Source organism: Canibacter oris, assembly GCF_014197205.1.
GTDB lineage: Bacteria > Actinomycetota > Actinomycetes > Actinomycetales > Microbacteriaceae > Canibacter > Canibacter oris.
In genome coordinates this window covers 1-56584 of sequence record NZ_JACIFD010000014.1, presented here as the reverse complement: position 1 = coordinate 56584, position 56584 = coordinate 1, and the positions used below count along the sequence as shown (strand labels likewise).

The window sequence follows — 56584 nt, the reverse complement described above, 5'->3', positions numbered from 1 at the left end:
GATGCTATCTATCTGAATGTTGCGCGTCTCAAGTCATACTCTGCAAATCCGCGTGGCACAATTTTTGTCAATCCTGGCGGCCCGGGCGCCAGCGGTGTGAGTTATCTTGAAAATGCTGGCTCTGAGCTTGCAGAACTGCGTAATGATTATCATATTGTCAGTTGGGATCCACGCGGAGTAGACTACTCCAGTGCCGTTTCTTGCCTCACCTATGAAGAACTTGATGAAGATCTTTACGGTTACGATAAAGACGCCCCGGAGCCAGGCTCTGAGGCTTGGCTGGCGCAGGTGAAAGCCGATAACGAAGATTTCGCACAAAAATGTGTAGAACGCAGCGGGGAACTATTTAAGCATGTCTCCACCGCGAACACTGTGCAAGATCTTAACCTACTCCGCCAGCTCGTTAAAGACGAAAAGCTCAACTATCTCGGTTTCTCTTACGGCACCTACATTGGGGCAAGATACGCTGATAAATACCCCCAGCTGACAGGAAAAATAGTTCTTGATGGGGCAATTGACCCCACCGCAGACACGATTGAGGTTGTGGTCAATCAAACCAAAGGGTTTGAGTTGGCGCTTAACAACTATCTCACTGACTGTGTTGCGAAACAAAGCTGCTGGTACACCGGAGATGTTGCTGCCGGTAAAGAACGTGTGAAACAGCTGCTCGCACAGGTTCATAAGCAGCCGCTGAAAGCAGCTGACGGGCGCTGGGTCACCAGTTCAGTGCTACTAACCGCAATCATCACGACTCTTTACTCACAAGATTCTTGGCCGTTCTTAACTGATTTGATGAGTGAAATTGAAAAAGGCCAAACTGAGACCGCCCTGCTGCTGGCTGATTTCTACAACGACCGTTCCAGCAGTGGCAGCTATCTCAATAATTCTCGAGAAGCTTTTTCTGCTATCAACTGCTCTGACTACACGCAACAGCAGCCAGATCTCGCGGCGATGCGCAAAAACGCCGAAAAGCTTGCTGCCGAGGCCCCTATTTTTGGGCCTTACCAGGGTTATTCTGAAGCCAGCTGCTGGGGCTGGCCGGTGAGCGCTGACAGCCGTGATGGGGTAACCGCCGCGGGCTCGGCACCGATTGTGGTAATCGGCACCAAGGGTGACCCGGCAACCCCGTATCAGTGGGCGGTCAGCCTGGCAGAGCAGCTCGAAAACGGGGTGCTGGTGAGCTATGAGGGCGAGGGTCACATTGCTTTCGGCACCTCCTCCTGTGTGACCGACCTGGTTACTAAATACTTCAACCGGAACGTGCTGCCGCAGCACGAAACCGTGTGTGAAGTAGCCACGGAAGACCAGCTTTAATGCAGCGGTGGCGCAGCCGCAGCCGTGCTGTCCTCGCGACTGTGCTCGCGGGGGCGGCGGTGCTGCTAGCGGGGTGTCAGGCGATTGTTGACACCGCTTGGACGCCCCGGAACTTCGCCACCGAAACCGGCATCCGGCTGGTTTCGGATAATACCGCAGTTTCTCCCGCAACTGGAAAACTGCTGGGTTCCGCAACCGCCACTGATTCTAGCTCTGGTACTGCAACCGGGATTACACCGCAACAGGGTGGTGGATCCACCATCCCCGCACCAATCACCCAAGCCGCATACACCGCCACGGTGCATAAGCTGCGACTGCAACAGCAGCGGATTCGCAACACCGAGGCTAATCTTGCGGCGCGGTTTATCTATGTGCCCGGCGCTGACAAGCTGAATCAGGCTGTTACTGCTTACCTGCGCGAAAGCATCGCGGCAAACACACGAGCCTACCGGCCGCAGGCACATGAGGTCGGCGCACAGCTGCAGCAGCGGGGGTGCGTTGCCGGATCCACCCACTGGAGCGCAGCTAAAATTCTGTCTGATTCGCAAACGGCGCCGCCCGCTAAAGGCGGCACCGCAATTGTGTGTGACGCGGTGCAGTTGGATGCCGAGCTGCTGGAGATTCGACTGCGCACGGTGCGCATGCAGGGCGACCGGGTGATTACTGACACCAGCTTGAATCTGCTGTTGAATCCAAACACCGGAGCCTATGTGGGAGGCGGATTTACCGCCACGGGGGCGCAAGAGTTTTGGCGTGCCGCGGTGAATATACTGCGGCACGAAGCGGGGTCACTGAGTCTTGCCCCGATTGCTGCCGCCCCAGCTGAGCAACTGCGGTTGGTGCAGCAGGCGCTAAACGATGCGGAGATTACCGCGGAAAACATCATCGTGCGACTGCCGGCGGGGATTACCGCACCGGAGCTTACCGCAGTGGGAGTGCCGGCAACTACTGAGCCGAAGACCTTTGTGGTGGCGCTTGACACCGCACTAGAATGGGTGACGCCGGAGCTGCGCACTGGCGGCAGTGCGGCAGCAACAACCACACCTGGCACCGCGCGCGATACCGCCCTGCGCGCGGTTGACGGCGGCGTAACGCTACCCTGCGACCTGCTGCCGTGTGTTGCGCTCACCTACGACGACGGCCCGGGCGAACACACCGCGAAACTCCTCGACACCCTGAAAACTCACCAGGTGCCCGCAACTTTCTTCATGCTGGGGCCCAGCGCGCAGCGCTACCCCGAGGTGACAAAGCGCGCGGCTGCAGAAGGTCACGAAATCGGCAGTCACACCCTGCGCCACCCCGCGCTCACCAAGCTGCCGCTGCCCGAAGCGAAACACGAGGTGCTTGAGGCAAAACGTATTCTTGAACAGATTTCGGGCGCGCCCGTTACGCATTTCCGCCCGCCCTATGGCGACCTGAATGACGAGGTGCTGCAGGCCGTAGGCCTGACTGCAATCATGTGGGATGTCGACACCGAGGACTGGCGCAAACCGGGCCGAGAAGCGCTAATTTCCCACGCTGTGCAAGTGTCACAGCCGGGAAGTATTATTCTGTTCCACGATATCCACGCTGACTCTGTGGCGGTTGCGCCCGAGGTTATCTCCGGGCTGCACGCCCGCGGCTTCAGCCTGGTCACGGTGACGGAGCTGCTCGACGGCAAGCCGCACGGCGTGGTGCGGCGGCGCTAACCAGAATCGACCCGGGTGGGTGTGCCACGGGAGGCGGATCCACCACCGAAATTTTGAAAGGCATCATGACAGGCTCGAAACCTTTACGACACCGGCCACTGCTGTGGGTGGTGCTGGCGCTGCTGACGCTCTCGCTCGGCGGCGGCGCGCTGACGGTTTGGCAGCTGCGATTGAACGCGGTGGTCGATGCGGATGCGGCGACGCACACGCTCGGCGAGGTCGCGGTGGTGCAGCTGCCCGTACAGTGGCGGTTACGACACAGTGAGGAACGCACCGCGGAAATTGTGTCTCCAGAAAATGGGGTGTGGATCACGCTCACCGCGTATCCGGCTGGCACGGCGCCTGAAGTTTTGCCGGAGCTACCTTTCCTGGAAACGCTTGGCAGCGGTAACAGCGTGCTGCACACGCAGCAGGCTGATGCGATTACGGCGCAGGTGTCTGACGGCAGTGGCGCCAGTGTGCTGCTCACGGCGCGCACCGCAGACGGCGGTGAGATTAAGCCGTACAGGTACGAAATTGCCGCTGTCCTGGAGAGTATCAAGTTTCTGAAATAGTGCTACGATAATAGACAGTGCCGTCACAACATTTGTGCGCACACGCCACCTTAGCTCAGGGGTAGAGCAGCTCCCTCGTAAAGAGCAGGTCGCGGGTTCAAATCCCGCAGGTGGCTCTGAGATTCCTCGCCGGTTTCGGCGGGGAATTTCCCATATAAAAGCCACTGAATCGGCACGCCAGTTATCTCGGCGAACCCCTCTACATCCCTAAAGCGCGGCCGGTGATGCCCGTTCAGCCAGTTATTTACACTAGCCCGCGCAACACCCAACTTTTCAGCAATATAGGTAGCGTTCATCCCATTGATGCGCATAGCTTTACGCATGCGATCAGACATATCGAACTCCAGCAATTCCGCTGGGATAAAAAGCTGTGTACTCATAACTCAATTTTTGCGCAAGTTTAACCACAAGGCAATACCCAGGAAAAACTTTTCCAAAAGAATAAAAAACACGGCGTGTCGATTTAGACTAAAATTTATCAAAAGGTAAAGTTTTGTCACATGAAAGACCAGCTGCTTACAGCATCCGAAGCAACCGCCATCATCGGCAAAAGCCGCACCACATTCGCACGCGCTGTAGAAGCAGGCGCAATCAAACCCACCTACGAACCCACAACAAAAACCGGCGCCCGCCTATACGCCCGTCAAGACGTCCTAAAACTCAAACAACAACTAGACGAAAAACAAAAACAAAAAACCACCCCCACCAAAAACAACAAAGCGCTCGCCGCATAAGCTTTACCCCCCCCCCCCCTATATCCCCCACTTATCTCGCCGAAAGAAAACTACGATGCAGAAACTTGACAACCGCCGCGCAGCGTATGCTATGCTGCCTGTAGGTGCTGAAAACACCATTACGAGACGGCTTTCCGCTCCCGACAGAGCGGCTTGTCATTTCTGCAACAAAGCAAGTGACAATGCGGCTTTTAATGCCGGGAGTGCCTTTGAATACAAGACCGCGCAAGCGGAAATAAGGGCGGGCCGATTCTCGTACGGTTTTTTCAACTCCCGGCTTTTTTCGTATCCGCGGAAACGGATCCGCGAAAAGTCACACTTTAATCACCGGCTCGGAAAAGTCGATTACGAGAGAGGGCGTAAGCCTATGTTTTCGCACCCCATTTTTAGCGTACCCGCTGCCGCTACCGCACCTATGGGAGGTGCACGGTGACTTACAGGGAATTAGCGCATAAAACGATCAGTGCCGCCGAAATTGTTCTTATGCGGGGACAAGAGTACTACCGTAACGGTAAAGCTTTCGTTCACGTCACTTGCATAGTTGACGAAGCATTTGCAAGCAGCGCGGATATTCCAAAATCAAAGTTCCAACGTGGCGGAACCGACACCGAATGTTACCTAACTGACGAAGAACGGTATTACCTTGAAAAGGTTTTTAACGGCTACCTAGAGCTCGGATACAAACCATTTGATGCAGCACACCGCGCGTTCACACCAATCGTATATTCCCGATTGTTCCCCGTCTCTAGCGGCACCTGGTTTAAGGTGCAGCTCGACTTATTAGCGGAGAAACAGCAAAGGAACACAAAGTGATTGTTGTAAATAGCACCATTTCTGCTTGCTCTTCGGTCGCGGCTTTAGCTGTTTTCCCGTCTTGGTGCCGCCCTGGTTCATACCCTACTAGCTCTAACGCGGCAACGATAAAGTCCACCCCACCAGTTAAAGGCGTCACGAATTTAGCGGATCCATCACGCAAAGCCGCCCGAATTTTCCCCAAGGTTGGTTTAGCGTCATTAGGCGTTACTAAAGGCGCGTATGCTGCCTCTAACGCTTTGATGCAGCTGTGCCAACAAACATTTGGGTCGCGCTCTGTTTCTCGGTGCGTGAAAAGAGCCAGCCAAGCTTTCAACAGCGCACCGCCCACTATTTCGTTTTGTGACAACACCGCTTTTAATGCTTCAACCTGTGAACTAAGCACTCGCGGCACGAACTTATACAGTTTTGTATCGAACTTGTATTCATGCTTGCACAAATCGAAAAACTCGGCAATCTTCTCGCCCTCTGCAGCATGTTTTGCTGAAAGCTCAAGCACGTCTAAAGCCAATGTCGAATCTTGCAGTGCATGGGAGAACAAGTTATTCAAAGTCGCGTATCTGTCAAAATCCATTATCTGCAGTGATAACGCCATGCTCTCGACAACGTCTACAGGGAAAAGAACATCTATTTTGTTTATCCACCTGTGGATTCGATTAGCTAGCGCAGGTGGGAAGCCTTGCACAAAAGTGAATTCTCGGTGCCCTTCACGAACTGAAAACGGTACAAAATCGCTCATTTTCTCATTATCTCAAGCTCAGACAGGAGGTGCACTGTGAGCGATAAAAATCTAATCTCTACTAATCACGCGGCGCTCATGCTCGGCGTAGAACGTCAAACTCTCGCAAACTGGCGCAGCCAGGGCAAAGGCCCCGCGTATGTTCGTATTTCAAAAAGCTGTGTCAAATATGACCCCGCCGAAGTGCGAGCGTTTATCAACACCCGGAAACGAGGTAGCAAAAATGAACCACAAAAAACTAGCGCTTAAAACGATTAGCACTGCCGAAGCTGTTTTTATTGTGGGTCAAGAGTACTACCGCGACAGTAAAATTTTCGTCCACATCACCTGCCTGGTCGACAGGGATTTCGCTGCCCACCGAGAAAACCAGCCCTCCCAGATACCGGCAACAGCGGCAAGCAAAGACAAGGCTAGAAACCGCTTTCAGCGAACGGCGGTTTTAAATCTACAACAGAACTACATGAAACAACAGGAATTGAACAATGACTGATTATCACAAACTGCATCATCAGCGAGAAATGGTTGGCGCCGCAACGCTAATTCTTACAGCGGTTGCCAGACTTAAAACCCGATTCAGCTACGAGTCGGCGCTAAACCGTAAACGGCTTGGCTTTCTACCTGCGCATCGCATGGTCGAACTCGCACAGACCGTTTACGACATCGCGCAGGAAATATCTTCTCATGCTCTCGCACTGAAAACCGCTGCCGAGGCAGAAATGCAGCGTCTCGAAACCCCAAATCAACTGGAGGAAAACGACTAATGGCTATCGACCTTACAGACCAGCGAATCTTAGCTTTCGACATCAGTAACCGTAAAGCGGAAGCCGCGCTCACTGATAGAGAACAGCTGCAGCTTTTAGACATCACTGTGCAGGAATATATGGATCTGCTGCAAAAGCACGCTTTGACGGCGGAAGAGAAAAAATTAGTACAAGAATTTATTGATTTCCTCGTGCTCGCGGCTAGCCGCGCCGGTGTCGCCTGCCACCGTCACCGGCGTGAATCAACCTGCCTTGCAGCCGCCTATTACGGTGTTGATCTAAACAAAATCAACCTCGGCTATCGCAAGCATTTTAGTTCGCGGCTCAAGTTGGAGATGAAAATCGCGGAGAGTTGTGAAGACCTAGAACGTTTTGACGAAGATATGCGCGCGGTAGGCTTCGACTTCACCTGCCTCGCTGATCCGCAGCTGCCATCAGGTACAGAGCAAGTTTAAGCATATTAGGAGCAACTGTGAAACATTGCGACCACACCGCTGCCCGTTATCGCTGGCTGCTCATAGCACAGCATATAGTTATCTGGTTTTTGCTGGCTAGCAACATCACCACTTGGGTTTTATTCGCTGCGGCGGTCAACAGTTTCTCTGTTCCTTACAGCTCGGGTTTTGACTCTCCTATCGTCACAACCATTGCGCCTATGGAAGGAAGCAAACAGTGAATATGAAAGCTACTACTGTTTCTGAAATTTCTTCACCAGCTGCTGCTGCGGGTTTCTCCACCGCAGCCACGACTTGTGGAGGAAACGGTCGGGGCGTTTCGCCTGCTACCCGGCCGCTGTCGGCACCGGGCAGGGTTTCTGTCGCCCTGCCTGGTGTTCGACAGCCTACTGCAGGCAACAGTAAACCAGTTAGCTTGTGTGGGCTTTGGATTGACAAGAAACACGAGTTAGCTGCTGCGGAGCGTGCTGCCAGGGACAATGCGAATGTTGGTGACGTTCAATTCTGCACAGCGAATCGCATTTTGGACGCGACTTTGACGTGGCCCCCGGTCCCTCTCCCATCTGATGACGAAGACGCTGCTTACAGGTACTTCGGTGCTAGCAAAGAGGATGTCGCCGGGTCTCACGAATCCCGTGGGCGTCGATTTGTGGACGTGAAGACGCTCACCATGGACGGATTCTACCGTCACATTTTTAGCCGCAGCTTCACCAACATTCTTTATAACAAAACTGTATCCGTAAGCTGCATGATTGTCATCGAAAACCGCGGTGACGGTCCAGTCTGCGAGTTTTTGACGTTCGGTGAATTTGTGCCACAGGAAGCTACCGAAAAGTGCGATTCCACCGCCGAGAAAAGCACTAAAAGTAAGCTTCGCAAATTCTTCAAAAATCATAAAACAGATTCTAATGAAGCCCCCGAAAGTGGTGTGTGAAATGTTACATAAAAGTGGTTTCTGGTTTCTGCTCGCTATGCTTTTTCTACTGTTTGATGCTTTCGATAGCGTGCTACAGCCGAACGGTGCGACGGTTGCCGCGCTCTTGTTCATGACTGTCGGACTGGGAGTGTTGCCGCGTGAGACCAGGCGGGGGCCAGCCCAGGAGCGTACCGGTGAAGCCGGGTGACAGCCGAACGGTGGAGCCGGTACCGCGCCCGGTGTTGGACCCACAGCGGCCGCACCGCTGCGGCAGGTGCGCCAACCCATTCACGAACAATGGCGGAAACAATCAGTGCGTGAACGCGCCAGCCGCGGCAGAACGGCGAATCATCATTGCAGGTTTTAAGGAAAGCCCATACGAAAATGCAAAAGCTTAACGAATTTCTTGAACATTACGACAACGAAGCGCTATCTGCTGAACTGCAGGAGCTGCAGGAACGCTATACGGATCTACGCCGCATTGAACGTGACACGGTGAAGTATTCTGCTTCTAAGCGGATGCTGTCGCAGATTCGCACAGAGCTAGATGCTGTTGCTGGTCGTTTGCAGCGTATCGAGTGCGAGCTAGCGTTGCGCGAACGGCAGGCGGTGCTGGTATGAGCACTCTGACCGCTCCTGTTTTTGATATTTTCGCTGCGCCCGTGGATCCGCAGCCGCAGCAGCTGCAGCCTGCACCGGCAGGTGCCGAGCTGCTGCCATACGCGTATGATGACGTTCATCATGTTTTGCCGGTGTATTTCGGTGCCGCCGCACGCCGCGTGCGTGTCGGATACAGCCGTTCTGTGGTGTCATACAGCGTCGAAGACCTTACGGCCGCACTAAGCCTACCCGCGGACGCTCTTAGCGCTTATCCTGCGGACTATTACCGGCATCTAGCGGACGGCATGCTAGAGACCTTTTGGAGTTATGCGACAGCGGCCGGTGTAGTCGGCGTGTATGCGGCGGCTGATCTAAAAAGTAAGGCCGAAGCGTTTCTGCACGTGTGCCGCACCGCTGCTGATAACTGGCCGCGTTTCATGCTTAGTTCAAAAATACCTGCGGTAATTCGCGCGTCAGTGGGTCTTACAGAGCTGCAGCGTGAACTTGATGAAGCTCGGCAGGCGCGTTACAGCCGTTTTAGCCGGTCAGATAATCACGTACTGTTAGGACTTTAGCGATGCCTGTTGCAGTAGTTGATATGACGGATCCGCGGCAGAAGCGCGCTATCCGCGATTTGAGCGTGCTTGCGGCAGCAATCGAAAAATATGACGCTGTCTCTGTAGCCAAGGTGCTTAACAGTTGCGACCTGCAAGCCGTATTGACTATCGCGGCTAACGAACTGAACAAATATCGCGAACTGCAGCAGTTCCTAGACACGCCTGTGATTCCTGCAAAAGGCTGCAAGTGTCACCTGCTGCACTGTGTCTGGCAAGCGCTAGAAAATGAGGAAGGAGACAACCGTGACAGCTGATATTCCTCTCATGGGCTGGGAAACCGCGCACCTTTACAAGAACATGAACAACGAGCCGCCGCTGCTGTTCGACTATCCCGGTCTGCCTGAATGGAAGAAAGGCACTTATGCTGCCTGGGAGATTGAGATTTGTCAGAAAGAGCTGACCGCTCGCTGGCTTTTCGCGCGCGACCACGGTGTCGAAACCAAGCGGGGCGTGTGGCCGCGACCCGTGCCAGAGTACGCGCGCCAGTTTTACTATGACCTTGTTGAGATGCCGGCATGGGAGGTTTGTGCACCTATTCTCGCTGCTAATAAGCCGGAGCCGGCGCGGCGCCGTCACCCGATTCTTGATTCACCATTCGCAAGCGACGACTATAAAGCGGGGCTTAAAGCGCAGCTGCTTGCCGCGGGTGAAATTGACGACGACGGCTACTACATCGAGCCGACAGAAACCGGACCCGTCGTACCGGCAGAATGGGCTGCACCGCCTACGCCAGCAGCGCCGTCGGTGTCGCCATGGCAACCATCTGCGCAACCATCGGAGCAGACGCTGCCGCGCCCGGCGGTAGATCCACAGCAGCCCGCCGCCATCCCACCCGCTATGGCTGCAACGGTGCCGTTGCAAACGCCGGCACCAGTGGCGCCGGTGCCCAAGGCTGCGCGTGAAAAGGTTAATGGCACCATGCCAGCGGTCGCAATGACCTACATGGTTTATTTCGAGGAGCACGGGATTATCAAAGTCGGCCGCGCCTACAAAAATTCACGGTGGCGATCGTTGGTAGCTCGCGGCGCGGAGCTGATTTTCTTAGACCGTGACACTATCGCGAAGCAGGAACAGGCGGCGCTTAGCCTATTGCGTCAAGTGTTTCCGCCAGCGTTCAATAGTGAGAATGACGAGCTGGCGCAGCAGCTGCTGCCGCTTGGCCGCGGCTTCACCGAATGCTTCAAAGTCGCGTCTGTTGACGAATTCAATCTAGCTTTTAATCTTTATCTGCAAGGAGTAGACGAGCATGCAGCAGAGGCGGCAGAGGTCGCTGCCGAGTATCGACTTCACAGAAAAGCGGCTCGCAGCGCTGCCGCCAGCGGTGAGGTTCACGGCAGCGGGAATGAGGATGCATGTCGACGACGAGGGGCGCTGCAAGCTCGACCTGCGCCTGATACTGTCGACGATTTACCGCCACGATCCGCATATGAACGAGGAGGAGCTGCAGAGCCACCTGCAGCAGCTGATACAGAGCGGCTGGCTACATGCCTATCAGGCGCCGGGCGGGGAATGGTTAGCGCAGGTGGTGCCGTGGCCAGCGGTTCAGCATGCGAAGCCGTCACCGCTGGCGGCGCCGCAGAATCTGCCACAGCCGGCGGCGCCAGTGACGCCAACAACAGAGCAGACAACAACAGCGGCAGCACCGAAGCAGACGCCGCCACCAGCGCCAGCCATGCAGCAAACCTCGCAGGCAGCAGAGCCGGAAAGCTTACAGGTCACCGCCGAACCGGTGGCAGTAAACACTGCACCGGTAGATCCGCAGCCGCCCATAACCGGCGAGCTGACACCCGAACAAGTACAAAAACTACAAGCAGAGTTCTACCAGCAGCAAGCAAAACGTACACCGGCGCCAGCTTCACAAAATCGGCAGGTGCTGGCGTCGCCGTTTTGTGCGAAGCATCAGCCTTACGGTACAGAAGCAGCATGCGGTCCGTGTCGCACAGCGCGCTACAGCTACGAAATGCTGCGCGAAAATCCGCACGCGGTGCGGGTGCCGTTGTCGGCGCCGGATATGAGTCAGGACGAGACGGACGAGGAGTCCAGCGTCGAGCCGGAAACTACTACGGCAGCGGCTACACAGGGGGCGGAGTACAGTCGCCGGCCGCAGTTCCCAGCAGAGCAGGAAACGGTAGCTCAGGAGGAGTGGGAGCCGTTCTAAACAACAGCGGCGCTGAGCAGGGCGGGAAGCCTGTTTTTAAGCGGGATTTTGGCTTTCATGAAAGTTTCATGAAGTCTTCATGGCTGTGGCGCGAGCGGGTGCGCGCGCGTGCGCGTGAGGGTGGGTGCGCGCGTGAGAGCGCGAGCGTGAGCGTGGGGCCGGCTGTCCGGCGGGAGGAGTTTCTAGGTGTCTGAGGTTGTTGCGGTCTGTGGTTGTGAAACCTTGAACGAGCTGTGCCTGTCTTGCCGCCGGCGGCTTAGCTGGCGTCTCGTCGATTTGGAATTCCGTTATCAAACTTTGGTGGCGGCTAGAGTACCGTCATCGAATCATGGCGAGGTTGGTGGCTCTCGGCTGGTGTCTGGGGGTTGCCCGCCGGTGTCAGTAGTTTTACTTGACGCACTGAAATCCGTTGAAGAACTTATCCTCGGCTGGGGCGTCTGGATCCGTAACAAGCTACGGTTGCCACAAAACCCGGGGCTGACAGTGCCAGCAGTTTTTGATTTGCTGCACGACAGGTTCGACACTTTGACTGGAGTCTTTGAGACCCACCAGCTGTTGCGTGATTTTGAGCAAACCTGTGTTGAGCTTGAGCGTTTGTTTCCGGTCGATGCCGCGAAGTCGTATCAGCTCAGGCATTGTCCATTGTGCGCACGTGACGAGGTTGTGTGCCGCTGGCCGGCAGGTCACGCGCCGGAGGTTTCATGCACTGGTTGTGGCTGGTTTTTTGAGGTTGATTGGAGTTTGTTTTATGCGCCTGATAGGGCTGCGCACTGCGGCGATACAGTTTAACAAGAGCGAGGATACGCTGCGGCGGTGGATTCGTGAGGGGATGAAACACCGGCGTGATAGTCGCCGTCGTATCTGGCTAGAGCATTGGGTCGTTATAAGCTGGATCCAGTATAAGGCGCTTGTTGATAAATCTAGAGAGCTGCCGCGGGCCGCTGCTGGTTATGAGATTACAGAGTCGGAGCGTGAACGGATTGTGCGGGCGTGGGTTCGTGCTGGCGGGAAAATGCCAGAGGTTGAATCAGGGGGTGAAAGCTTTGCATCGTGAGATTTTATTGGGTGACACACCCTCGTTTTGCCTTGCAAATAAAAGTTGCACACTTTATGATTATGATAGCGCTACAGCTGTACCCCGGATAGAGGGGCTTGGCGGTGGCGCTGCCCGCCAGTTGTGTGGGCTTTTTCTAGTTTTACAGGACAGGTGACATGATGCGCGTTTGTTCTGTTACGGGTTGCCCGAACATCTACCCTGCTAGTGAGGGGTCGCAGTGCAAGACACATCGGCGTGCTGCTGACCGTGCTCGCGGTACTGCAGCCCAAAGGGGGTACCGGGGTAAAGGGCACCAGGGTTTCCGCAATCAGGTACTTGAACGTGACACGGTATGTGTAATCTGTGAAACCAGGCAGGCTACCGAGGCGGACCACTATCCATATTCGCGTAAAGAACTTGTTGACTATGGTTTAAATCCCAACGATCCATCGTTCGGTCGTGGACTTTGCGCAACGTGTCACAAGAAAGAGACTGCGAAAGCACAACCTGGCGGCTGGCAGCTGACAAAATAGCGACGGGAGACAGCATGTTGAAACACTCTTTTGGACCCGAGGGGGGAGCCCCCTAAACACCCTTCCGGCTGTACCGCCGGGGAGGTCAAAAAAAGGTTTGTCAGGTTCAAAAAGTTTCCGGGTTTGCCCAGTGTTTTAAAGGAAAACCGGGAATTTTAGGGGTGGTTTTGTATGTCTCGTGGCGGTGCACGCGTTCGTAGTGGTCCAGCTCCTGACCCGAACGCTTTAAGACGTGACCGGAAAGACGATTCCGCGACATGGGTCACGCTCCCGGCGGAAGGACGCAAGGGACGCACCCCAGAATGGCCTTTAGGCGAAGCAGAAAAAAGTGAACTCGCGCTATGGCGCACACTGTGGAAGCGTCCGCAAGCGGTGATGTGGGAAAAGCTACACTTGCAATTTCAAGTTGCAGCATATGTTCGCGCATTTCTCGAATCAGTGCAGCCTGCCGCGCCCGCTTCAACTAAAAGCGTCGTCGTGCGCATGCAGGAAGACCTCGGCCTATCAGTTTCTGGACTGACGCGGCACCGGTGGCGCATCGCATACGACGAAATCAGCGAGCATAAACAAAACCAGCAAAACCAGAAACCTGTTATTGACAATACGGATGTGAGAACGAGGTTAAAGGCGGTGAAATAATCATGTCGACGGTGCCGAAAAACCCGATGATGATTACCGCCGCATGGATTGAATCACACTGCGTCATACCCGATATGACACACCAGGGAGCGCCGTTTATCCTCCGAGACGAACAACTACTGTTTGTCGCAAACCATTACGATGTAAAACCCACAGCAACTTATAACCCTGCAGCGGAAACGGATCTAACGCTGCCGCAAAACCCGAAAGCTGCGGCTTTCACTTATCGGCGCTCGCAGCTCGTGCGCTCGCAGAAATGGGGTAAATCACCGTTGGTGTCTGCTTTCGCGTGTTTAGAGGGTGTGGGGCCTGCGTTGTTTGCTGGCTGGTCGACTGGTAAAGAAACTTATGATTGTGCCGCGCACGGCTGCGGCTGCGGCTGGTTTTACCAGTATGAAGAGGGCGAACCGATGGGGCGGCCGTGGCCTACCGCGCTAATCCAGATTACAGCTACGACTGAGGACCAGACCGACAACACTTATGACGCTTTGCGTCCAATGATTAACCTTGGTCCGTTATCTTTGCTGATTCCTAAAACCGGTGAAGAGTTTATTCGGTTGCCGAACGGTGGCCGAATCGACGCCGTGACGTCTAAAGGTAACAGTCGTCTCGGTCAGCGCGTGACCTTCGTTATCCAGGACGAGACCGGGCTGTGGATCGCATCGAACGGTGGCCACAACTTGGCGAAGAAACAGCGGCAGGGCCTGGCGGGTATGGACGGCCGCGCGATTGAAACAACAAACGCCTGGAACCCAGCAGATGATTCTGTCGCACAACGCACCTACGAATCATCAGCACAGGACATCTATCGTGATTTTAAGCAAGCACCGTCAAGTCTCGACTTCGGCAATCCAAAAGACCGGCGGAAAATTTTTGCTTTCAACTACCAGGACGCGCCCTGGGTCAACATTGCGACTATTGAAGCGCAAGCCGCTGAGATGATGGAGAAAGACCCCACGGACGCGGAACGTTTCTTCGGAAACCGTATCGTTGCAGGTCACGGCACCTGGCTTAAAAACCTAGCACAGTGGGACGCGAAAGCCCTCGACGGGTTGGAAGGGCGGCAGGCACCAATTAAGGTGGCGGCGCGCACTAAAATCTGTCTCGGGTTTGACGGTTCCGACAATAACGACTATACGGCGATCCGTGCCGAAACTCTCGACCTGTATCAGTTCACACCAAAGTATCTTGAAGACCGTAAAACCATGTGGCGGCCGCAAGATTACGGCGGCAGGATTCCCCGCGCTGAGGTCCGTAACGCTTTTAAAGCTATCGCAACCGAATACGAAATCGTGCGTGCTTATTGTGACCCGATGTTTTGGGAGACAGAGATTGACGAACTAGCGGCGGAATTTGGCAGCAAAGTGTTCGTGAAATGGCCGACCAACCGCCCGGCGGCGATGTTCGGTGCGCTCGAACGATTCCGCACCGACATCTACAATCCAGATTCGCGTTTCACGCACGACGGCGACCCGGATTTGCGGCAGCATCTGCAGAACGCGGTAATGCGTATGCGGTCTGTCACCCGTAACGCTGACGGCCAGGCTGTGCGGCAATACATTTTGGGTAAACCTGCTGACGCGGATCATCAGAAAATCGACTACGTGATGTCTAGCGTACTCGCGCATGAAGCAGCATTGGACGCGCTCGCAACCGGTGAGCGGGCTAAGCAAGAACCGCTGTATATCTACTATTAGAAAAGGGGGCGTTTATGGACGCACAGGACGCTTTGAAAACTGTTAACCGCCTGTATTCGCGCCTTTTAAACCGCCGTACTCGCGTCGCGAAAGAAGCGAGCTACTATCGAGGTGAACAGCCGCTAAATTTTGCTACTGAGGAATGGCGAAAAGCAAACAAAGAACGGTATGCGAGCTTCTCTGATAACTGGGTCGCGCCAGTCGCAAACGCCGAACTGGAGCGTATCGAGCACACTGGTTTGAAGCTGGACGAGACCGAATACGGTGGCGCAGCTAAAAAACTGTGGGAACAGTGGCAGATTAACGAGATGGCGATGCAATCGTCAAGCGGTTTTTTGGCGTCCCTGAATCATAGTATTTCGTATGTTCTTGTGTGGCCTGGCGAGGAAGACGGAGAAGTAGACATCACATGGGAGACCCCGTCACAGGTCGAAGTCGAATACGACTGGTTCAATCCTCGCAAACGTGTTGCGGCGATTAAGTCGTGGCAGGACGACAAACACGAATTCGTGAACCTTTATACCGCCGACGAGGTGTGGAAGTTTGAGCGTAAGCGTGGGCTTCGGGCTTATGAGGGGGATTCGCAGGCGAAACAGGCAGCCCCGTCTAGTTTCACTTCCGGCGGTTGGCAGCCCCGCGACGTGCCCGGCGAGCCGTGGCCGCTCACAAACTATATGGGTGAGGTGCCGATCGTGCCGATGCCGAACCGCCCTGTGCTTGGTGAAGACCCGATATCTGAAATTCGCGGCGCCATGGCTATGCAGGACGCAATCAACCTCCTGTGGGCGTACTTGTTCCTTGCTGCGGATTATGCTTCTATGGAAGCCCGCGTGGTGCTAGGCTCGGGGCCACCGACTATTCCGATTCTGAACGATGCCGGTGAAATCATCGGCAGCCGCCCCGTTGATCTCGGCGAGCTGCGAGAAAAACGCATCATGTACATTCCAAACGGTGACGCGAAAATCGATTCCTGGCCCGCAGCCCAGCTAGAGCCATTTACAGAGGTTATCGAAATGGCAATCGGTCACATTTGTGCGCAATCACGCACCCCGCCGTCGTACCTGTTGACGCGTCGCGGCATGTCGAACGTAAACGGTGAAGGGCTTAAAGCTAGCGAAATCGGGCTTGTGAAAAAAGTTATCGAGTTCGAGCGCGTAATCACCCCACACCTACGTGAAGTGTATCGGCTTATCGGTCTCGCGAAAGACGATAAGAAGCTCGCGGACGCGGCACGGCTCGCGACTATCCGCTGGGCTGACCCGGAGATTCGCTCGGAAGCGCAGTTGGCGGACATGCTGCTGAAAAAGAAAGCCATCGGTTACCCCCTCGAGTACCTGATGGAGCTCGACGGGCTGGATCCGACGACTATCGAACGGGTGTTGGCGATGGCTGAGCAGGAGCAGCAGGTAGAGCAGGCTAAAACCTTGGTGGAAGGGGCGTTAAATGCGGCTTCAAACACCGATGCAGGAGCTAGCGCAGCAGCGTGAAATCACGCAGGCCGCGCTTAACCGCGTCACCCGCTTGTGGCAGACGCTCGGCCAGGATTTCAGCCAGCAGTGGCCGCAGGTGCGTGGCCAGATAACGGCGGTGCTGGAGAGCGCCCGCGCGCAGGCTGCTGTACAGGCTGAAACCTATACGGGGCGTGTGCTCGAAGAAACCGGCGAACACGCGCCCCGCATAGGTGACCTCAACATCGACGCTTTTCTCACCACCGCACCGGACGGCCGCGAAACCACAACCCTGATTGAACAAGCGATGATCCGCACCAAAACAGAAATCGCCCAATTCAACCAGCTACTGCCAGAATCCGCCGGAATGAACACGCCGCAAGCGCTAAAAACCGGCCTTAACTGGCTCTCAATGGCCATTATCACGACACTAGCGGACACCCGCCGGGAAATCTACCAAGCCGATATCACCGCCCGCCCAGCGGTCACCGGCTACGTGCGCATGCTAAATCCACCGTCATGCGCTGCCTGCGCAGTGCTTGCCGGCAAGTGGTATCGCTGGAATGAAGGATTCGAGCGGCACGGCCGCTGCGACTGCCAACATATCCCCGCCAGCAAAGACACTGGCGAAAACCTCACCACCGACCCCTATAAATACTTCAACAGCCTTAACGAGAAAGACCAAGTACGCCTATTCGGTAAAGCGAACGCGCAAGCGATCCGTGACGGCGCCGACATCTACCGCGTCGCAAACATCAAACAACGCGGGCTCGCGACACCACGCGGCGCTCGCCGCTACGGCACACCGCATCGTCTGACTATTGATGATATCTACGAGATTGCAGGTGACGACCGTGCTAAAGCTATTGCGATTATGCGGCAGCAAGGGTATATCACGGGGGCGCAGGTGCGCGGCGGCAACATAATCGGTCGTTTCCATGAAGCCTACAGTAAGCCGATTAGCAGGCCGCTAGTGGCAGGCTCGAAGCGTGAACGGGTGTTGCGTGCGCGTGAGACTGGGGTGCGTGACCCGCTGGATCGTGCGACTATGACCGCGGCCGAGCGGCGGCTGCATGACGCGGTGTATCGGCGGGAGTATGCGAAAATTACCGGCTATATTCCGCCGAGTATCGGTCAGGAATCGGCGGGTATTTTCTCCACCCAGAAAGGCGTGAAAGCCGATAAGTACCGGCTTGATTTGCTAGAACGGCAGATTGAGCAGGGCATACGGTTAGCACAGGTTGGTGGATCTAACAGCAGCATGTGGCGACTGTACGAAGCCCTCGGATTGGACGACTCCACCGGTGCAGAAACCGCATACGTGTTTCACACCCAGCTGGTGAAACGTGTCGGGCTTGACGCGTTGAAAAACCCTATTCCGGTGCCGCGCGAAATACTAGAACGGATAAGCCGCAAGGTTGTCGCGCCGCTCTTGTTTGCTCGCAAAAAGAAAGACGGCCGCTCTGTAACCCGTGGACAGGCTTGGCCAGACCACAAAAAGAAATACAACGCGGAACGCGCAAAGCGTGCGGCTGGCGCTGGCGGCGGTTTTCCTCCGCGTAAGGGGCCGCCGAAAGATTTTCCTGACGAGCCGGATATGCCTATCGGTTGGCCAGCGGATCTACCGGAACTGACCCCTGACGCGTGGAATCACATTCTTTATGGAGACAACAGTGGCGGCGGTCATAAATATGGTTATGGCTGGCGTCACAATAAGTCAGAGTTTCCGGAAGAATGGGATAACGCAGAAATCATGACAGCTATGGTTAAAACATTACGTGCAACACCAGACGCTGCTTTTACTAGCAGAGGGGTGTTTGAGCATATAGCCACGGTTACGGTGAAAGGCAAAACTGTGAGAGTGAAAGTCACCCGCAAGCCTAATGGCGAAATCGCTAGCGCTTTCCCTCTGTAGAAAGGTAAAATATAGGTTATGGACAAGCAAGCCAAGACAGAGCAAATCGGCGAGCTCTTTAAGCGGGAGAAATCTCCCGCTGAGCAATCCTGTCTACAAGAGCGCGGCTACTGCCTTAGTGATATGTGCGAAATTTTGCACCACTCTTTGAAACATCTCTATGATGACGAGTACATCAACATGATGTTAGAAGACCTCGATGGAAACCATTATTATTGGATTTTCTATGGTCTGTCGCGTCTTAAAACAAAACATCAAATCGAGACCCCGGAAGAGCTCAAACCACTGTTGAAACGGTTTTTTGAAGACCCTGATGACTGGTACTCAGACACTGATGACATAGCAGCAGAGCACTATCCCGAAATAGAATATGAATGGGTAGACGAGCACGGCTTCACGGCCGCTGACGCTGAAGAAACGCAAACCGCCACCGCTTAACATCTAAACTGCTTTAACCCACACCCTGCCTTCGGGTGTGGGTTTTTCATACCCCAAAAACGAGCCCGCTTAGTGCGGGCTTTGGCTATTTTAAGGAGCAATTCCATAATGAGCACCAACACCCAAACCCCAGAAACCCCTGCGGAAGAAAAAAGTTCAACCCCGGGCACCACACCCGCCGCGGAGGAAACCACTACCAACGAGACCCCGCATGAGGGTGAAAAAGCGCTCGGCGACGCTGGTAAAAAAGCGTTAGACGCGATGAAAGCCGAACGCAACGAATACAAGCGTCTAGCCGCAGAAGCTAAAACCGAACTCGAACGGTTAAAAGCCGAAGCAGAGGGACGCAAAGCCGAATACGAAGCAGAACAGCAGGCACGCCGTGTTAAGGAAGCAGCGCTCGCGGCAGCAAACGAACGGATCGCGCTCGCCGAGCTACGAGCAGCCGCTAAAGGCAAACTGTCTGACCCTGCGGACGCGGCAACCTTTATCGACGTGACCCAGATTGAGGTTGCCGAAGACGGCGCGGTAGACACCACGATGGTTGACGCGCTTATTGACGATTTGATTTCTCGTAAGCCTTACCTGGCAGCGCAAAGCGGCCAGGTTAAAGGCAGCGCTGACGGCGGAGCACGCAATGGATCCACACCACGTCAGCTGACCCATGACGAAGTACGCCAGCTCGCGGCAGAGGGTAAACATCAAGAAATTCTTGACGCGAAACAGCGCGGACTTCTAAACAATCTTCTAACTTAAATCTCTTTTGAAAGGAAAACCATTATGGCACTCGATAAATTCGTTCCCGAGGTGTGGGCTGCCCAGATTATCACTGAATTGGAAAAAGCCCACGTTTTCGGTTCACAGGATACTGTGAACCGTGACTATGAGGGTGAAATCGCTAACTTCGGCGACACCGTGCATATCACGTCTCTGGCTGACCCTACTATCGGCACTTACACCAGCCATGCCGATATTAGTATCGAGCAGGTGTCAGATTCTGATCAGACGCTGATTATCAACCAGTCGAAGTATTTCGCTTTCGAGGTTGACGACATCGAGAAGCGGCAGGCGCGCGGTAACGTGCTAGAGCAGCAGGCGCGCCGCGCAGCATACAAGCTACGCGACACGTCAGATACTTATATCGCGTCCGTGATGTCCGCCAACGTACATTCTGGTAACCAGCTTGGGCAGAAAACCCTGTCCACGCCTGACGCCGCCTATGACCTGCTGGTGGATCTAGCGATTCTGCTAGATGAATCAGATGTGCCTACCGAAGGGCGTTTCGCGATTATTACACCGAAAATGCACGGTTTGCTGCAGAAAGACAAGCGGTTTATCGCCGCGGGTGACTCTGGCGGTGAGCAGGTGCGTGCGAACGGTCATATTGGTCGTGCCGCAGGGCTCGCCATCAAGGTGTCTAACAACGTCGCTACTGGTAGCGGCAGCGGCAAAATGCTGGTTGCCGGTTCGCCCATTGCGACTACTTACGCGGAGCAGATTGCGAAAGTTGAAGCGCTGCGTATGGAAAAGCGGTTCGCTGACGCGGTTAAAGGTCTACACCTTTACGGCTGCAAGGTTGTGCGGCCAAAAGCACTTGCTTCTGTGGAGGTGACTATTTAATGCCGCTTATTAAAAGTCAGAACGGCACCGAGCTTTTGGTGTCGGAAGAAACTGCGCAGGCTCTGCTTTTGAATAAAGGCGAGTATGAGCTGGTGGAGCAGAAACAGAAGCGGGCACCGGCTAAGCGTAAAACCGACACCGCGCCGGCGCCGCCTGCTACGCCTACCGTACCGAATGATGCGGGAAAACCAGCCGGCAAATAACCGAAAGGGGGGGGGAGTCGCACATGGCTAGCTTCGCTACATACGAGGATCTAGAAAAACGGTTAGGCCGTGTTTTCGAGCCCAGTGAACGAGAGTGGATTAGCACTCTGTTGGAAGACGCTGCAGAATATCTGCGTGGTGTTATCGGCCAACGAGTGTGGCCACCTGCCGCGGTCACGTTCACTGATGTGCCTACAGCAGGTCTTGTGCGGCTCCCCCAACTACCGGTGGCGTCTATCGAAAGTGTTACAGACGCCACCGGTAAGCCGGTGCCGTATAAGCAGTTGCCGGCAGCTATCCGAGTAAAAGGCACCAGGCCTGTAACGGTTAGTTACCGTTACGGTGTCATGGATCCGCCGCGTGAACTTATCCGCCTATCCTGCGTGCTGGTATCGCAAACTCTCGTATCGCTATCGCACCAGCTGGGGCTTACCTCTGCCGGTGTCTCGTCGATTGCGATTGATGATTTCCGTATCGCTTTTGCTAACGGCGGCGAACAAACCGGATTCACCCTAACGCCGCACACTATCGCCGCTATCCAAAAACAGTTCGGCACGACCGCGAATATCACAGTAGGAGACACCGCATGACTAGTGTACTTGCCACGTTAAACAGCGGCCGCCGCTTTGCGGAAACCCGCATGCTTGATACCTGCGAAATCACCCGCCACAGCACTGTCGGCAGCTGGGACGAGGAACAGGGCGTGTACCGCCCTAGCTCGGTGCGGATCTATACCGGTAAATGCAGGTTGAAACAAACCGCGAACGTGAACGATATCAGTGACGCCGCCAGCAAGCTCACTACTATTGGTGTCGCCGAGCTCCACCTACCTGTCGGCGCACCACGTCTGCGACCGCTCGATACTGTAACTATCACCGCCAGCAGCGACCCTACAAACATAGGCGAAGTGTTCAAAGTCAAAACCCGGTTTTACGGTAGCCAAACCACTAGCGTCCGCTATATTTTGGAGACTGCAGCATGACAGTTGACACTAGCGAACTGTTCGAGCTCGCCCGCGACCTCGAAAATGTGCCAAAGACAGCAGGTAAATATATCCGTCAAGCCGTCGAAGTCACGGCCCGCAAGGTGAAAGACACTTGGGCAGAATCCGCAGGCGGGTTAAAGCATGCGCCGCTGTTTCCTCGTTCTATCACCTACGACCTTAAAGGCCTGCAAGCGTTCGGCTTCACCGTGCTATCTGCGGAAGTGGGGCCGGATAAGACCCGCCCACAGGGCGCGCTCGGAAACCTTATCGAGTTCGGATCTATTAACAACCCGCCGCAAATGCTGGGACTTGCAGCGCTTGAAGCTAACAGTCAGGACTTTATCGACGGACTCAACATTGCAGTCGCTGACGCGCTCAAGGAAAACGGCCTATGAGTATCCGCGCACATAAAAAAGCGATCCTCGCCTTCCTAGAACAGCACCTGCCAGGGAGCGTGTTCGATTCTTACGATGCCGCAGCCGCGACTGGTGTCAGCGCTCGCCGTTATGCGGTTGTGTTTATCGCGAAAACAGCCGCGGCACAGCACCGCTACACCAGCGGCCAAACCCGCCACACCTATACTGTGACGATCCACAGCGTCGGCGACAGCATCGAGTCCTGTCAGTGGGTGCAAGACAAGACCGACGCGCTAACTGGCGCGGTACTTGCGGTGCCTGGCCGCGACCTGCACCCCGTCCGATTCGTTACAAGCAAGCTACCGCAGCTTGACACCGACAGCGACAAGCCGATGTTTTTCGCTGTCACCCAGTTCGACCTTGTTTCTGACCCAATGTAAACACTTTTTGAAAGGAAAAACTATTATGGCTCAAAGCCCTATCGCGCCCGGCAAAACCTCCGACGGCCGCTCTAAAGTCCTGCTCGTGCCGAAAAACGGTATCGCTAATCCTAAAGCGCCGAAAGCTTCGGAACTTAAAGCAAGCAATGTCATCGACGCAACCTATCTGCTCTTCGGTGACGGTTTCGACCACCAGACCGATGTCACAAAATCCGAAATCAGCCGCTATACACTCCCCCAAGCGCTCGAAGAAGAAGGCAAAGTAAAAGATACCTTCACTCTCAAATATCCTTACGTAGGCACCGAAGACGACACTCTTCGCACCCGCCTAACCCAGGGGAGCGAATGGTGGCTCGTCGAACGCCTTGTCGTTGAGAACGAGCAGGATATCGCGGCGCAGCAGCTGCTATCAATCGTCGCACCGGTCAAAGCCGGCCTGCAGCGAGATATTCCTCGCGCCGAGAATACCCAGATCGGCAAGATGCAGGAACTGCTCGTGACCGGCACCGTACACCGCGACGTCACAGTAGTCGCCTAACCCACACACCCTATTAGAGGGGTGCCCGCCTTAACCCAGGCCGGCACCCCTTTCTGTATTCAGGAACAAAACATGAGCTTTCACGACGACCTTAAAAAAGCACAACAGCAGCGCGCCACCGAAACCGTAGACATCTCACTAGCCGGAAACCTCTACAGCATCGAAATCTCACGCCTACCCGGCATGCAATGGGCCGCAATAATCGCCGCAGCACCACCACAAGACGCCGCCGACGCCCGCCTCGGATACTCCCCCGCAACCGCGGCGCTCGCAGCTTGTAAAGCGCACGGCCGGTTGTTAGATGCTGCTGGCGTGCCTGTTGCTGATGTTGATTGGGGCGAGCTTTTTGACGCTATTAGTGGTGTTGAGGTGCAGGCTGTTGCTGCGGTCTGGTGGGGCCTGAACATGGGTACGCCGAATGACGAGGTTGTGGCTTTAAAAAAAGTTTCACGCCCTGGCAGCAAGACCAGTTAGAGCTAGCTCTTAAATTGGGGGTTTCGCCCCGCCGCTTGTCAGGGTGGGAGCCCAGCGAATACACCGAGTTTTTCTATGACGGCAACGGCCAGCTGATAGGGGCTAAAACGTATCGGGAGCCGGAGTGGTGCCAGGCTGACGTATCAAGTCTGCTGGCGTATGTGGAATCGCAGCGGCTCGGCTCGCACGGTCAACCAATGAGTGAAGCTATTTCGCCGCTTGCGGATCCGTCGAATCCTGAACAGGCGTGGGACTACGAAGTTTCAGTGTATATGGATTTCGCGCAGCGGCGGCTTGAACAGTTCCAGAAAGCTTTCCGGGCTCAGTACGGTGACGATGCTGATTCTAGCGCTTACCGGTTCATTGTGAAGAAAAAAGACCTATAAAAAAGGGGTGCATTGTGGCCGAACGTAGCACGAAAGTTATTCTTACTGCGCAGGTGCAGCAGTATATCGACGGCATGCATAAGGCGGCGCAGAAGACTCGTGAAACCGGTACGGAAGCAGAAAAGCTCGCGCAGCAGCAGGAAGCGATCTCTCGCATGGGCACCGCAATGCTTGTCGCGGGTGGTGCCATGGCTGCCGGGCTGGGGCTCGCGGCTAAGGCTGCTATCAGCTGGGATACCGCCTGGACTGGGGTACAGAAAACTGTTGACGGCACACCGGAGCAGCTAGCCGAGGTTGAAAAAGGTCTGCGCGATCTAGCGAAAACGCTACCGGCTTCACATGCTGAGATTGCAGCAGTAGCAGAAACTGCAGGTCAGCTTGGTGTGAAAACCGAGGATGTCGTGGATTTCACGAAAACCATGATTGACCTCGGCGAGACCACTAACCTGTCGGCTGAACAGGCCGCAACCTCGCTCGCAAGGTTCATGAACATTATGGGCACCAGTAACGACGACGTGGCTAAGCTTGGCGCGTCTCTTGTGGGGCTCGGCAACAGTCTTGCTACGACCGAAGCTGAGATTCTAGAAATGGCAACTCGGCTCGCGAAGGCGGGTGTCCAGGTGGGGCTCACCGAGGGCGAAGTGTTAGGTCTCGCGGCTGCGCTTTCCTCTGTTGGTATTAAAGCTGAAGCCGGCGGCACCGCAATGTCTAAAATAATGATTGATATTGCGGCTGCTGTTGAGACTGGCAGTGACGATCTCACAAAATTCGCGACTATCGCAGGTGTTAGCGCGGAACAGTTCAGCGCCGCGTGGAAGTCAAACCCAGGCAAGGCACTTAGCTTGTTTGTTACGGGTCTTGCTAACGCTGAAAAGCAAGGCAAATCCACGCTTGGCCTGTTAGAAGAGCTCGGCGTCGCCGAAGCAGGCATGCGTGAAGCGCTGTTAGGCTCCGCCGCTGCCGCTGACAAATTCACTGGTGCTCTCGACATGGGTAACCGCGAATTCCAAAAGGGCACCGCGCTTACGGACGAAGCAAATAAACGCTATGAGACTACTGCGGCGAAGCTGCAAATGCTAGGTAACAAGGTGACTGATGCAGGTATCAGTCTAGGCAAGCATTTGCTGCCGGCCATTGAGGTTGTCGCTGAGGGCATCGGCGGCTTTGCTGACATGCTTTCAGGTCTCGACGGTCCGCTCGGTGCGGTAGTCGCGTGGGGTGGTGTGCTCGCCGCTGGTGTGCTGCTGTTAGGTGGCGCATATATGACTGTGATTCCTAAAATCGCGGCCTATAAAATCGCGCTAGAGACGCTCGGTGTCGCAGGTAAAGGCGTGACCGGTGTGATGAAAGGCATGATGGGCGTTGTGGGGGGTCCGTGGGGTATCGCGATTGCTGCAGCAACACTGCTAATTAGTGGTTTAAGCGCCGCTATGCAGGACGCGAAGCTCGAAGCTAGCGACCTTGCAACATCTATTAAGCAAGGCGCAAACGGTTACGAGGTTCTAGACCTGAACCTTAAAGACGTACAAGTGACCTTCCGTGGCGTAAAACAGGCAGCAACTACACTGCCGGCGCTTATCGACAAGGTGATGAAGCAATCTGAAACAGGGTTCACTACGTTACGTAATGCTGAATCTGCTGCGCTTGATAAACTGCGCGAATACTCTACTGCTCTCAGCACTCTCTCTTCGCAGGATCTACCGCTCGCACAGAAAGCGTTCAAGGAACTGTACGAGGGCAGCAACCTGGACAAAAACCAGGCCTTGTATCTGCTTAACAATCAGATGAAAGAATACAAAAACACACTCGTGGATATCGCGCACGCGTCAGGACTCGCGACTGACGATTCAACAATCCTGCAACTTGCGCTAGGAGAAATCCCCGCGTCTGCAACAAACGCGGCAGGCGCAATCGACGAGCAAGTGAACTCCCTCGAAGAGCTGCAGGACGCGGCACGCGTCACCGAGAGCGAAGTATCCGCGCTCGCTGATGAAATCCGAAACTTCGGCTCTGCACAGTTCGACACCGAACGCGCTTCTATTAAATTCCATGATGCGCTCGCGGATCTACAAAAGCAGCTCGCCGAAGGCAAGGGCTCGCTTGATGTGACTACTGAAGCGGGTCGTGACACTATGAGCTCTATGCTTGATGTCGCGAAAGCTACTAACGATTATGCGGCAGCGGTAGCGAACATGGGCGGCAGTACCGAGGAAGTGAACGAGATTCTTGAAGCGGGCCGCCAATACTTGTTTAATACGTATTATGCGCTTACTAATAATGAAGAAGCAGCTAAACGGTATGTCGACCGGCTAATCACATTTCCTGAAAATTTGGAAACCAAAATTAAGGCGAACACCAGTAGCGCCGAGTCGACATTAAAAAATTTCCTGTGGTCTTGGAATGGTCGCACCGTCCTTGTAAACGCCGTGGTCGGCCGCACCGGCACCACCGCACAGGCTACCGGCGGCATGTTCGCTTACGCTAACGGTGGCGTCGAAGCCTATGCTGGTGGCGGCTTCCCATCCGGTATTTATAAGGGCGGCGCGCCGATCCACAAATTCGCTGAACCAGAAACCGGCTGGGAGTCATATATCTCGGGGAAACCTGATGTGCGGGACCGGAATCGACAAATCTGGGTTGAAACCGGAAACCGGCTAGGCGTTTTCGATGAAATCAAGCAGGTGCTAGCGGCGCTCGCCGCTGGCGGAGCTGGTGCTGGGAATACCACGAATTTTGTTTTCAACAATCCGGTGGTGCGTGACGATTTCGCGGAAATCTGGAACGAGACCGATAACCGTTACATGTAACAGAAAAGGGGTGTGTGATGTACAAAGTGAATGGGGTGCCGCTAGAAAACACGCACTGGTTCCTGCTCGATGGCACGCAGCCGCAGCTGAACGTGACACTCGAGCACACCAGGGTGCGGCAGGCAGGCCGTCACGGCGTGCTTATCGTGCCCGGCGCTACTGCGCAGCCTGCACAAATCCAGTTCGTGCTGCGGATCGCACGCGCACACCGCGGCACCCTATTCACCTTGTTCCAATCGCCCCAGCTGGAAATCACCCACCCCGACAAACCAGCAATGCGACTATACGGCGTGCTCTCCACAGCTAGCGTCACTAATCATGTCGGTCATAAAGATTATGATGATGTGACTTTCACGGTGGAAATACCGTCAGGCACGTGGACAGGCGACACTGTCACGACACCGTTTAAACCGGCTGCGACTGGTGGATCTAACATTAGCCTGCTTGCAGGTATCAGCGCCCCTGTGCAGGACGCTGTCGTGCGGTTTAAAGGCCGCATGAACCGTCCTCAGCTGGTCGACGCGGCGGGCTCCTATGTTTTGTTTGACGGGGAGCTTCCCGCAGGACGTTATCTGCGGTTCCATGCGGACACTGGCCGCGCCTGGGTCACCGAGACAAACACCTGGACTGGCGGCACCGAGGTGTCCGGCCAAATGGATTTTGGCGGCGCACGCGGCGTTTTCGAGATTACGCCCCGGTACCCTGCAGGGGCTCCCGCTGACCGTAGCGGCATGTTGCAGCTCGTCCAGGACAGTTTTAGTGCTGGCGCTGGCGTAGAAGTGCGCGCCGCCCCCGCATACCTCACCTAATCAGCCCTATCGAGAAAGACGAATTATTATGCTGCGTTTACGGATCCGCGAATACACACCGGACGGTGTCAAAGGCCGCCTACTGCCGGCCAGCGCAGGAAGCATAAACTATACACAGCAGCTAAACGGCGCACCCTTGTTAAAGTTCGCGCTACCCACTAGTATCGCGGGCCGCATGCCAGAGGACGGCTTCGCGGTCGGCGTCGAATACGCTATCGGCGATAGCCGCTTTCAGCCCGTGCCAACCCACGACCGGTTTATTATGACCGAAGACGAAGGCGACGACACCGACACCGCAAAAACAGTCACCTACACCGGCGAATCCTACGTCCTCTTCCAGCTCGCACACACATATCACCATTGGGCACACGACGCGAAAAACAACGCCCGGCTGTGGCGCGATCCTAACGGTGAAGCACCGGTTAGCGCAGGCTGGATACTCGACGGACTGATTAAAGAATCAAAATATCGCGGCTGGGGCGAACACGTCCAATATGATTTTGGCCGCCACCACGACAGCCAAGGCGCAGCCTGGGCACAAAACGAAAAAATCAAACTCGAAGTGCCTCTCCTGCAGCCCCTCACCGAAACCCTAAAAACCCTCACCGACGGCGGCCTATGCGACTGGACAATCACCGGCACAAAACTACGCCTATACCGCCCCGGCACCTTCGGTGGCAACAAAACCGAACTCGTGCTCGGCGGCGCAAACGTCACCCGCGCACCCGTCAAATCCGACATGCGGCACATCTTCACCCACCTAACCGTAGTCCCTGACAAAGCCGCACACTGGCTCTACCTAGAAACCGGTCAAACCAGCAAATGGGGGCGGCTAGAAGCAACCCAAACCCAATCCGGGGTCAACAACCACACCGAAGCCACAAAACTCGCCCAACCAATACTCCAAAAAGGCCGCGCCGCCATACGGCAAGAATCATTCGAGTGGACACCCCAAAACCCACAAGACCTAACCCCATTCCGCGACTTCAACATCGGCGACAACATCACCGTACGCAGCCGCGGCGCTCGCAAGTTGCGGCGGATTATTGGTGTCACAATTCGTGACGTGCAAGGCAGCTTCACGTTGCAGGCGATTGTTGGCGAGAAAGTCACAGGGGTGCAGGCTAAAGTGTTGCAGCGCGTTGCCGCGGCAACTGTCGGCGGCCATATCGGGGGTAACGGTCAGGCGTTCGCAGCTAATCCAGGCAGTAAGGACAGTCCCCCGAAAGCGCCTGTAGGGCTCTTGGCGTCTATTAATGAAGGCCGTTACGTAGATCGCACGGCGCAGAGTTTTCAGACCTTCACCTGGGCGGCGGTCACTTCTACTGTTTCAGACAGTGAAGTGACCATTTCCGGCTATGAGGTGTGGTCTCGGCTCCCTGCGGAGCCGCTGCAATTTGTGACCGAGACTGTTTCGCCTACCGCATCCGTGAACGTGTTTACACCGGGAGTGCAGCGGCTGGTGGCGGTGCGTGCTAAAACCGCTGACGGTCGCGTCAGTGCTTTCTCCGAAGAGTTGCTGTTCACCCCTGCCGCGCCGACATCGAGCACACCTGCCGCACCCACCGGGCTTGCGGTGACTTCTAACGTCTCGCAGTTCACGGGGCAGGGCGTAACCGGGAAGGTCACGCTCTCGTGGACGGCAGTGACCAGTGATACTGACGGTGCGCCGGTCGCGGTTGAAGCCTATGAGGTGTGGTTAGATGACGCGCCGGTCGCGCGCGTTACCTCCCCCACTGTGGTGTTGACTGTTGCGGATATGCTGCAGCATCGCGCTAAAGTTGTTGCAATATCAGCGGCGGGCTTCACCGGCGAAACATCAGATGAACTTGTGTTTAGCGTGGTCAGCCCAGCGGCTTCGACTATAGCGCCTGCCGGGCTAGAAGTTCGTGCCGGTTTCGGTAACGCTGTAGCCGTATGGGCCGGGAACTTCACCGCGCCTGTTGCCCCGGGTTTTACTGTGCAAGTTGAGGTGAAGCCTGCAGCTGACAGTAGCGGCTGGGTGCCGGTCGGTGCTCGCCTGTCTGCTGCTGCTAGCGTGCTGATTCCAGGCTATCCAGTGGGCACAGTGTTGCAGATGCGTGCTCGCGCTTTTGACCCGCTAGGCCGCACCGCTGGCATGACCGCTGTCCAAGAAATCACTGTCACAGGTATCACAGGCGACATGCTAAACGCCGCAGACATTTGGGCAAACAGCGCGTGGGTGAACCTACTAAAAGCGGGCCGGATTGAAGCTGACATGCTGGCTCCCAGCGTCGGCGAGACCTTGAACCTTACCGCGAATCAATCGATTATGTTACTTGCTGGTAACCAAGCGGAGCTCGCGGGTGAGGTACAGGCCGTGCAGGAGACTGCGGAATCGGCTGCGGGTGCCGCGCTGGTGGCGAAGCAGCAGGCGCAGCAGGTCGGCGACAGTCTGCAAAAGCAGCAGGCCGTGTTTGTGGTCACGCCCGCTGGCGCGGAGGTCCGGTCGCGTGAGGGATCTAACGTGATTTCTATCACTCCTGCTGGCGCACAGATTATGCAAGCGGGCGTAGCCGTCTCTACCTGGGACGGGTCGCGCTTCATCTCGGGGCAGGTTATCGCCGGCTCCGCACAGCTCGGCGAACATGTGCATGAGCGTTTCGGCACCGGCCGCACGGTCATTCGCCCACTCTAAAACATAGAAAGGTGCGCTAGTGGCTACTACAAGCATAAAAAACGGCTCGTACAGTCTGATTCTCGATGTGTGGCAAATCCGGCAAGATATTGTCGGTAACCGCACCACTTTCGGGTATCACCTCCGACTAGTCAAAAACACTGGTAGCGGCTTCTGGTCTCGCTACACGACGTTTTGGAATGTGCAGACCCCGAACGGCCACATTATCGCGCATGGATCCACAAACGGCTACGATTTCCGCGGCGCCAACACGCTGACCCTCGCGCACGGCGAGCACACTATCGGACATAATGCTGACGGTAGCCTTCCTGCACGCGCCTGGGTCGGTGCATGGAGCGACAGCGACGGGTCTATCGGCGGGTATCACGAAGTGTGGCAACACGGCGTCACCGCGACAACTATCCCCCGCGCCACCGCGCCCCAGATTGCTGGCGGCAAACTCACCACCGGTGTGCCTGCGTCTATCCAGTTACCGCGCGCCGCAAGCAATTTCACCCATGATGTCACCTATCGTTTCGGTAGCCTGACCGGCACCATCGCTACCGCGGCGGCAACCAGCGCCACCTGGACACCACCACACAGCCTGCTGTCACAGATCCCTACCGCAGCGCAGGGCGACTGCATCATCACCGTTGTGACAAAAAACGGCGGCCATGTTATCGGCAGCAAGCAAACCACGGTGACACTAACCGCAGCTGATAGTGTGAAACCGACAGTGTCAGCTGTCAGCTTCACCGACGACAACGTCACAGTGAAGAATAACATCGGTGCTTTTGTCGCTTCAGTTTCGCGGATCCGCGGCAGCATCAACGCCACCGGTGTCTACGGCTCAACAATCACCGGCACGAAATACGTGGTTGCGGGTGCCGAAATAGAACCTGGTAGCGTGATAACGCCGACCTCGGGCGGTAGCATCACCGCCGCGGGTGTCGTGACCGATTCCCGCGGCCGCACCGGCACTAAAACCGCTAGCCTGCAGGTGCTGCCGTATCGTGCGCCGATACTTGAAGCTGGCGGGTTCAGCGTCTCCCGCGCCAACGCCGCCGGAGTCAAAGACCCCCAAGGCAGCTACCTGACGGTCACTTGCCACGTGTCAGCCGCGGCTTTGACTGTCTCGGGTGTGCAAAAAAACGGTTTGACGTTGCGGATCCGCACGAAAGCATCAAACGCCGGCTGGATAAACCGCAACACAATAAATCCGGGACTCGTGAACTCTGCTACCCCTATCCAGGTGACCGGCGGCGGCGCGTTCCTCCCATCACTGTCTTACACTGTAGAAGTCACAATCACCGACCGCACAGGCACTCAAATCGTGCTCACGCAAAACGTGGGCACCGCTGCGGTCGCGCTTGACCTTAACGGCACTAAGGTTGGCGTCGGTAAAATGCATGAACAGGGCGCGCTCGATGTCGCGGGAGATGTGTACAGTAACGGTCGGAAACTGGTGCCCGCAGCAACGCTCGCGGAAGCGCTCGCCGCCGCCAGCCAGGACCGTGCTGTGACGCCAGCGGGTATCGGGGCGTTGAAAGCGACAAATAGTGAAGCGGTCGCTGGTGTTAGCGCTGAGAAGTTTGTGACGCCGGCCGCGCTTCATCATGCGACTGTTGAGCAGCCTAACAATAGCTTGTGGGCTGGCGCGCTGCAAATGAGCGCGGGACATCGCGCCCAGCTGTCACAGCCAGTCTCGGCTCAGGCGAACGGCATCGTACTGATTTGGGGGCGCATCGACGGAGGCCGCACCTACGATTTCGATTTCCAGACGAATTTCATCCCGAAAAGCTTCATCGCAGGCGTCGCTTACCGCGAATTCACGTTCCCCGTGATTGTAGGTGACGCGCTCGGCCGCAAAGTGTTCTACGTATATAACGACCGCATCGAGGGGCACCAGCTTAGCGGCCAGCCCGGCAACAACTACTGGGTGCTCAGATATGTTTACGGATTTTAGAAAGAGGTAAAAGTTTTGTCTTATTTAACAATCTCTGAAATGTCATGCGATCCCTGGCTTATTGAACGTATCGCGGCGTGCGCGGCATCGCTGCGCGTGCCTGACCCGCGCGCATGGGCCGCAAACAACGCACTATATCTCGTGTCTGACCCGGCATGGGCAGAAAAATACAGAGAATGGACACCCCCGCCAGCTGCCGTGACTACTGCCGATAGCTCGGACACAGCCGCCGATACAGCCGACCACCAACCGCACTATACTGCCGGTCTTGACGAAGACCTTATAACTGACGAGATGATTAAAACCGCCGTGCAAAACCTTTTAAACCCCGTACCGCACGAAATCATCATCGAAGAATAAAACCACACCACACCCGCTACCAGTATCACCTAAAGCCTTGCACCGCCCCTGGTGCAGGGCATTTTTTATACCCAAAAACAGGGAGGACCAATGTTTAAACGCGATTTCAGCAAACTAATCACCCGCGCTGTCCAGCATCACAGTAAATTTCACAGTCGCGGCAATCTCACCCCCCAACGGCTTATCGTCCACCACTGGGGCGGCACCACCGGTGGCGATCAGCGGTTGATGAATCCTAACGCCGAAGTGTCAGCAACCTACATCCTCTACAGCGACGGGACGCTTATCGGCCAGATTCCAGAGTTCCTCTGCCCGTGGACCAGCAACAACTGGCAAGGTCGACATGACCAGAACGCTATCACTGTTGAGATTCAAAACAGCGCGACCGGCGGTGACTGGCCAGTGACTGACGCGGCTTTTAACAAGCTAGTAGAACTGCTAGCAGACCTCGCAAAACACTACGGCTGGAACCTCACCGACCCCGCCACAGTCATCGGACACCGCGATGTCAATCCCACAACCTGTCCCGGAAACTACCTGTACAGTCGGCTCGGGCTGCTGCGTGAGCGGGCGCTCGCTGTTATGGGGCGGCCTGGCGTGCCGGTGCAGCCTGCGCGGCATGATTTCACGGCTATCGTGCGCGGGGTGCGTCTCGGTAACTACGGTGTCGGCGTGGATCGTACGCGCGCACTCGAGGAGCGCTACCCAGGTTACGGTGCTGCGATTCAGCAGGAGGTGAACCGGCAAATCCGTGAGGGTGAGCCTATCGGCGCCGCCGCACGCATCACCCACACCCCACCCACACCTAATACACCGCCGCCGCCAACCGCGCCGGCCGCTAAAAAGATTGACGTGTCGCACGCTGCGGTGCGGGTACGTGCCGGACGTTACGGGAACGGCGCAGAACGCAAACAGCAGTTAGGGCGCGAGTTCCCGGGGCGACTTACTGAAATCGAACAAGAGGTAAACGAGCAGAAACGCATCAACCAGGCCGCAGGCTTCGACATCTGCCTGTTGGCATCTGAAATTCGCGGCGGCCGTTACGGGAACGGCGCAGAGCGTCAGCGCCGCCTGAAACCAGAGCACCGTGCCCGCTATAAGGAAATCGATGCCGAAGTCAAGCGCCAGAAAACCTTAGTGAGGTGAGACCATGCTGCGAAAGATAGAAGCGTGGATTAAACGCAAAAACGCACACAAACGCTCACTGGTCAAGCGCGCTGATTTCCTCACCACTATCGGCATGCTGCTAATCGTTATCGGCTCCGACTATGCGATAAACGGCCGCTACCTAATAAGCGACATGCAACTATTAGGGCAACGCTTGTTTGACCCGCAACTAATCGGCTGCTTCACCCTCGCCGTGGGCGTATTCGTGATTCTCGCCGCGTGGATCAACCGGCCAAAAATCACAATCGCAGCGTTCGGGCTCGCAACAGCACCATTCACCCTTATAATCTGCATCTACACTCTTATCGCACTAATCGACGGCGTGCACGCTGCAGGGTTCCGCGCCCTCCTTTTCTTTATCCTGCTGCGCTTCGTCTGGCTCTCCAGCGTAATAATCGACCTGCCAGACAGAAAGGAGAACCACACATGCCAGACACCCTGATAGCAGCACTCGCCGGATTCGCCACCGCCGCAATCCCCGCCCTGGTAACCTGGCTCTCCAGCCGCCGCACCGCAGCAAACGAAGAACGCAAAACCGAAACTAACACAGATGTCTCCGTCGCTGCCGCATGGCGCGAGTTCCTCACACCACTACGCGACGAAGTCAACCAACTCCGCGACCGCGTAACTCACCTACAACAGCGCGTCTACGAACAAGAAAAACAACTACGCACCCAGCGCTCGCAGCTAGAGCAGCAAGAGCAGCATGAGGAAAAGTTGCGAAAGAAACTGGCTGAGGTGTTCGACTGGATTGAGAGCGGCGCGGTGCCGCCGCCACCTGAACGCCCGTCTTGGCTTAAATAACCCTACAAATTAGAGAAAGGAAACTATATTATGACTGCAAACACTATTGAGCTTGGCCGTGTGATTAAGAGTGCTGAGGTGCGCCGCGGCCTATATCTCGCTTATGTATCACTAGCGCTGGTGGTCGGCGCGCTGCATGCTGCGTGGGGCGTAGTTGATGTGCCACGACCTGTGATTCTTGATATGGCTTCTGCTGCTGTCGCGTATCTCGCTATCCCGTTCGCAGGGCTGGCAATCGCGAATACTCCCGCCGGTAAGCATGCCGCGGCGGAGCCTGAGCATGAAGTGATTCTAGAAGATGATTAAGCTGCTGGTATAAAAGCTAGCTAAAAATTTTTGCCCCTCCCGGGTGCCCATACACTGGTGCTCGGGAGGGGCACTTTTTTGTTGCGGTAAAGCAATGACCAGCCCTGGACTATCTAACTTGTGCTAGGTAGCGGAACTGGTCTTGTGGCGCTAGTTTATCATGCGCGACACGCCGACACTGCGCACCACTTGCAATGTCCGCACACGGACACATATAATTGAATTGTCAGGCGGCAAAGGCCACTGAAAAGAGTCAAAAGAGAAAGACCTCGGAAGAGAAGGACCTGAAAAATGAAAACCAAGTACGGTGTTTTAACCAAGTCAGATCGCGCTATCACAGCAGAAGAAGACGGACTGCTAACCTACAGTCGGCTAGATGCTTGGCAGAAACGCGCAGTAAAAGCAGGAGCTGTACTTCCTTGTGAATGGCATCACACTTCCGCTGCAGCCAACAAAACCAACTACTATGATCCAGAAGATTTCGCAGAACTCAATCCAGCTGACTTCCCAGTAATTAAGGCCGCGCCTGTTGTTAATGGTGACTTGAACCGGCTGCGTATCAGCATCAGCTACAAAACAATGGTAGGCGGCTTCACTCGCCGCGCGACCTCGAAATGGGAGACCGTCGAGATTGTGATGGCCGAACCCCAGACTCGTAAAGACGGCTACATTACTGGTGCTGATGGCCGCCGGCTGCGGTCAAACAATGAGAGCGTGACTTTCCACTACAAGGCTCCGCAGGCTCGTAAATTCCGGGAAGTTACGCTGGTGGAAGCTGAACAGCTCGGTTACAAATTCGCTAAATAGAGAGGCGACTAGGTTATGAATAGTGCTACGTTTAAAACTTTTATGGCGGCCTGCGGCTTGGATTCTACAAGTTTTGCAGAGTTTGCCGGCTACAACCCGCGCACGGTACGCAGGTGGTGCTTAACAATAGATCCACCAGAGCACGCTGTGGCCGCGTTGGAAGAGCTAGCCTACCGCATTATTGAGATGCAGCAGGTGATTCTTGACGGTGTCGATGATGAAGCAGAGCGGGTAGGCGGCGACCCTGAAACTGTTACAGTGGCGCGCTACCGTGACGCCGAAGAATATGCGCTTCTGCAGCCGGACACCGGTATCCCGTTCGAAGTGCATTGCGCGCTGGTGAATTTTGTGACCATGAGCCTAGTAGCTGAAGGCTATGAGGTCGAAGTGCAATACCCACCTTTAGAGCATGAGCAAGCCTAATCAGGTCGTGAGAGAAAAAAATTTAGCGCCCTTGCCATTTAAGGCGGGGCGCTAAATCTTCTCAATCCCAATACTTTTCTTACCAATATTGGTGAAACCAATTATAAGCATGCGGCTTTAATGTTTGTCAAGACTTAATTTTTAACAGTGCGAGCTCATATATCTAAGAGCGCTCGCAGCTTGCTGCTGAAATCAATCCAGAGAGCGGTGCTGGTTGTCCTCTTTGCTTTCTTCTACGTATTCTCAAGCAGCCGGTTTTCCCACCACAAATGCGGTTAGGAAATCGGAAGGTCTCCGCGCTGCCCAGTAAGTATTTAGCAAACATTGCCAATCGCAGTGGAGCCTGTCATGCAATTAGGTTTCAAATAGTGCTGTTTCCGAAAAATGAACTTTGCCGGCTCTCTGCCGTGCTATTTGCTTTCGCGCATCGCCCTGCTGTTCTTTTGAGAGCATAGCAGCGGCATAAGAAAATCTGTTTTGTAATCGTTGCAAAAGATTCAACTATACAGGTATCAACGCGTGTTATCCTAAATTTTAGAGATGGGAGGAGGCTATCATGGCAGCAATCTGGCGAGTCGCGCAAGAAAACGGCGAAAGAGTCCGGCGTCTTGTCGTTGAGAAAGAGGGCATTTTCACGCTTGAAAAAGTTGCTGAAATGTACGGTCTCGATGTTCACTACCGCGACGATATTCCAGGCGGAGTTTCTGGAATGATTGTGAAGACAGCGTATGATTCGCGTCCGCAAATATATATCAATTCCGAAGAAACGCTTGCTCGTCAGCGGTTTACTCTAGCCCACGAAATCGGCCATTACATTGAGCGGCTTATAGAAGCGGATGACCAAGAGTATTCCTTTGTCGATAAACGCGACAGTCACAACTATAACCTGCGGGAATTCTATGCAGACCAGTTCGCTGGTGGGCTTCTCATGCCTGAAAATGAAGTGCGCGCGCTCACTCCTGATTTAAGCAACGCGGAAGCTGTCGCGCATCGTTTTCACGTATCGCTTTCAGCGGCTAAAACACGTCTAAACCGATTAAAAAAACAAGAAACACTGAACAGGGCAACCAGCCTTGGATGATAAGTATGATTTAGCGCAGTCGTCGCAAGACCCAAAACTCGCTGAGGTCAATGAGATTCTGTCTAGCGAAGGTATATCTATACCAAGCGAAAATTCAGAGCCTGGGCCAAAAGATGTGAAGCTTGACAGTAAATCTTTAGAGTTCAACGCCAAGGACGCCAAAGCTAGAGCAAAAGTCAATGAACTAGAGCAAAATAACAAACTACGCATGATTTTCATGTTCGCCCTACTATTGCTAGTATTCCTTACTCTCAGCGCCGCTGGTTTCGTAGTGGTCTGCCAAACAATAAGGGAAGTAATATCGGATAGAGTGATTATCGCTTTCATATCCGGTATCACCATCCAGACTTTAGGAATCCTCACAATCGTGGCAAAATACCTATTCTCTACAAAAAAATGACAGCGCTGCCGCTGCAATCATTAAGCTAACCCTGAGATTTAGTTCTCAAACCCTGATGCAAGACCCGGCCTGCTGCTTTCTGCCGCCTTAATCAACCCCGCGCAGTCCCAGCCTAGCGCCCCCGAGACCGCACAAACCTCGTCCAGCAACCACGACCTGGAACAATCCAGCACTTCAAACAAAGCAGCTACCTCTAACCCTGCTCCGGCGGCCAAATCTTCAACCGATACGCCCACTTCTCGCCGACGCCTCTCCACAATATCTGTCACTGCCTTATCCAGCCAGCTCGCACTCTCGATAACCACACCACACCACCTTCTAAAACACTAACTGCCTGCTCCATCCTCCCACACCCCAAACCACCACACAAAACAAACCCGCAGACCGCGGCGCTCGCGATCTACGGGCTTGTTTTAGAGAATGAAGGTTAATGCGTTAAGCGCTGTTGTTTGCCTTTCTAACGAGCTGTCTACGTATCGTTGTGTGGTTTCCAGCGAAGCGTGTCTGAGCAGTTTTTGTGTTGTTCTGAGGTCAGCGCCTGATTCGACTAAGGCGGTGCCGTATGAATGTCGCAGCTGATGGGGCGTACAGTAATCGTAGCCTGCTCGTGTCATAGCTTCTTTAATTGCGCGATAGACTTGCTTGCGGTCTACATGTGGCGCCGCCCATGTGGGGAACCAGTAGCCGCGCCGTGGGAATTGTTCGGCTAAAGCGACTAGCTCCTCGTGCAGGGGTATGACGGCGCGCACCCCGCCTTTGCCTTCCACCGTTAGCGTTTTGCCAACAGTGTCGAAGTCCTCGCCGCGTACTTTAGCAACTTCATGGATTCTGAGCCCCGCATAGAGTGCTAGCTTGATGTATGCGCGTGTCCGGTCAGAGCGCGCACCGGCATAGATTGCGGGTATTGCGTCTTTCGGTAAGGGGCGGGGCTGCGTGCGCGGCCGCCGCGGCGCTCTAATATCGACCAATGGATCATCAGCGCGGACTTTAACCCGCACGCACCAAAGAGAGAAAGCTCTTAATATGTTGTGATAACTCTGTCGTGTCGACGGACTCCAGTCTTCGCGGCTCAAAAATAGCACAACATCTGCCGCACTGAAATTCCGCGGCGTCGTAGCCGTCTGTTTCATAAAGTTAGATATCAACAACAGGCGCTCGTCTATCGTTCTTTTAGATAGCGTCGCTGCTACCATCTCCAGCCGCCATTTCTTTAACAGGTCGGCGGTGTCTTCCCATAATGTTAATCTCGTGTGGTCCATCATTTTTTTAGCCTTAGACTAACAATTTACTTGTGTTGATTATGTATCCTAAACCAACAATTTACAAAGCTGTAACTTAGAACGCTTGAACAGGTGACTGAAAGCACCAGGTGCGACCTTGTAAAGAGCAGGTCGCGGGTTCAAATCCCGCAGGTGGCTCCAAAACCCCCGGAAAATCAAGGAAAACCGGGGGTTTCGCTTTTCTAGCAAACACCGCCAGTAAACATTGAGTATGTTGTCAGAATGTGGGTTAAGTGCCAAAAGTGTGGCATTTGTCGGGCGTGTCTAACGCTGCCGGACTAATTATTATTGGCTATGCGCTCACAGCGCAGTAAACTGCAGATATGGATAAGGCAGCCAAAATCGCGCTTATAGATGAGCTCTTCCAACGGGAGAAATCACCCGCTGAGCGGCGTATTCTACAAACGCGCGGCTATTGTCTCAGCGATATGGCTGAAATATTGCATCATGCTTTGAAACATCTCTATGATGATGAATACATTGACATGATGCTAGAAGACCTTGACGGAAACCATTATTATTGGATTTTCTACGGCCTATCTCGCCTCAAAACGAAGCACAACGTCAGAACCCCAGAAGAGCTTAAACCTCTTCTGAAACGATTTTTTGAAGACCCTGATGACTGGGATTCAGACATCGACGACATTGCAGCAGAACACTATCCGGAAATCGAATACGAATGGATAGACGTGCATGGCATTTTTGCCGATGACCCGGATGAGACAGACGCAAACACAACATAACCTTCTAATCTCAAAAGTTTAAAGTTGTCATGCCAGCTTGGCTTACTGACACCCACTAAGATCCGCGCAGCACAGATGCTTGGATAATAAAGCCAGAATATGATGAGTACATGCAGTCCCAGGAGGAAGCGAAGAAAGCGCTCGCTGCACAGCAAGAAGCACAGTAAAATACAGATATGGATAAGGCAGCCAAAATCGCGCTTATAGATGAGCTCTTCAAACGGGAGAAATCACCCGGCGAAGAAGGCTGCCTTGCTGAACAGGGGTATTGCCTTAGCGATATGTGTGAAATCCTGCACCATAAGCTGAAACACCTCTATGATGACGCCTACACAGATGAACTCTTAGCAGATGTCGAAGGGAACCACTACTACTGGGGTCTCATTGGGCTCTCAAGGTTCAAAAAGCACCATAACGTCGAAACCCCCGAAGAGCTCAAACCTCTGTTGAAGCGGTTTCTGGAAGATCCGCACAATGGTGAACCTGATATAGATGATGTAGCTGCTGAGTGCTACCCGGAAATCGAATACGAATGGGTGGACGTGTACGGCTTATACGACTACGATTCAGACGAGCCTGACCCAACTGACACCTAGCGCCACACTACCCGCGGCAGCCCACACCCAGCCCCGGGGTGTGGGTGTTCTATTGCTCGGTTGCTCTGCCACCTATTGCTCTGTTACCTATTGTGCTGCCGCTCTGCCACCCCACCGCTCCAAGCACCGCCCCAATACTTTCCCCTATAATTGTGAAGCTGCCCAATCACTGTGCGGCATTTTGAGAAAGAAAAACATGGTCACCGTTGAAACCCCGGCTGCACCCGCGGCCGCCAAGCTTGATCCACGCAACAACATCGCTATCTGGGTGCTACTAACCGCCGCCTTCGTGGTTATCTTAAACGAAACCGTGATGGGTGTTGCGCTGCCGGTACTGCTTGACGAACTGCAAATCACCGCGAGTCAAGGACAATGGCTGACCACCGCGTTCTTGCTCACGATGAGCGTCACCATTCCGATTACCGGGGCGCTGATCCAACGCATGACAACGCGCAAACTTTTCTTCACCGCGATGTCACTGTTCCTCACCGGCACTCTGATTGCGGCGACAGCGCCCGGGTTCCTGCTGCTATTGCTGGGGCGGATCGTGCAAGCCGTCGGCACTGCCATCACCATGCCCCTGTTGATGACAACCGTCATCACCGTGGTACCGCCGCAGATTCGCGGCCGCGTCATGGGACGGGTGTCACTGGTAATTGCCGTCGCCCCCGCCCTGGGTCCCACCATTTCGGGGCTGATTCTGGAACACTTGCCGTGGCGGTTTCTGTTCATCCTGATTTTGCCGGTGATCTCAGTCGCCACGCTGATCGCCTTCAAGTTCCTCCCAAATCTGGGGCAACCGCGCCGGGCCCCGCTAGACGGTTACAGCATTCTGCTGTCGGTTGTGGGTTTCGGCAGCCTGGTTTATGGGTTAAGTGCTTTTGGCGAAGTGCGTGACGGGTCGCTGCTGGTGCCGCTGTTGGTGGTGGTGCTCGGGGTGCTGGGCGTGGTGCTGTTTGTGTGGCGCCAGGTAGCGCTGATCCGTCATGAAGAACCGCTTCTGGATCTGCGAGTTTTCACCTTTCGTCCCTACCGTTTCGGGTCGATTCTGCTGGCTTTTTGCATGATGGCGATGTTCGGAACCATTGTGCTACTGCCGCTCTACACCGCTAATGTGTTGCACATGACTACCCTGCAGATTGGTTTGCTACTGCTGCCGGGTGGTTTGATTATGGGTCTGATGGGACCGGTTGCTGGTCGTCTGGTTGATAAACACGGCGCTCGCACGGTGTTACTTCCCGGAATTATCATCACAGCTGCCGCGCTGTGGATGTTCACCCTATTTGGTGTCGCAACCCCTTACTGGTACGTGCAAGCAGCACATTTGCTGTTTAGTATCGGCCTCACGGGTATTTTCACTCCCGTATTTTCGACAGCTTTAGGTTCTTTACCGCCGCACCTGGCATCTCATGGCAGCGCCACCATCTCAACGCTGCAGCAGGTTAGCGGGGCCCTCGGCATCGCTCTGTTTGTGGCGATTTACGGCGTTGTGGCGCAGTTGTCTGGTGGTGCCACCGCGGCCGCCCAGGCAAGCGGAATGCAGGCGGCTTTTGTCACCGCTGCGGTGCTGCTGACGCTGGTGATTCCGCTGACTTTCCTGATGCCCAAGCGGCCTTTGGCGCAGCAGCATGCAGCGGTGGACGCGACCAATGCGGATCCTAGCGTTGTTGACGCTAATGCTGCTCCTGACGCTGCTAACACATGAACACCCACAAAACTCGTTACAGTTAAACCATGAGAGAGTATTTAGCAACGGTGGTGGATCCACAGCACCGCAAAACCCTCACCCACATTTATGAGTTTTTGTGTGAGAACTATCCGCAGCTAAGTTACGCGCTGAAGTGGAGCCAGCCGATGTTTTTGCACAACGGAACGTTTATTATTGCTTTCAGCCACAGCAGCCAATATGTGAATATCGCTCCTGAACCGATAGCAATCGCAAAGTTTGCTGCGGAAATAGATGCGCTGGGTTTTCGCCGCACCAAGAATTTTTGGTGCATCGGAAAACAGCAAGAGGTAAATTTTGAGCTGCTGCGGCGAGTGCTTGACTTTAATCTTGAGGATAAAGCCGGGGCAACTAAATTTTGGCGCTGAGGCGGGGCTAAAAAACTGCGGGCTGATCCACCAAAATAATTATCATTTTGGGCGCTAAACAGGGTATTTTAGAAATATCAAAGACGCTAAAAATTTTAAGGAGCATTATGGATCGCCAGTTGCCTGATCTCGCAACGCTGCGCAGCTACATGCAGTTTAAAAACCCGTTCCAGAACCCGACGCAGGCGCGGCTCCAGAAGGCTCAGACCGTGTGGGATTTGCGCAAGATTGCGAAGCGGCGCACTCCGAAGGGGCCGTTTGAGTACACCGCGGGTGCGGCTGAGGGTGAGGTCGGGCTGCGGCGCGCCTACGAGGCGTTTCGGGACGTGGAGTTTCACCCTGGTGTGCTGAAGGATGTGTCGCAGATTGACACCGGCTGGGAGGTGCTTGGCACCCGCAGCGAGTACCCGTTTGGTATTGCGCCAACCGGGTTTACCCGGCTGATGCACGCTGCCGGGGAGCGCGCCGGCGCGGCCGCGGCGAGTGATTTCGGGGTACCGTTTGCGCTCTCCACTCTCGGCACCACAAGCCCTGAGAATGTGCGTGCGGCCGCGCCCGAGGGTCGGCTGTGGTTCCAGCTTTACATGATGAAAGAACGGCATCGCTCCTACGAGCTAGTGGAGCGTGCGGCCGCGAGTGGCTTTGACACGCTGCTCGTGACCGTTGACACCCCGGTTGCGGGTGCTCGGCATCGCGACAAGCGCAACGGTATGAGCTTCCCGCCACAGCTGTCTTTGAAGACCATTCTTGACGCGGCGCCGCGGCCTGAGTGGTGGTTTAACTTCCTCACCACCGAGCCGCTTGAATTTGCGGCAATCCGCAACTGGGATGGCACCGTAGGCGAGCTGCTTGACACCATGTTTGATCCGTCAATCGACTACGACGACTTGCGCAAGATTCGCGAACTGTGGCCGGGCAAGTTTGTGGTGAAGGGTGTGCAGAACGTTGCCGACGCCAAGCGGCTTGCCGATTTCGGGGTCGATGCGATTCAGCTTTCTAACCATGGCGGGCGGCAGTTGGATCGCGCGCCGGTGCCGTTCCGGTTGTTGCCACAGGTGGTGCGCGAGGTTGGCAAAGATCTCGAAATTCACGTGGACACCGGCATTATGTCAGGCGCGGATATTGTTGCCGCGGTGGCGCAGGGCGCCCGCTACACTCAGGTTGGCCGTGCCTACCTGTACGGTTTGATGGCAGGCGGCGAAGCTGGGGTGCGGCGGATGCTGGAGATTCTCAGCGGCGAGGTGTCACGTGTGATGCGCCTGCTCGGGGTCACCAGCCTTGCGGAGCTGACGCCGGAGCACGTTACCCTGCTTGATCGCTTAGAGCCACGCGCTTGAGCGCTAAGAGAGGGTAGGCACAATGAGCAACGATTCTCGCGACAGCGTGCTGGTTATCGGCTCGGTTAGCGCCGATGTCACCACGTTTTCAAGCCGTCTCCCGGCACCGGGGGAAACTTTCCTGGGTGATGAGTTCACCCTGGTGATGGGCGGTAAGGGCGCTAATCAGGCGGTTGCTGCGGCACGCGCCCTGGGCGGTACTGCAGAGGGCACCTCTGGAGGCACAGCCGAGAGCTCCCCCGGCGGCACCCCTGGCGGCACAGCCACAGGCGGAGACGCATATTTTGTGGGCTGCGTCGGTAACGATATTTTCGCGCCGTTGGTGCTTGACGGGCTGCGTGATGCGGGCGTCAATACCTCGCATTTGCGCCAGGTAGCTGATCAGACCGGCATCGCGCATATTCGGGTTGATGCCTCGGGCGAAAACGATATCGTAGTCGTGCCAAACGCCAATAATCACCTGTCTGCGGCGCAGATTGATGCTGCGATTGCCGCGGTTGGCTCCCGCTGCGCGGTGCTGCTGACCCAGTTGGAGATTCCGCGTGAGCTTTCGGCGCACGCCGTGCGCGCGGCGGCGGCTGCGGGCATCCGGGTTGTGCTTGATCCGGCTCCGGCTGCGGCGCTGCCCGCCGAAATTTGGCAGCACGTTGATATCGTGACTCCAAATGAAACCGAGGCGACCATGCTCTCCGGGGTGCAGGTGGTGGATCGCGCCACCGCAGTCGCCGCCGGCGAGTGGTTCATCGCGCAGGGCGTGCAGCACGCCCTCATCACCCTCGCAGGGGCTGGCTGTGTGCTGGTGACAGCTGCCGGCCACGAGTTTTTTGCGCCGTTTAAAGTGGATCCGGTAGACACAACCGCAGCCGGTGATGCTTTTGCGGGGCACTTAGCTGCCGCTTTAGCAACCGGCAAGGCGCTGCCCGCAGCGATTCGTGTCGCGAGCGCCGCAGGAGCTCTGGCAGTAACTAAAAAGGGTGCTTCGCCGAGTCTGCCGACGGCAGCTGAGGTGGCAAAGTTTTTGGCACGGCCAGAAAACGCTTAACCGCGCAAAAGCAAACTTGACACAAGGAAAGCGCCCGGCGAGCCGGGCGCTTTCCTTGGTTAGTGATCGGGATTAGCCGGTGTACAGCATGCCCTTGATCTTCTCGTCGTCAATGTTTGACTTGTCGTACCAGAATGAACCGGTGTCGGTGAACGCGTCTACGCTCTCGCCATTCATCAGTTTCACTGCGTTCTCAACGGTGATACGACCGATTGAACGTGGATCCTGGGTCACAGCGCCGAGCATCAGGCCGCTCTTGATTGCGTCAATCTGTGCGCTACCTGAGTCGAAGCCAACGATAACCAGCTTAGAAGGGTCGATATTCAGCTCTTTAGCAGCGTTTACAACACCGATTGCTGAACCCTCGTTGGTGCCGTAGATGCCCTTGAGGTCAGGATGTGCGTTAATCATTGCGCGAGCGATGTCAGCTGACTTTGCGTGGTCGCCGTCACCGTACTGAATGTCAACAATCTGCACGTTCGGGAACTTCTCTTTCATGAACTCCACGAAACCGTCGCGGCGATCTACACCGGTGGAGTTGATCTGGCTGTGGCCGATAACCGCGATCTTGCCCTCGCCGCCAATTGCCTCTGCCATGTGCTCAGCAGCCAGCGCACCAGCTACCTTGTTGTCGGTAGCTGCTAGGTACTGGCCGTAGTCGCCACCGCAAGCTGCGTCGAACATCACCACTGGGATTTTCTTAGCTTTTGCCTGCTGCAGTGCTGGCTGGCAAGCTTCAGCGTCAAGCGCTGCAAGACCGATAGCGTCAGCTGGCTTGTTGATAGCTGCTTCCAGCATCTCAATCTGCTTCGCCACCTCGGTTTCAGATGCCGGGCCCTCAAAAGTAACCTCAACGCCGAGCTCCTGACCAGCCTCTTCAGCGCCGGCCTTGACTGCCTGCCAGAACTGGTGCTGGAAACCTTTAGATACCAGTGCTACGGTTTTTTTGTCGCCGCTGGTAGTGCCAGCTGCTTCATCGCCGCCACCTGCTGTACCTGCGTCACCTGCGCATGCTGTCAGTGCCAATGCCGCTGCAGCTAAAGCTGCAACCATTGCGCCACGCTTCATTTTTTTCATTTTTAGCTCCGTAATCTTAGATGTATTACTGACTTATTTTGCCCTGTGGCGCACCCTTGGGGAGTGCACCTCGCGAGCAGCGAATCCTACGATTTAGACCGGTTGCGGATGGTGTCGAACCACACTGCGAGCGCGATCACCAACCCGGACACCACGAACTGCCACTCTGACTGCACGCCCATGATGCGCAGACCGTTCAGCAGCACCGCCATAATCAACGCGCCGATCACAGTGCCAACGATAGATGCCCTACCACCCATCAGACTGGTGCCGCCGATAATCACCGCAGCGATCGCCTGCAGCTCCAGCCCCACACCGGTTTGCGGCTGCGCTGAGCTCAATCGTGATGCCAGCACAATACCCGCAATCGCGGTGAAAATCCCGGCGACGACGTAAATCATCAGCAGCCATTTTTTGGTGTCGATGCCTGACAACCGGGTTGCTTCCTCGTTGGAACCGATTGCGAGGTCGATACGCCCGAAGCGGCTCTTGCTGAGCGCAAACCAGGAGATGATAGCGATGATGAACATCAACAGCACCGCGTTTGGCAGTGACGGAATCACTTCGCCGAGTGCGATATCGCGCACCCAGGGAATATCGGTGAAGTAAATTGGGGCAACCCCGGAGAGAATCAGCGCCAGACCCTGCGCCACCATCATCATCGCGAGGGTCGCGATGAACGGTGGCAGCCCAAGGTAGGCGATGCAGAAACCGTTAATGAAACCCATCAGGGCGCCGGCGGCGATTGCCAGCAGCAGTGACAGCACCGGGTCAATCCCGATTTTCACCGCGAACACACCAAATACCACAGCTACCAGCGTGGAGCCGGTGCCGATTGAAAGGTCAATGCCACCGGTAGCAATCACGAAGGTGGTGCCGATCGCCATAATCGCGATACCGGCCGCCGCCAGCAGAATGCCGGAAACGTTTGACCAATTGCCGAAACTGGGGTTCATAATGGTGAAGAATCCAAACAGAACCACCAGGGTTGCCACTGCTAGCCCCTGCTGCAGCCAGCTGCGCCACTGCAGTTTGCTACCTGCCTGTGCTGTGCTCATTATGCGTGTGCTCCTTCTGCGTTGGCGTTAGTTGCCAAGTCCATAATTTTTTCCTGTGTTGCTGCCTCGTTGTCAAGCTCCCCAGCCACTTTGCCGTCTGACATCACGACGATGCGGTCCGCAAGCCGCAACACTTCTGGCAGCTCGCTAGAAATCACAATAATTGATTTCCCCGAAACCGCGAGCTTCTCAAGCAGATTGTAGATTTCCTCTTTCGCACCGACATCAATACCGCGAGTTGGCTCATCCACAATCAGAATGTCTGTGTCCCGCACCAGCCACTTCGCCAACACTACTTTCTGCTGATTACCACCGGAGAGAAGCTTTACCTGCTGTTTTACCGACGGAGTCTTAGTGCGCAATTCCTCGACGTAAAGCTGCGCTGTTTGCAGCGCCTTGGTGTCTAGCATCACACCGCCGCGCTGAAATTTTTTCAGGCTTGCCAGCACGGTGTTATCAGCAACTGACTTTTCCAACAGCAACCCCAGGCCCTTGCGGTCTTCTGAGAGATAACCGATACCGGCTTTCACTGCATCGGCAGGCTGCTTAATGTTGACCTGCTTACCGTGGATTTTAATCTCCCCGGCGGAGCGCCGATCCGCCCCAATAATCGCGCGCGCAGTTTCGGTACGGCCTGCGCCCATGAGCCCCGCGAACCCGAGGATCTCGCCCTTGCGCAGCGTGAAGCTAACATCCTGCAGCAGTTTTTTAGTGCTTAGCCCGGTCACCTCAAGCACCACCGGGGCACCGTCGAGGTTTTTTGGAACCGGCCGCGCGTTACCCTCAATTTTGCGCCCAACCATCATCTCAATAATGGTCGGAATCGAAATCTGCTCGCGCTCCAGCTGCCCGATGTAGGCGCCGTCTCGCAGCACCACCACGCGGTCAGCTAGGCGCTTGAGCTCCTCCATGCGGTGCGAAATGTAAACAATCGCGGTGCCCTTCGCCTTCAACTCTGCGATGAGTTTAAAGAGGGTCTCCACCTCGCTGTCTGTCAGCGCGCTAGTTGGCTCGTCCATAATCAGCACGTGTGCGTCATAAGACATGGCTTTCGCAATTTCCACCATTTGCTGGCCGGCAACGTTGAGGGTGCCAACTTTCTGCTGTGGATCAAGTTTAATGCCGAGCCTATCCAGCAGCTCCTGGGTTTGCTTATTAAGCTGGCGCTCGCTGATCATGCCGAACTTGCCAGGCTCCCGCCCGATATAAATATTTTGCGCAACAGTGAGGTCTGGTGCGAGATGCATTTCCTGGTGGATAATGCTGATGCCCAGTTCTTTAGCGGCTGCCGGCCCGTTAATCTCGACCTCTTTGCCGTTGTATTTAATGGTGCCTTCGTCGCGGCTGTAGATTCCGGAAAGAATCTTCATCAGGGTTGATTTGCCTGCACCGTTTTCCCCAACAAGCACCAGCACCTCGCCCGGATACAGGGTAAACTCAACTCCCTGCAGCGCTTTCACTCCAGGGAAGCTTTTGCTAATGCCGGTTAGTTCTAAGAGTGGTTTAGTCACGTTTAACCTCTTCGTCGAAGTGCGGTAAACATCCGATGTCTGGGAATCAATTTACTGCATTAGGAGCGCAAAAATCAAATATTTATGTTACAGAATCGCAACGGTTAGCTGATTATTTATTAATAACGCATTAGATCGGTGGATCCACCACCCTAAAGTTGTCTGACATCTCGGCAGCACCGGACCGTGTCACACCAAAACTGTACCCGCTTGAGCCGCACGAGCACTTCTGCCCCGCAGCACCCGCACGGATAACCGCACCAACGCCCGCCCATCCGCAAACCCCACACCAGCCAACTCCCATCACCACGCAGTAAAATACCGGGTATGAGTAGCTTCTGCGATTTACGCCCGGATGTCACCCCAATTACCCTTGCAGCCGCGCTGCAAGCCGCTCCTGACGCGAAGCTCGTGCACACCGGCGCTGCGGGCCTTGACACACTGGTTTCAGGCATCACCCTCGACAACCGCGACTGCGACGCGGGGTGGATTTTTGTAGCACTCGGCGGAGCTACTAATCACGGGATACGCTTTGCGACTGCAGCGGTCACAGCCGGGGCGGTCGCGGTTTTGACTGACGCCGCGGGCGCACAGCAAGCGGAGGAGGTTGCCGAACTTCAGCAGCTGAACATCCCGCTGCTCACGGTCGCCGAGCCCCGACTGGCGGCAGCGAATATCGCCCGAGCACTGCACCAGGATCCGGCGGCGAAGCTGAAAACTTTCGCGGTTACCGGCACCAACGGCAAAACCACCACTACCTACCTGGCCCGCTCCATCTTTGAGAAGTGTTTCGGCGAGACCGCGCTGTGCGGCACGGTTGAGACGAGCGTTGGCGCGGTGCGTTTTGAGTCGGAGCGCACCACCGCAGAGGCTCCGGTGCTTTACCGCTTCCTTGATCTTGCGGCGCAGAGCGGCTCCCAGGTTGCGGTGGTTGAAACTTCCTCGCACGCGGTTAGTTTCGGCCGCGTCAAGGGCGTGGTTTTTGACGTTGCCGGGTTCACCAACCTGCAGCACGATCACCTTGATTTTTACGGCGATATGGAAACCTATTTCGCCGCAAAACTGCAGCTTTTCACCCCCGAGTACACGCGGCACGGGGTAATTTGTGTTGACGACGAGTGGGGCGAGCGGTTGGCGGCGGCGGCGCAGGTGCCGGTCACGACTTACTCTGCTCTCAGCAATAAGCCGGCCGATTGGCGGGTTACCGCGATCCACACCGATAAAGAGCTTTATCGCACTGTGTTTACGGTTGTGGATCCGGCTGGCACAGAACACACCGTCTCAATGCCGATTTTGGGGCATGTGAATGTGCAGAACATCATGATTGCGCTGATTGGCGCGGTGCACTTGGGTGCAGATTTAGCGACCGCTATTGCGGCGGTTGGTGATGCCGCGCAGGTGCCGGGGCGGATGCAGGTAATCAACCCACAGCCGCAGGCGGGGCATCCGCTGGTGATTGTTGATTACGCTCATACACCGGAGAGCCTCGCGGCGGTGCTAGAGACAGCGCGGGAGATGACACGGGGGCAGTTGATCGCGATTTTTGGCACCGACGGCGATCGGGACCCTTCAAAGCGAGTGCCTCTCGCTGCTGCGGGGGCGCGGCACGCTGATGTGGTGTGGATCACCGACGAGAATCCTCGCACTGAAGATCCGGTCAGTATTCGCGAGCAACTGCTCACCGGGGTGCGCCAGGTGCGGCCTGGGCTGAAGGGGGTCACCGAGATTACAACCTGTCGCCGCGATGCGCTGCGGCAGGCGATTATGGCTGCGGGCGCTGGCGATGTGGTGATGATTACCGGCAAGGGTGTTGAAACCTATCAGGATATTCAGGGCATCAAGCACGCCTACAGTGATATTGAGGTCGCGGCAGAAATTTTAAGGCAACTGCCGCGGCAAGCATAGTCGCGCAGGCGTAGCCTGACGCTGCGCGAGTAGGCAGCTGACGCAGTTGGCGCGAAAACCGCCCGAGCACAGGAAAAGTCCCCAAAACTGGTGTTTTAGGGACTTTTCAAACGTGGCGAGTGAGGGATTCGAACCCCCGAAGTCGATGACAGCTGATTTACAGTCAGATCCCTTTGGCCGCTTGGGTAACTCGCCGTGGTTGTTTTACAACCAAGTATTTATATTAGCTGATTTCGTGGTGCCTCGCAAGTTAGTTTTTTCAGCGTGGCGACAAAGCCTTGGAGACAGCGAGAGGGCGACCCCGCAAGGCCGCCCTCTGTTGCTGTTACCTGGCGTATTCGCTAATTAGCGTGCCTGCTTCTGGAAGCGACGGCCTGCTGCAGCAGCCACTGCGCCAGCGAGCAGCAGCAGTGAAACTGCGCCGAGCGGAGCACCGTCTGCACCGGTAGCAGCGAGCTTCTTAGCTTCCTTCGGATCGGTGCCAGGAGCCTCTGCACAAGCAACCTTACCGCCGAGGGTAACGTTCAATGAGAAGCCGTCCAGCGCCTCGCCAGCCTGGTAGAAAGCGCTGCCGTTGTAGCTGAAGGTCTGCGCACCTGCAGCGGTCAGGGTGGCTGATACCCAGTTAGCGGTGATTCCCTGCTCGTTTGCTACCAGACCACTGAAGGTGAGGTTAGCGAATGCCACGCGGGTGCCATTAACGGTTGCGTACATAACACCTGAGTTACCGCCGGTGAGCTGAATGCTCGGGTTGGTCAGGTTGTAGTTCAACACACCCTTATGCCCGGTTGCGTGGATCGCGCCGTTGAAGTTAATAACCCCAACGCCATCCTTAGCGTTAAACGCGCCACCTGATACGCTGAAGGCACCACCTGAGAAGCTACCCTTAGCGATACGTCCCTGCACGTAGTTGCGGAATGACTCGCGCAGACCCCAGTTGAATGAACCGCCGGTTGCACTGTAAGCAACACACTCATCTGCCGGAGCAGCTGGAGTCACAACCGGTGCGATTGGGTTAACAACCGGTGGCTGTGGCTCAGCTGGGCGATCGCCAGCTACGAAGTTCAGCGGTACAAATACCTCGTGAGTTGCGTCCTTGAGACCACCTGCTGAGTAGGTATAGATACCGGTTTTGCCGTTCTCAACGCCCTTCTTAATTGCTGGCAGCTGCAAGGTCCAGGTGAAGCTACCGTCAGCGTTCAGCACCACGCGACCCTTGGCTACGGTGTCTTTGAACATTGCTGGAACACCGTCGAATGCGGCATCAGTGAGCGCCCACGCAGTTGCCTCAGCGGGGCGGCTCTCTCCGGTGCTCGCAGGGTTGCTTGGCTGCCACACGTCAGCGAACTGTCCGAATGCTGAGTAGTAACCCTGTGGCAGGTTAGCAGGCACGGGTGCACCGCGGCCACCTGGGTTGTTGGTGTTGAATCCAGTGCCCTTGATAACAATGGTGTCGCCCTCGTAGACCTTTTCGTCGCCTAGCTCCGTGGTGCCGTCTGCCTTAAACACCTTTACTACTGGGGTGTAGTTTGCAGGTGGATTAGTTGGCGGATCAGTCGGGTTACCCGGTGCATTAACGGTAACCTGCTTTGCAGCTGACTCTGAAGCTGCGTAAGCGTTAGTGTCTTTCGGGGTGAACTTCGCGGTGATGTTGTGCTTGCCAGCAGCCTGCGCAGGAATGTTCAGGGCGAACATCCCGGCAACCCCAACAAAGCGACCCTGACCGACTGAGGTGCCGTTAACGAAGAACTCGACAGTGCCGTGTTCGTCGGTGAGTTTCACACCGTTAGCATCGGTAACACCAGCTGCTGCACCAATTGCATCAGCTGTGGTGAAAGTTTCAGCGCGAAGCACAACATCAGTGGTGGTGGCTACCGGAACCGGAGCAGCTACCGTCACTGGCACGGTGAGGTTAAACAGACCCTCAAAAACCTGTCCTTCCTGGTAGAAAGAACCGAAAGCTTCAGCTGCCTTGGCGGTAACTGCAAGCGTTACCCCGTTATAGGTGAAGGTAGTGTCACCCGATGTCACCGGAGCTGGCAAAGTGAGGTTAGCGAAGTACATTCCAGCTTCCTGGATAACCTCGTTCGGGTTATCCAGTCGCTTGCTGCTCACATCAACATACATCTTGGCAGTGGTTGCGCCCGTGATTTCAATGCGTGGATTAGTCAAACTCATATCGAGCAAGCCATTGTGACCCACCATCCGCACACCACCCGAGAAACGCACATCTCCGCTGGTGCCGTCATTCATTGCAGTGCCGGTACCACCGGTCCAGTGATAGCCTTTACCCGCATCCCGAATATTGTCGTCCATAGTCACTCCGCCAATCAATGTTGACTGGCCGTGTGCGATTGGACCGTGCAGGTAGCTGCGGAAGGAGTCTTTAATACCCCAATCCAGAGTTGCGTCCGCAACGGTGCCTGATTCTGCAGCAAATGCCTGGGTTGGCGCTACCACCGCACCACCAAAAGCAACAGCCGCAGCCACCAGTGCACCAAAAAGCCGCTTTGCACGGCTTGGCTTAGCGTGAGACATGGCTCTCCTCAAATAGGTTTTCTTTAGACAGAAGTAAGTAAGGTTATCCTCACAATACTCATATAGTTTCTCACAATCGTCAGACGTTTTCAAGAAAATTTCAGAATTGTAAGAACGAGTCAACAGAAATACCTGCGCTATGCACATAACACATCCGGGACGAAGCAACTACATTAATTGCACAAAGCTCACTCACAGCGTCCCACATTGAAGCGTACTTTTAACGACCTATTTCGCGCAGCCAGTCAAGTAATCTCGGTTGCCGCGCCACCATTGCATCTCGCCACGCGGCGATTGACACTGCTTGCTCTCTCAAGAAAGTAAGCAGCTCTAGGGGTCCCGCCATTGTTACCGGTTCTGCCCAAATCGCGACGGAGGCGCGATCCACAACCCACTCCCCAATGCTTGCAGCATCAGCCCCAATAAGACGAATACGCACTGCTGGAACTCCTGCGACCTGCGGGCCGGTAACCGCGATACGCTCTACCCATGTGGCATCGGTTTCGAGCGTCACCTCGACGCCCTGCCGCTGCAGCAACTGCGCCACCGGCTCCGGTAGCGCCATCCCAGTAGACACTGAAATCGGGGCACGCACCAGCAACGCAGCGCTCAAAACCCGTACAATCTGCTCAATCGGAGTGTCTTCTGCGACGCGAATATGACTCGCAACCGGCCAGTATCGCAGAATGTTATGCTCAACCCCGAGATTAGAAACATCCCGGGCGACACCCAACTGGGTACGCCAGGTGAGCGCGTCCGCCAAAGCCGCGCGCCGCAAGCGATCGAACTCAGCGTAGTCTAACCACTCCTGCGTAGTTTCAATTAACATCGCAATTTCCGGCTCCAGCCCGCGCAGGTGCAAGGTAGTGCTAGGGGTTCCCTCGCGCAGCTGCCAGGTTCCCAGGGTTAGCAGTTGATGCGGGCCGCCGGTCAACGGAGCAATACTAGAGTTTGCGCCACTCCAGGTACCTCCGGGCAGCCGCTCCACCCGCGCCCCGGAAGTTGGGCGATTAACGGTGAGGGTCGCGGCTTTAGCCCGATCCAACCACGGAATAATCTCTTCGGTGTCCCAACTGAAAAGCGCCGCGACCGCACCAGAACCTAGCTCGTTGGCGGTGCTTAGAGCCTCGCTCAAAGAGCGGCTATGCACCAGGCCCAAAACCGGTAATCGTGCAGCGACCTCCCAGAAGCTACTGTGCGGGCTAATTCCTGCTTTAATGCCGGGGCTCCACACCAGGCCGGAATCATCTAGCTGCCGCGGAGGCAACAGCCAGGTTTCACCGCGTTCCAGTGCAGTTAGAGCCTCGTATTCTGCCGCGGTTGGGGGGTGTGGCAACGGCGGCAGAGCATGCTGCAAAGGATCCGTGGTGTGTGTCACACCAGCGGGAATGCTGCGGACCGCGTCAATCAGCAACTGCCTGAAACGCTCCGCACGATAAGCGCTTCCCACAGCGCACACCGCACGCACCTGGCGTAGCCCGGCGTCATCACCGCCAAAAGCCGACTCAACAATCGCCGCAGCAGCGGCCGGATAGTCCGCATTTGGGGTGACTGTCGCGACGCCTAACTGGTAACTGCGGCTGTTGACCGCAAGCGCTGGTTTTGCACGCATAACTGCACGGCGCAGGCTTAAACTACCAACAGTTACCCCGCGCACAATTTCGTAGGCAGCGGGCTCTGTGACGAAGTCATCGAAAACCACAATTTCAAAAGCTTGATGTGGCAGACCTGCGGTTTGCCACTGGCTCAAGACGCGTGTGACAAATTCGATGTGCGCCGCTGGCAGCCCGAAGTAGACAGGGTTTCCTGCTGCATATTCGGCAAGGAAAGCGGCGAGCAGATCCACCAAAAATGCTGTTTCGTCACCCGCAAGCAGCACACGACCAGCCGGCCGGAATCGTGCTCCCCGTACCCGCTCCAGACCTTCTGCCTGCTGCGCCAGATACCTCGCGGTGTCAATCAGTGTGTTCACCTGAGCATCAATTTGTTTTGCTGACAGCTCAGTGTGTGCAGCAAAAAGCCGAGTAAAAAGATCGCGTTCGGCAACAGTGGTGAGGGCGATGCGGCGCAGCACACGGGCTCTAGCGGTGAGAGTGTTTTGCAACACCACAGTGTTAATAGTTCCAATCTCAGGCGGGTCTGTCTGCGCCCTCGCACTCTCATGCGACACCATTTCGGGTTGTGTCGGGTTTGCCACCGCGTCCTGCGTCACGGATTGCGCTGCAACTTGTGTGGCGTCTCGCTGCGCACTCGGCTCCGTCAAATCCGCGGAGATTTGAGCGCGGAACCACTGGCGATTGGGGAATCTCGTCACATCAGTTCCTGGTTCCGCTGCAAAACCGCTCTCAGACACCACCGGCACCGTGCGCGGTAGCACCTGCTGCTCCAAAATAATCTCACCGGTGTCCGGGTCACTATTAAGCCCTAAAACCGCGGCCGTTAAGCCGCCAGTTTCGCGCATAAAGGGATCATCGGCGGGGCGGTAAAACAGTGCGCTGTCACGGTCACTGGGATCCCACTCCCGCGCCCGATCCTGTGTCCGCCGCGGCAACTGTGCTGGCTCTGCCGCACGCTCGCAGACCTCGTAAAGGTGCTGCAGTTCGGCGTAGCGCAGCTCCTCTGCAGGCAAATATTCCGATTCGAGCATACGACTACGAGCAACCGCGCTTTTGTCGTCCGCAGCCTCCGCCGTAAGCGCCAACAGATGTGGCATTATCGCGCGGAAATCATCTTTGCTGACAACCGGCAACGTAACGCGGGTTACAATCCCTGTTGCGGTGAGCGCTAGCACCAGTTCGGGGCAGATTCCGGAGCGCACCTCAATTACTGTAGCGGCTGGCTCTAGCTGCGCCAGCGCAGCGGCAACCACATACGGGCTATCGCTGCAAAAAACTGTTGTTACCCCAGCAATTCGCTGTGCCTGCAGCAGCAGCTTCATCGCGGCGGCTTCAATTTCAGCACGGCTTTCTAGCACCGCAAACTGCTGCCCGCTCAACAGCGAATCGATAGACTCGCGGGAGGCAGTCGAGCGCAGCGCGATCCGCACCTGCAAATTGCCGCCGCCAACAGCTTTACGGCCACTGGCATGAATCGCGAGAGCCGTCAAAATCTCAAAGCTCTCAGGTACTTCTGCGTACAGCGTAATGCCAAACTGGTGCGGCAAAACATCAGGATCTGCAAGCAATTTGTTGGTTACGGTCGCCGCCAGCAGACTGTCACCGTAAGTGGATGCGGTAATAGTCACAAAAGTGCCGTGCTCTGCGCCCTCGGTAATCAGTTGCCGCAGCGCCGCCACAGCTCGCTGCGCCCGCGCCTCACTTGCCCACGCATCACCAGGTGCTAGCCGTCCGACATCAGCAAGTAAATATTCGACTTCTGGCATATAAGCCAGTCCGAGCAGTCTCCGTAGCTCTCGATGACTGGCTTCTGGCCCCAAAACCTTCTCTCCGTGCAGCTCAACCTGCGCCGGACTGTTTTGCGTGCGCAGTTCTTGCAGGGCATTGCTGAGGTGTGGATCAGCCCCCCGCGGCGAATCACTGGGCAGATTTGCGGCGCACAACAGATGCGTAGCCCGCTCGCGCAACCACCGCTTTGCCGCAAGCGGTACTGCCCACGGCACCCCGAGCGCGGTCAAAGACCCGGCACGCAGTGCGATTTTGTCTTTACGTGGCAAATCAGGGGGAATTTCTTGCGTTAGCTTCCGTAGCCCGAGAGCGGTGAGCACCGCATCGTCTGAGTTTGCAATCAGTTGTAAGAGTTGCTGCGTAAAGGTGCTGTT

At 55.6% G+C, this 56584-nt stretch carries 61 protein-coding genes, 2 tRNA genes and 1 pseudogene (1 of these 64 cut by a window edge); 53 read left to right on the top strand and 11 right to left on the bottom strand.

Annotated elements, in window-relative coordinates; all coding sequences use genetic code 11:
• The 4 genes from F5897_RS06920 to F5897_RS06905 form a co-directional block, all read left to right on the top strand.
• A protein-coding gene (locus tag F5897_RS06920; protein ID WP_183304997.1) for an alpha/beta hydrolase crosses the window boundary here: on the top strand, positions 1 to 1314 show its 3' portion. 225 nt of this gene lie to the left of the window's left edge; 1314 of the gene's 1539 nt are visible here — the last part of the coding sequence; the start codon falls outside the window, past its left edge; it ends in the stop codon at positions 1312 to 1314.
• Positions 1314 to 3002, top strand: a complete 1689-nt coding sequence (locus F5897_RS06915) for a polysaccharide deacetylase family protein (RefSeq protein ID WP_183304996.1) — start codon at positions 1314 to 1316, stop codon at positions 3000 to 3002. Before F5897_RS06920 ends, F5897_RS06915 begins: the two co-directional genes overlap by 1 nt.
• Before the next feature lie 65 nt (positions 3003 to 3067).
• Positions 3068 to 3556 (top strand): hypothetical protein, encoded by a 489-nt coding sequence (locus F5897_RS06910; protein WP_183304995.1) that lies wholly within the window; start codon positions 3068 to 3070, stop codon positions 3554 to 3556.
• A 44-nt stretch (positions 3557 to 3600) separates the two neighbouring features.
• Positions 3601 to 3672 (top strand) — tRNA-Thr (locus F5897_RS06905).
• A gap of 42 nt (positions 3673 to 3714) precedes the next feature.
• Here the strand turns inward: F5897_RS06905 and F5897_RS08020 are convergent.
• Positions 3715 to 3879 (bottom strand): annotated as a pseudogene (locus F5897_RS08020) (helix-turn-helix domain-containing protein); the annotation flags it as partial.
• Positions 3880 to 4056: 177 nt separating this feature from the next.
• Between F5897_RS08020 and F5897_RS06895 the strand changes: the two are divergent.
• Complete coding sequence (locus F5897_RS06895; RefSeq protein WP_183304994.1) at positions 4057 to 4290, top strand: MerR family transcriptional regulator; 234 nt, start codon at positions 4057 to 4059, stop codon at positions 4288 to 4290.
• Between the two features lie 483 nt (positions 4291 to 4773).
• Positions 4774 to 5103: a hypothetical protein gene (locus F5897_RS06890; RefSeq protein WP_183304993.1), complete on the top strand. Its 330-nt coding sequence runs from the start codon at positions 4774 to 4776 to the stop codon at positions 5101 to 5103.
• On the opposite strand, the gene F5897_RS06885 is transcribed toward F5897_RS06890, so the two are convergent.
• Positions 5051 to 5842, bottom strand: a complete 792-nt coding sequence (locus F5897_RS06885) for a hypothetical protein (RefSeq protein WP_183304992.1) — start codon at positions 5840 to 5842, stop codon at positions 5051 to 5053. The two genes, F5897_RS06890 and F5897_RS06885, sit on opposite strands and share 53 nt — an antisense overlap.
• Positions 5843 to 5878: 36 nt before the next feature.
• Between F5897_RS06885 and F5897_RS06880 the strand changes: the two genes are divergently transcribed.
• The 5 genes from F5897_RS06880 to F5897_RS06860 are packed head-to-tail and all read left to right on the top strand — an operon-like array spanning position 5879 to position 7279.
• Entirely contained in the window at positions 5879 to 6091 is a 213-nt protein-coding gene (locus tag F5897_RS06880; protein ID WP_221221340.1) for a helix-turn-helix transcriptional regulator, read from the top strand.
• Entirely contained in the window at positions 6066 to 6332 is a 267-nt protein-coding gene (locus F5897_RS06875; RefSeq protein ID WP_183304991.1) for a hypothetical protein, read from the top strand. Before F5897_RS06880 ends, F5897_RS06875 begins: the two co-directional genes overlap by 26 nt.
• The gene (locus tag F5897_RS06870) at positions 6325 to 6603 is read left to right on the top strand and encodes a hypothetical protein (protein WP_183304990.1); all 279 of its coding nucleotides are present in this window, start codon (positions 6325 to 6327) and stop codon (positions 6601 to 6603) included. Before F5897_RS06875 ends, F5897_RS06870 begins: the two co-directional genes overlap by 8 nt.
• On the top strand, positions 6603 to 7058 hold the full coding sequence (locus F5897_RS06865; RefSeq protein WP_183304989.1) for a hypothetical protein: 456 nt from the start codon (positions 6603 to 6605) through the stop codon (positions 7056 to 7058). The genes F5897_RS06870 and F5897_RS06865 overlap by 1 nt, the downstream gene beginning before the upstream one ends.
• A gap of 17 nt (positions 7059 to 7075) precedes the next feature.
• Positions 7076 to 7279, top strand: a complete 204-nt coding sequence (locus F5897_RS06860; RefSeq protein ID WP_183304988.1) for a hypothetical protein — start codon at positions 7076 to 7078, stop codon at positions 7277 to 7279.
• Positions 7280 to 7506: 227 nt separating this feature from the next.
• On the opposite strand, the gene F5897_RS06855 is transcribed toward F5897_RS06860, so the two are convergent.
• The gene (locus tag F5897_RS06855) at positions 7507 to 7953 is read right to left on the bottom strand and encodes a hypothetical protein (protein WP_183304987.1); all 447 of its coding nucleotides are present in this window, start codon (positions 7951 to 7953) and stop codon (positions 7507 to 7509) included.
• Positions 7954 to 7993: 40 nt separating this feature from the next.
• Between F5897_RS06855 and F5897_RS06850 the strand changes: the two genes are divergently transcribed.
• The 35 genes from F5897_RS06850 to F5897_RS06680 all read left to right on the top strand — a co-directional run bounded on the left by F5897_RS06850 (position 7994) and on the right by F5897_RS06680 (position 37625).
• Positions 7994 to 8182, top strand: coding sequence for a hypothetical protein (locus F5897_RS06850; protein WP_183304986.1), 189 nt, complete (start codon positions 7994 to 7996; stop codon positions 8180 to 8182).
• 176 nt (positions 8183 to 8358) lie between these two features.
• Positions 8359 to 8595: a hypothetical protein gene (locus tag F5897_RS06845; protein ID WP_183304985.1), complete on the top strand. Its 237-nt coding sequence runs from the start codon at positions 8359 to 8361 to the stop codon at positions 8593 to 8595.
• Positions 8592 to 9149, top strand: a complete 558-nt coding sequence (locus F5897_RS06840) for a hypothetical protein (protein WP_183304984.1) — start codon at positions 8592 to 8594, stop codon at positions 9147 to 9149. Before F5897_RS06845 ends, F5897_RS06840 begins: the two co-directional genes overlap by 4 nt.
• A gap of 2 nt (positions 9150 to 9151) precedes the next feature.
• Positions 9152 to 9445: a hypothetical protein gene (locus tag F5897_RS06835; RefSeq protein ID WP_183304983.1), complete on the top strand. Its 294-nt coding sequence runs from the start codon at positions 9152 to 9154 to the stop codon at positions 9443 to 9445.
• Positions 9435 to 11543, top strand: coding sequence for a TrbL/VirB6 family protein (locus F5897_RS06830; protein ID WP_183304982.1), 2109 nt, complete (start codon positions 9435 to 9437; stop codon positions 11541 to 11543). The genes F5897_RS06835 and F5897_RS06830 overlap by 11 nt, the downstream gene beginning before the upstream one ends.
• Positions 11536 to 12138, top strand: a complete 603-nt coding sequence (locus F5897_RS06825) for a hypothetical protein (RefSeq protein WP_183304981.1) — start codon at positions 11536 to 11538, stop codon at positions 12136 to 12138. Before F5897_RS06830 ends, F5897_RS06825 begins: the two co-directional genes overlap by 8 nt.
• A gap of 40 nt (positions 12139 to 12178) precedes the next feature.
• Positions 12179 to 12403, top strand: coding sequence for a hypothetical protein (locus tag F5897_RS06820; RefSeq protein ID WP_183304980.1), 225 nt, complete (start codon positions 12179 to 12181; stop codon positions 12401 to 12403).
• A 686-nt stretch (positions 12404 to 13089) separates the two neighbouring features.
• Positions 13090 to 13557, top strand: a complete 468-nt coding sequence (locus F5897_RS06815) for a phage terminase small subunit (protein WP_183304979.1) — start codon at positions 13090 to 13092, stop codon at positions 13555 to 13557.
• A 2-nt stretch (positions 13558 to 13559) separates the two neighbouring features.
• Entirely contained in the window at positions 13560 to 15254 is a 1695-nt protein-coding gene (locus F5897_RS06810; RefSeq protein ID WP_183304978.1) for a hypothetical protein, read from the top strand.
• Positions 15255 to 15268: 14 nt separating this feature from the next.
• Complete coding sequence (locus F5897_RS06805) at positions 15269 to 16741, top strand: phage portal protein (protein ID WP_183304977.1); 1473 nt, start codon at positions 15269 to 15271, stop codon at positions 16739 to 16741.
• On the top strand, positions 16698 to 18617 hold the full coding sequence (locus tag F5897_RS06800; RefSeq protein ID WP_183304976.1) for a hypothetical protein: 1920 nt from the start codon (positions 16698 to 16700) through the stop codon (positions 18615 to 18617). The genes F5897_RS06805 and F5897_RS06800 overlap by 44 nt, the downstream gene beginning before the upstream one ends.
• Positions 18618 to 18635: 18 nt before the next feature.
• Positions 18636 to 19055 carry a hypothetical protein gene (locus F5897_RS06795; protein WP_183304975.1) on the top strand — a complete coding sequence of 140 codons (420 nt, stop codon included), beginning with the start codon at positions 18636 to 18638 and terminating at the stop codon, positions 19053 to 19055.
• A gap of 108 nt (positions 19056 to 19163) precedes the next feature.
• Positions 19164 to 19811, top strand: coding sequence for a phage scaffolding protein (locus F5897_RS06790; RefSeq protein WP_183304974.1), 648 nt, complete (start codon positions 19164 to 19166; stop codon positions 19809 to 19811).
• 24 nt (positions 19812 to 19835) lie between these two features.
• Positions 19836 to 20675, top strand: coding sequence for a phage major capsid protein (locus F5897_RS06785; protein ID WP_183304973.1), 840 nt, complete (start codon positions 19836 to 19838; stop codon positions 20673 to 20675).
• Complete coding sequence (locus F5897_RS06780; RefSeq protein WP_183304972.1) at positions 20675 to 20878, top strand: DUF7302 family protein; 204 nt, start codon at positions 20675 to 20677, stop codon at positions 20876 to 20878. The genes F5897_RS06785 and F5897_RS06780 overlap by 1 nt, the downstream gene beginning before the upstream one ends.
• 23 nt (positions 20879 to 20901) lie before the next feature.
• On the top strand, positions 20902 to 21468 hold the full coding sequence (locus tag F5897_RS06775; protein WP_183304971.1) for a hypothetical protein: 567 nt from the start codon (positions 20902 to 20904) through the stop codon (positions 21466 to 21468).
• A complete protein-coding gene (locus tag F5897_RS06770; protein ID WP_183304970.1) occupies positions 21465 to 21860 on the top strand; it encodes a DUF6093 family protein in 396 nt (131 codons plus the stop codon). Before F5897_RS06775 ends, F5897_RS06770 begins: the two co-directional genes overlap by 4 nt.
• The gene (locus F5897_RS06765) at positions 21857 to 22258 is read left to right on the top strand and encodes a hypothetical protein (protein WP_183304969.1); all 402 of its coding nucleotides are present in this window, start codon (positions 21857 to 21859) and stop codon (positions 22256 to 22258) included. Before F5897_RS06770 ends, F5897_RS06765 begins: the two co-directional genes overlap by 4 nt.
• Positions 22255 to 22659, top strand: coding sequence for a hypothetical protein (locus F5897_RS06760; RefSeq protein ID WP_183304968.1), 405 nt, complete (start codon positions 22255 to 22257; stop codon positions 22657 to 22659). The genes F5897_RS06765 and F5897_RS06760 overlap by 4 nt, the downstream gene beginning before the upstream one ends.
• Positions 22660 to 22684: 25 nt before the next feature.
• Entirely contained in the window at positions 22685 to 23197 is a 513-nt protein-coding gene (locus F5897_RS06755) for a phage tail tube protein (protein WP_183304967.1), read from the top strand.
• Positions 23198 to 23269: 72 nt separating this feature from the next.
• A complete protein-coding gene (locus tag F5897_RS06750) occupies positions 23270 to 23671 on the top strand; it encodes a hypothetical protein (protein WP_183304966.1) in 402 nt (133 codons plus the stop codon).
• Between the two features lie 35 nt (positions 23672 to 23706).
• The gene (locus F5897_RS06745; RefSeq protein ID WP_183304965.1) at positions 23707 to 24057 is read left to right on the top strand and encodes a hypothetical protein; all 351 of its coding nucleotides are present in this window, start codon (positions 23707 to 23709) and stop codon (positions 24055 to 24057) included.
• A 14-nt stretch (positions 24058 to 24071) separates the two neighbouring features.
• Complete coding sequence (locus F5897_RS06740; protein ID WP_183304964.1) at positions 24072 to 26864, top strand: phage tail tape measure protein; 2793 nt, start codon at positions 24072 to 24074, stop codon at positions 26862 to 26864.
• A 17-nt stretch (positions 26865 to 26881) separates the two neighbouring features.
• Positions 26882 to 27673, top strand: a complete 792-nt coding sequence (locus F5897_RS06735) for a hypothetical protein (protein WP_183304963.1) — start codon at positions 26882 to 26884, stop codon at positions 27671 to 27673.
• A gap of 175 nt (positions 27674 to 27848) precedes the next feature.
• Complete coding sequence (locus tag F5897_RS06730; protein ID WP_183304962.1) at positions 27849 to 30332, top strand: hypothetical protein; 2484 nt, start codon at positions 27849 to 27851, stop codon at positions 30330 to 30332.
• A gap of 19 nt (positions 30333 to 30351) precedes the next feature.
• Complete coding sequence (locus F5897_RS06725; protein WP_183304961.1) at positions 30352 to 32277, top strand: DUF859 family phage minor structural protein; 1926 nt, start codon at positions 30352 to 30354, stop codon at positions 32275 to 32277.
• Positions 32278 to 32292: 15 nt separating this feature from the next.
• On the top strand, positions 32293 to 32637 hold the full coding sequence (locus F5897_RS06720) for a hypothetical protein (protein WP_183304960.1): 345 nt from the start codon (positions 32293 to 32295) through the stop codon (positions 32635 to 32637).
• A gap of 90 nt (positions 32638 to 32727) precedes the next feature.
• The gene (locus F5897_RS06715; RefSeq protein WP_183304959.1) at positions 32728 to 33783 is read left to right on the top strand and encodes a peptidoglycan recognition protein family protein; all 1056 of its coding nucleotides are present in this window, start codon (positions 32728 to 32730) and stop codon (positions 33781 to 33783) included.
• A gap of 4 nt (positions 33784 to 33787) precedes the next feature.
• Positions 33788 to 34246 carry a hypothetical protein gene (locus F5897_RS06710; RefSeq protein WP_183304958.1) on the top strand — a complete coding sequence of 153 codons (459 nt, stop codon included), beginning with the start codon at positions 33788 to 33790 and terminating at the stop codon, positions 34244 to 34246.
• Positions 34231 to 34608: a hypothetical protein gene (locus F5897_RS06705; RefSeq protein WP_183304957.1), complete on the top strand. Its 378-nt coding sequence runs from the start codon at positions 34231 to 34233 to the stop codon at positions 34606 to 34608. The genes F5897_RS06710 and F5897_RS06705 overlap by 16 nt, the downstream gene beginning before the upstream one ends.
• Positions 34609 to 34638: 30 nt before the next feature.
• Positions 34639 to 34914: a hypothetical protein gene (locus F5897_RS06700; RefSeq protein ID WP_183304956.1), complete on the top strand. Its 276-nt coding sequence runs from the start codon at positions 34639 to 34641 to the stop codon at positions 34912 to 34914.
• A gap of 291 nt (positions 34915 to 35205) precedes the next feature.
• Complete coding sequence (locus F5897_RS06695; RefSeq protein WP_183304955.1) at positions 35206 to 35721, top strand: hypothetical protein; 516 nt, start codon at positions 35206 to 35208, stop codon at positions 35719 to 35721.
• Between the two features lie 15 nt (positions 35722 to 35736).
• Complete coding sequence (locus tag F5897_RS06690; RefSeq protein ID WP_183304954.1) at positions 35737 to 36144, top strand: hypothetical protein; 408 nt, start codon at positions 35737 to 35739, stop codon at positions 36142 to 36144.
• Positions 36145 to 36700: 556 nt separating this feature from the next.
• Positions 36701 to 37225 (top strand): ImmA/IrrE family metallo-endopeptidase, encoded by a 525-nt coding sequence (locus F5897_RS06685; RefSeq protein WP_183304953.1) that lies wholly within the window; start codon positions 36701 to 36703, stop codon positions 37223 to 37225.
• Positions 37218 to 37625, top strand: coding sequence for a hypothetical protein (locus F5897_RS06680; protein WP_183304952.1), 408 nt, complete (start codon positions 37218 to 37220; stop codon positions 37623 to 37625). Before F5897_RS06685 ends, F5897_RS06680 begins: the two co-directional genes overlap by 8 nt.
• 38 nt (positions 37626 to 37663) lie before the next feature.
• Here the strand turns inward: F5897_RS06680 and F5897_RS06675 are convergent, their stop codons facing one another.
• Together F5897_RS06675 and F5897_RS06670 are read right to left on the bottom strand one after the other, a co-directional pair.
• On the bottom strand, positions 37664 to 37930 hold the full coding sequence (locus F5897_RS06675) for a hypothetical protein (RefSeq protein WP_183304951.1): 267 nt from the start codon (positions 37928 to 37930) through the stop codon (positions 37664 to 37666).
• Positions 37931 to 38038: 108 nt separating this feature from the next.
• Positions 38039 to 38887 carry a tyrosine-type recombinase/integrase gene (locus F5897_RS06670; protein ID WP_183304950.1) on the bottom strand — a complete coding sequence of 283 codons (849 nt, stop codon included), beginning with the start codon at positions 38885 to 38887 and terminating at the stop codon, positions 38039 to 38041.
• Between the two features lie 341 nt (positions 38888 to 39228).
• On the opposite strand from F5897_RS06670, the gene F5897_RS06665 reads away from it, so the two are divergent.
• The 6 genes from F5897_RS06665 to F5897_RS06640 all read left to right on the top strand — a co-directional run bounded on the left by F5897_RS06665 (position 39229) and on the right by F5897_RS06640 (position 44717).
• The gene (locus F5897_RS06665) at positions 39229 to 39648 is read left to right on the top strand and encodes a hypothetical protein (RefSeq protein ID WP_183304949.1); all 420 of its coding nucleotides are present in this window, start codon (positions 39229 to 39231) and stop codon (positions 39646 to 39648) included.
• Between the two features lie 176 nt (positions 39649 to 39824).
• The gene (locus F5897_RS06660) at positions 39825 to 40244 is read left to right on the top strand and encodes a hypothetical protein (protein WP_183304948.1); all 420 of its coding nucleotides are present in this window, start codon (positions 39825 to 39827) and stop codon (positions 40242 to 40244) included.
• A gap of 196 nt (positions 40245 to 40440) precedes the next feature.
• Positions 40441 to 41949 carry a DHA2 family efflux MFS transporter permease subunit gene (locus F5897_RS06655; RefSeq protein WP_183304947.1) on the top strand — a complete coding sequence of 503 codons (1509 nt, stop codon included), beginning with the start codon at positions 40441 to 40443 and terminating at the stop codon, positions 41947 to 41949.
• 29 nt (positions 41950 to 41978) lie between these two features.
• Positions 41979 to 42338 carry a DUF1801 domain-containing protein gene (locus tag F5897_RS06650; protein WP_183304946.1) on the top strand — a complete coding sequence of 120 codons (360 nt, stop codon included), beginning with the start codon at positions 41979 to 41981 and terminating at the stop codon, positions 42336 to 42338.
• 104 nt (positions 42339 to 42442) lie between these two features.
• A complete protein-coding gene (locus F5897_RS06645) occupies positions 42443 to 43675 on the top strand; it encodes an alpha-hydroxy acid oxidase (protein ID WP_343048852.1) in 1233 nt (410 codons plus the stop codon).
• Positions 43676 to 43697: 22 nt separating this feature from the next.
• On the top strand, positions 43698 to 44717 hold the full coding sequence (locus tag F5897_RS06640; protein WP_183304944.1) for a ribokinase: 1020 nt from the start codon (positions 43698 to 43700) through the stop codon (positions 44715 to 44717).
• A gap of 72 nt (positions 44718 to 44789) precedes the next feature.
• On the opposite strand, the gene F5897_RS06635 is transcribed toward F5897_RS06640, so the two are convergent.
• From F5897_RS06635 to F5897_RS06625, 3 genes are all read right to left on the bottom strand, one after another.
• Positions 44790 to 45794, bottom strand: a complete 1005-nt coding sequence (locus tag F5897_RS06635) for an ABC transporter substrate-binding protein (RefSeq protein ID WP_124824693.1) — start codon at positions 45792 to 45794, stop codon at positions 44790 to 44792.
• Between the two features lie 86 nt (positions 45795 to 45880).
• Positions 45881 to 46852, bottom strand: coding sequence for an ABC transporter permease (locus F5897_RS06630; RefSeq protein ID WP_124824692.1), 972 nt, complete (start codon positions 46850 to 46852; stop codon positions 45881 to 45883).
• Positions 46852 to 48363 carry an ATP-binding cassette domain-containing protein gene (locus F5897_RS06625; protein WP_183304943.1) on the bottom strand — a complete coding sequence of 504 codons (1512 nt, stop codon included), beginning with the start codon at positions 48361 to 48363 and terminating at the stop codon, positions 46852 to 46854. Before F5897_RS06625 ends, F5897_RS06630 begins: the two co-directional genes overlap by 1 nt.
• A gap of 327 nt (positions 48364 to 48690) precedes the next feature.
• On the opposite strand from F5897_RS06625, the gene F5897_RS06620 reads away from it, so the two are divergent.
• Positions 48691 to 50268 carry a UDP-N-acetylmuramoyl-L-alanyl-D-glutamate--2,6-diaminopimelate ligase gene (locus F5897_RS06620; protein ID WP_183304942.1) on the top strand — a complete coding sequence of 526 codons (1578 nt, stop codon included), beginning with the start codon at positions 48691 to 48693 and terminating at the stop codon, positions 50266 to 50268.
• Between the two features lie 113 nt (positions 50269 to 50381).
• Here F5897_RS06620 and F5897_RS06615 read toward each other — a convergent pair.
• The 3 genes from F5897_RS06615 to F5897_RS06605 all read right to left on the bottom strand — a co-directional run.
• A tRNA-Tyr gene (locus F5897_RS06615) sits at positions 50382 to 50463 on the bottom strand.
• 150 nt (positions 50464 to 50613) lie between these two features.
• The gene (locus F5897_RS06610; RefSeq protein ID WP_124824689.1) at positions 50614 to 52806 is read right to left on the bottom strand and encodes an HtaA domain-containing protein; all 2193 of its coding nucleotides are present in this window, start codon (positions 52804 to 52806) and stop codon (positions 50614 to 50616) included.
• A 220-nt stretch (positions 52807 to 53026) separates the two neighbouring features.
• On the bottom strand, positions 53027 to 56584 hold a 3558-nt coding region (locus F5897_RS06605), incomplete at its 5' end, for an aldehyde dehydrogenase family protein (RefSeq protein WP_183304941.1).

Coding starts and splice junctions, on each gene's coding strand:
- F5897_RS06915 (WP_183304996.1), top strand. CDS start 1,314: ATGCAGCGGTGGCGCAGCCGCAGCCGTGCTGTCCTCGCGACTGTGCTC.
- F5897_RS06910 (WP_183304995.1), top strand. CDS start 3,068: ATGACAGGCTCGAAACCTTTACGACACCGGCCACTGCTGTGGGTGGTG.
- F5897_RS06895 (WP_183304994.1), top strand. CDS start 4,057: ATGAAAGACCAGCTGCTTACAGCATCCGAAGCAACCGCCATCATCGGC.
- F5897_RS06890 (WP_183304993.1), top strand. CDS start 4,774: ATGCGGGGACAAGAGTACTACCGTAACGGTAAAGCTTTCGTTCACGTC.
- F5897_RS06885 (WP_183304992.1), bottom strand. CDS start 5,842: ATGAGCGATTTTGTACCGTTTTCAGTTCGTGAAGGGCACCGAGAATTC.
- F5897_RS06875 (WP_183304991.1), top strand. CDS start 6,066: ATGAACCACAAAAAACTAGCGCTTAAAACGATTAGCACTGCCGAAGCT.
- F5897_RS06870 (WP_183304990.1), top strand. CDS start 6,325: ATGACTGATTATCACAAACTGCATCATCAGCGAGAAATGGTTGGCGCC.
- F5897_RS06865 (WP_183304989.1), top strand. CDS start 6,603: ATGGCTATCGACCTTACAGACCAGCGAATCTTAGCTTTCGACATCAGT.
- F5897_RS06855 (WP_183304987.1), bottom strand. CDS start 7,953: ATGATTTTTGAAGAATTTGCGAAGCTTACTTTTAGTGCTTTTCTCGGC.
- F5897_RS06850 (WP_183304986.1), top strand. CDS start 7,994: ATGTTACATAAAAGTGGTTTCTGGTTTCTGCTCGCTATGCTTTTTCTA.
- F5897_RS06845 (WP_183304985.1), top strand. CDS start 8,359: ATGCAAAAGCTTAACGAATTTCTTGAACATTACGACAACGAAGCGCTA.
- F5897_RS06840 (WP_183304984.1), top strand. CDS start 8,592: ATGAGCACTCTGACCGCTCCTGTTTTTGATATTTTCGCTGCGCCCGTG.
- F5897_RS06835 (WP_183304983.1), top strand. CDS start 9,152: ATGCCTGTTGCAGTAGTTGATATGACGGATCCGCGGCAGAAGCGCGCT.
- F5897_RS06820 (WP_183304980.1), top strand. CDS start 12,179: ATGAAACACCGGCGTGATAGTCGCCGTCGTATCTGGCTAGAGCATTGG.
- F5897_RS06815 (WP_183304979.1), top strand. CDS start 13,090: ATGTCTCGTGGCGGTGCACGCGTTCGTAGTGGTCCAGCTCCTGACCCG.
- F5897_RS06810 (WP_183304978.1), top strand. CDS start 13,560: ATGTCGACGGTGCCGAAAAACCCGATGATGATTACCGCCGCATGGATT.
- F5897_RS06805 (WP_183304977.1), top strand. CDS start 15,269: ATGGACGCACAGGACGCTTTGAAAACTGTTAACCGCCTGTATTCGCGC.
- F5897_RS06800 (WP_183304976.1), top strand. CDS start 16,698: ATGCGGCTTCAAACACCGATGCAGGAGCTAGCGCAGCAGCGTGAAATC.
- F5897_RS06795 (WP_183304975.1), top strand. CDS start 18,636: ATGGACAAGCAAGCCAAGACAGAGCAAATCGGCGAGCTCTTTAAGCGG.
- F5897_RS06790 (WP_183304974.1), top strand. CDS start 19,164: ATGAGCACCAACACCCAAACCCCAGAAACCCCTGCGGAAGAAAAAAGT.
- F5897_RS06785 (WP_183304973.1), top strand. CDS start 19,836: ATGGCACTCGATAAATTCGTTCCCGAGGTGTGGGCTGCCCAGATTATC.
- F5897_RS06780 (WP_183304972.1), top strand. CDS start 20,675: ATGCCGCTTATTAAAAGTCAGAACGGCACCGAGCTTTTGGTGTCGGAA.
- F5897_RS06775 (WP_183304971.1), top strand. CDS start 20,902: ATGGCTAGCTTCGCTACATACGAGGATCTAGAAAAACGGTTAGGCCGT.
- F5897_RS06770 (WP_183304970.1), top strand. CDS start 21,465: ATGACTAGTGTACTTGCCACGTTAAACAGCGGCCGCCGCTTTGCGGAA.
- F5897_RS06765 (WP_183304969.1), top strand. CDS start 21,857: ATGACAGTTGACACTAGCGAACTGTTCGAGCTCGCCCGCGACCTCGAA.
- F5897_RS06760 (WP_183304968.1), top strand. CDS start 22,255: ATGAGTATCCGCGCACATAAAAAAGCGATCCTCGCCTTCCTAGAACAG.
- F5897_RS06755 (WP_183304967.1), top strand. CDS start 22,685: ATGGCTCAAAGCCCTATCGCGCCCGGCAAAACCTCCGACGGCCGCTCT.
- F5897_RS06750 (WP_183304966.1), top strand. CDS start 23,270: ATGAGCTTTCACGACGACCTTAAAAAAGCACAACAGCAGCGCGCCACC.
- F5897_RS06735 (WP_183304963.1), top strand. CDS start 26,882: ATGTACAAAGTGAATGGGGTGCCGCTAGAAAACACGCACTGGTTCCTG.
- F5897_RS06730 (WP_183304962.1), top strand. CDS start 27,849: ATGCCAGAGGACGGCTTCGCGGTCGGCGTCGAATACGCTATCGGCGAT.
- F5897_RS06715 (WP_183304959.1), top strand. CDS start 32,728: ATGTTTAAACGCGATTTCAGCAAACTAATCACCCGCGCTGTCCAGCAT.
- F5897_RS06710 (WP_183304958.1), top strand. CDS start 33,788: ATGCTGCGAAAGATAGAAGCGTGGATTAAACGCAAAAACGCACACAAA.
- F5897_RS06705 (WP_183304957.1), top strand. CDS start 34,231: ATGCCAGACACCCTGATAGCAGCACTCGCCGGATTCGCCACCGCCGCA.
- F5897_RS06700 (WP_183304956.1), top strand. CDS start 34,639: ATGACTGCAAACACTATTGAGCTTGGCCGTGTGATTAAGAGTGCTGAG.
- F5897_RS06695 (WP_183304955.1), top strand. CDS start 35,206: ATGAAAACCAAGTACGGTGTTTTAACCAAGTCAGATCGCGCTATCACA.
- F5897_RS06690 (WP_183304954.1), top strand. CDS start 35,737: ATGAATAGTGCTACGTTTAAAACTTTTATGGCGGCCTGCGGCTTGGAT.
- F5897_RS06685 (WP_183304953.1), top strand. CDS start 36,701: ATGGCAGCAATCTGGCGAGTCGCGCAAGAAAACGGCGAAAGAGTCCGG.
- F5897_RS06670 (WP_183304950.1), bottom strand. CDS start 38,887: ATGATGGACCACACGAGATTAACATTATGGGAAGACACCGCCGACCTG.
- F5897_RS06665 (WP_183304949.1), top strand. CDS start 39,229: ATGGATAAGGCAGCCAAAATCGCGCTTATAGATGAGCTCTTCCAACGG.
- F5897_RS06660 (WP_183304948.1), top strand. CDS start 39,825: ATGGATAAGGCAGCCAAAATCGCGCTTATAGATGAGCTCTTCAAACGG.
- F5897_RS06655 (WP_183304947.1), top strand. CDS start 40,441: ATGGTCACCGTTGAAACCCCGGCTGCACCCGCGGCCGCCAAGCTTGAT.
- F5897_RS06650 (WP_183304946.1), top strand. CDS start 41,979: ATGAGAGAGTATTTAGCAACGGTGGTGGATCCACAGCACCGCAAAACC.
- F5897_RS06640 (WP_183304944.1), top strand. CDS start 43,698: ATGAGCAACGATTCTCGCGACAGCGTGCTGGTTATCGGCTCGGTTAGC.
- F5897_RS06635 (WP_124824693.1), bottom strand. CDS start 45,794: ATGAAAAAAATGAAGCGTGGCGCAATGGTTGCAGCTTTAGCTGCAGCG.
- F5897_RS06630 (WP_124824692.1), bottom strand. CDS start 46,852: ATGAGCACAGCACAGGCAGGTAGCAAACTGCAGTGGCGCAGCTGGCTG.
- F5897_RS06620 (WP_183304942.1), top strand. CDS start 48,691: ATGAGTAGCTTCTGCGATTTACGCCCGGATGTCACCCCAATTACCCTT.
- F5897_RS06610 (WP_124824689.1), bottom strand. CDS start 52,806: ATGTCTCACGCTAAGCCAAGCCGTGCAAAGCGGCTTTTTGGTGCACTG.